Genomic DNA, 57,671 nt, shown 5'->3' with positions numbered 1-57,671 from the left:
TGCGCGCCGACCGATAGCAGGGAAAACCCGATGGAGGTGACGACTATGGCTGAAACGATGGGCGGAACGAATCGACGCCAGTAGTCAGCTGTCAGGCCGAGGATGAGCTCTACCAACCCACCGGCAAGAACGGCACCGACCACGACCCCGTATCCCTGATGGGCCACGATGGCCACGGCCGCCGCCACGTAGGTAAAGGAGATGCCGGTGACCATGGGCAGGCGGCCACCTACACGCCAGAGCGGATACAGTTGAAGGCAGGTACCCAGGCCGGCCACCAGGAGCCCGTTCTGGATGACCATGGCCGATTCCGCCGGAGACATCCCGGCTGCTGCAGCCACCAGGAAAATAGGAGCCAGATTGGCGACGAACATGGCCATGACATGCTGGAGGCCAAAGGGGAGGCCCTTCCAGAAGGAGATACTTGCGTTCATGTCGGTAAGGGCGCTCGCCGTTTTTCCGGAGTCCTTCTCGGTGGACCTCGCGCCTTGTTCCGTGGGATTCGTTGCGTCGCCCATCTCGTCTGATGCCCGTTCTGGGGTCTGTCGCATTTCGGACTGGTTACGGCTCTGCTGGACCATGGCTCTCCTTTTTTGCCAGGCGGCCCTCCATGCTTGCCGTCTGCGCTTCCTGATCTGGAAGAATGCCTGAACTACGCAATCAGTGGGGATGGTTCTGATCGGTGTTCCGGGCTGTTGTGATTTGCCAGTCAGGAGCATACAGGGAGGCATGGAATCATCCTTCGTTCCCCTGGTCAGGGATCTGTGGTTAAATAGGCTCTTGGTGTGCGCGTTTGTGTGCTCATCTATCTGGAGTCTCAGCCCATCAATGGGTCGGCGGCCGTAAGGTCGTTCGTGCTTGGCACGGTGAAGCATTGGAGAGGCCTGACTCGACGGTTTCGACCGTCTTCGTTCAGATAACGACAGAACCAAGTAAGGAATGAAGTAATGACCAAGATTCAGCGTGCGCGCAGGCAGGTCCGTCTGTCCCGCGCCCTGGGCATCGCCCTGACCCCCAAGGCTCAGCGCCTCTTCGAAAAGCGCCCCTATGCTCCCGGCGAGCATGGTCGCACCCGCCGCAGGACCGAATCCGATTACGCAGTCCGTCTGCGCGAAAAGCAGCGTCTGCGCGCACAGTACGGCGTCTCAGAGAAGCAGCTGAGGGCCATCTACGAGCGCGGCACCCATGAGTCCGGACAGACCGGTGAGGCCATGCTGCGCGAGCTCGAGTGCCGTCTGGACAACCTGGTCCTTCGTGCAGGCATTGCACGGACCACCGCCCAGGCTCGTCAGTATGTGGTTCATCGCCACATCCTGGTCGATGGCAACATCGTCGATCGCCCCTCCTACAGGGTCAAGCCCGGCCAGACCATCCAGGTCAAGCCCAAGAGCCAGACAACCGTGCCCTTCCAGATTGCAGCCGAGGGTGTCCACCGCGACGTCCTGCCGGCGGTTCCCGGATATCTGGATGTGGACCTGGCCTCTCTGAAGGCAACCCTGGTCCGTAAGCCTGAGCCGGAGGAGATTCCGGTCCAGGTCAACATCCAGTACGTGGTCGAGTTCTACGCCCGCTGACCCTGGAACAGGATTTACCGAAGACCCCGGATTCGTCCGGGGTCTTTTTGAATCTGCAGTCCGATCAGATGTTCCCTGGCATGGGAGCCATCAGTGGTGGGGAGTGGGATAATGAAGTCATGTTGCTCCATTTGCATGCGGTCCGTCATGGTCAGACCTACTTCAACAGATACAACCGCCTTCAGGGGTGGGCCAATGCGCCTTTGACGGAGGAGGGGCTGGCGGATGCCGATAGGGCAGGACGCAAGCTTGCCGACCTGGAGTTCAAAGCCGCCTATTGTTCCGACACCACCAGGGCTCAGATAACAGCCGAGCGGATTCTTGAAGCGAACCAATCGGAGGGCAAGCCGGGAATAGTCAGTGACATGCACTTCCGTGAGCAGTTCTACGGATACTTCGAGGGTCAGGATATGGGCATGGCATGGTGGGCGGCCGGTGCACCTCACGGGGCCACGACCTACAACCAGATTGTCGACAGGTTCGGCCTCGCGGCCAGCAGGGATTTCCTCAAGGAAGCCGACCCGTTCGGTGATGCCGAGTCCGACAAGGAATACTGGGAACGGATTCGGGGTGGGTTCGACTTGATGTCGGGTAACCCTGCCCTGCATGATGGAGATGATGTCCTGCTCATCTCGCATGGTAATACCCTCCTCAGCCTTATGTACAGGTTCGCGCCTGAGGGGTATGACCTGAGCAGTCGTCCGACGAACGGGAGTGTTACGGTCTTCGATTTCAATACCGAGCTCCCCTTCGAACAGGCGCTGGAGGTACGGTCCTACAACAGGTGAGCCTGTCCGTGAGGCAGGAATCGCTCTTGTATATACGGCACGTGGTACCGTTGACCGATATACATCCTTGACAGAAGAGAGGTAGGAGATGGACATAGGACAGATTGCCGGTCTCATAGCAGCCATCGCCTTCGCAGTGGTGGCGGGATTTCTGATCTATCCGTTGATTCGTCTGGGCAAGCTCTTCGATCAGTTGGCCGACACGGTGAAGCAGGCGGGCGACCATGCCATTCCAACTCTCGATGAGTCAGCCAACACCGTCACCCAGCTCAACCAGACCCTGGCGGACGTGAACAGGATTTCCTCCGCTGCTTCGACTACAGCCAACAATGTCGGAGCGCTGACGGATCTGTACGGTTCCATGCTGGGCAAGCCCGTCATCAAGACGGCCGCCTTCTTCTATGCCATCAGGAAAACGGCTTCCTCCTTCTTCTCGGGCGGTCGCAAGTCCGATCAGCCTGCTGGTTCGCGAGCCCCTGAAGCCTCTACAGAAGCAAAAGAAGTCTCACGTCATGGTGGGGCACCTTTCCCGACCGGTACAAGCCAGGGAGGCAAGTAATGTTCAAACGGATCTTTTGGGCCGGACTGGGTGTCGCGGCCGGTGTTGTCTTGGTCTCCAAGGCTGAGGCCTATGTCCGTGCCAACACTCCCAAGCAGGCGCGTGAATTCGTTTTCGGTGCTGATCAGGAGCAGGTGCCCCAGCGGACCCTGGCTGGTCTCCTCTCGGAATTCCGCTCGGCCCTCAGTCAGCGCCAGAGCGAATTGAACAAGACGTACATGGATCGGTTCCAAGGCTGATCTGTCGTTTTTCACCTGTCCATGGAGGATTGGACGTTGTAGAATCGGCGTTATTCAGCTATCAAGGGTGACGCATGACAAGTCAGGTCGTGCGTCCCGAAACAAGTGTTCCGCCTACGGATGGCCGGGTGCGGAACTGATATCTGCCTTGCAAAGGTAGAGGCCATGCCGGGCGGCATGGCCTGAAGGAGTACAAGCAGCATGCGCACTTCGGAAATCGCCAAGCGCTTCCTCGATTACTTTCAGCAGCAGGGACATATGGTTGTCCCATCCGCCTCGCTGATTTCGCCCAACCCGACCACCCTCTTCACCATTGCAGGCATGGTTCCCTTCATTCCCTACCTCCTGGGTGAACAGACCCCTCCGAAGAGCCGGATGGCAAGCAACCAGAAGTGTGTGCGCACCTTGGACATCGAAGAGGTGGGCAAGACCACCAGGCACGGCACCTTCTTCCAGATGGTCGGGAACTTCTCGTTCGGCGATTACTTCAAGGAGGAGGCCATCCACTATGCCTGGGATCTCCTGACCCGTCCCCAGGACCAGGGCGGGTACGGTTTCGATCCGGAGACCCTTTGGGTGACCACATACACGGATGATGACGAGGCCCGCTCCATATGGAGGAACGAAGGTTTCGATCCGGAGCACATGGAAATCCTCGGCATGGAGGACAACTTCTGGACCACCGGTGGCCCTGGGCCCGGTGGACCCTGCTCGGAGATCTATGTCGATAGGGGGCCGAAGTACGGAGTCGAAGGTGGCCCATCCGCCGACGAGAACCGGTATATCGAGATATGGGACCTGGTCTTCGAGAACTATGAGGTCGACAACGTCAAGTCCAAGACCGACCTGCACATCGTGGGCGAACTCGAACACAAGAACATCGACACCGGTGCGGGTCTGGAACGCTTGGCATACCTCCTCCAAGGCAAGGAGAACATCTACGAGACCGATGAGGTATACCCGGTCATTGAGGCTGCGGAGAGGATCTCAGGTCGCAAGTACGGCGAGAACGAGGACGACGACGTCCGTTTCCGCGTCGTTGCCGACCATGTCCGCTCGGCTCTGATGATCATGAGCGACGGGGTGCGTCCCAGCAACGTGGGCCGGGGATATGTGCTCCGCCGGCTCCTGCGCCGTTCGATTCGGTCAATGCGCATGCTGGGCGTCAGGGATGAGGTTCTGCCTCAGCTCTTCCCGGTTTCCAAGGATGCCATGGCCCCCAGTTACCCAGAGCTCAACGATACCTTTGCGGAGGTCTCAGAATCGGCCTATGGCGAGGAGAGCGCCTTCCGTCGGACCCTTGACAAGGGAACCACGATTCTTGATGCCGCTGTGGAAAAGGCCAGAAAGTCATCCTCAGAAGAGGTCTCTGGCGATGACGCTTTCACCCTTCATGACACCTATGGGTTCCCGATTGAGCTCACTCTGGAAATGGCCGAGGAGCAGGGGGTCAAGGTCGATGAGGCCAAGTTCCGCGAGCTCATGAACGAGCAGAAGTCCAGGGCAAGGGCGGATGCTCTCAAGAAGCGCCATAATGTGGATCTGAGCGTATACGACGATCTGCGTAAGAACCTGGCCGAGCCGCAAAAGTTCCTTGGGTATACGGACTTTTCGAGCCGTTCAAGGGTAATCGGCATCATCCAGGAAGGGAAGGGTGCCGTTCCGGCGGTCACGGCCCCGGCCACTGTCGAGGTCCTTCTGGACAGGTCGCCGTTCTATGCCGAGGCAGGCGGTCAGCTTGCCGACCAGGGCGAGATACTCTCTGACGACGGAGCCGTTCTGGAGGTTGACGACGTCCAGAACCCCATCAAGGGTCTGACCGTGCATCAGTGCCGCCTGACCGAGGGAACCCTGACCCTTGAGGCCCAGGTTACGGCCACCATCGACCGGGTCAGGCGCGGGGCCATCGCACGTTCGCATACTGCGACCCACATGGTGCACAAGGCGTTGCGCGAGGAGCTCGGCCCTCAGGCCACCCAGCGCGGTTCCGAGGATGCGCCCAACAGGTTGCGTTTCGATTTCCAGTGGTCCCAGGCCCCCAGCAGGAGTGCCATGGACGCGGTTGAGGCCAGGGTCAACGATCGCCTGCGCGACAATCTGGCCGTGACCACCGAGGAGATGAAATTCGATGACGCCATCGCTTTGGGTGCCATGCATCTCTTCGGCGAAAAATACGGCGACATCGTCCGTGTGGTTTCCATCGGCGAGGACGGTTGGAGCCGCGAACTTTGCGGCGGTACCCACGTCGATCATGTCGGCAAGATTGGTGCCGTCTCCATTATGTCCGAGGCCTCGGTCGGTACCGGTGTACGACGAGTCGATGCCGTGGTGGGCCAGGGCGCATACCAATACAACGCCAGGGAGCATGCCCTGGTTTCGCAGCTCTCCGATACGCTCAATGCTCGCCCCGACGAGTTGGAGGCCCGCGTGGCCACCCTCCTTGCCAAGCTCAAGGAATCCGACAGACGTCTGGCCGCGGCCTATGAGAGTCAGCTGGCCCAGTCCGTGCCCGACCTGGTGGCACAGGCTCAGCAGTCTCCCGCTCCGATCAAGGTTGCTGCAAAGAACGTGGGCCACTTCGGATCCGCGGATGCCCTGCGCAAGACAGTGACCGATATCCGCGCACGTCTCGGTGAGGATGATCCGACTGTTGTGGCCCTTGCAGGTGTCACCGAGGATCAGAAGCCTGTGATCTATGTGGCCACCAACGAGAAGGCCCGTAAAGATGGCATCAAGGCAGGAGACCTGGTGCGAGGCGCGTCCAAGATCCTTGGAGGCGGTGGCGGTGGCAAGCCCGACTTCGCCCAGGGCGGCGGACAGGATGCCGACAAGATCGACCAGGCCCTGTCGGCCCTTACCGACCAGGTCCTGAAAGGCTGACCGTCCTGTATGAGCACACCCATATGGATGGGAATAGACCTGGGAGAGGCCAGGATCGGCTTGGCTTTATGCGACCCGGAGCTGACCCTGGCATATCCGGCGGGCAATATCGAGGTTCAGGGCGACTACTTCCGGGGCCTCTGGCCTGTGGTCGATCTGATCCGGGAGCATCATGTCGATCAGGTCATCGTTGGTTACCCCCTTCTCCTCAACGGTACCGAGGGGAGGAGCGCCAAAAATGCGAAACGATGGGTCAGGAACCTCACCCGTATACTGGCAGACGAGGAGAATGACGGTCTGGAGGGGGAGTCGGCGGTCGGAGTGGTGTTGCGAGATGAACGATTGACCACGGTCAGCGCCCATCAGCAGCTTTACGATGCACAGGTCGGTGGGCGTGGGCACCGACCTCGGGTGGATCAGCAATCCGCTGTTGTGTTGCTGCAGTCGGCCCTGGATGAGTACAAAGTCAGCAAGGAGCTGTAATTGGCTGAAGATATACAGGACTTTTTTGAAGACAAGGTTCAGTGGGTGGAGCCGGGGCAGGACCCGATTCCGGTCCAACCCCCGCGTCCGCCCAGGTCCAGGCGCGAGATGCGTAGGCGTCGACAGAGGAGGCTACGACGCCGTCGTGTGACTGCTGTCGTCATCGTCTTGGCCCTGGTCGTCGTAACCATCTGTGCCCTTTTTGTCACCAGGTCACTGAAAGGTGCATCCTCCCGGATGACAGCGACCAAGGAAATCGCTCTGGATTACCCCGGTCCAGGGGAAAAACCCATCCAATTCACCGTGGAGAGCGGTCAGGGCGCCGAGCAGATTGGTATGAACCTTCTCCATGCTGATATCGTCCGTTCCTCGGAAGCCTTCGTTCAGGCAGTCACCAATGAACAGGCGGAAGGCAAGCTCTTCCCGGGCACCTTCGATCTCAAGACCAAGATGAAGGCATCCGATGTGATGGCTGTTCTGACCGATCGAAGCAAGGCGCGTGGCATGTTGCAGGTCCGCTCCGGCGACCGTGCCGAGGATGTCATGGCGCGTGCGCAGCAGCTGTCTGGGTTGCCGGAGGAGGACTTCGATGCAATCGTGGGCAACAAGGGGCAGGGTATCCTCCCCGTCGAGGCCCAGGGGAACTTCGAAGGGTGGCTGGAACCGGGCGAATATGACGTCAAATCGCTGGGGTCGGCCCAGAAGATCCTGTCGACATTGGTGGGGAAGCGCATCCAGAAGCTCGATAACCTCGGGGTTCCGAAAGGCTCCGAGCGTCAGGACATACTCGTCAAGGCTTCAATAACCGAGGCGGAGGTCAACAAGCCCCAGTATTACGGGAAGGTGGCCCGGGTCATAGACAACCGCCTTTCCAGGAACATGCCCTTGGGGATGGATAGTACAGTCGCTTACTCCAACAAGGTATCGGCCCTGGAATTGACCAATCAGATGCTGCAGGACCCTGATGATACGTACAACACCAGGGTGCATGGAGGTCTGCCACCCGGGCCAATCGGGTCAGCAGGTGACAACGCGATCAGGGCGGCCTTGACCCCAGACAATGGGGACTGGCTCTACTTCGTTACCGTCAACCTCGATACCGGTGAGACCAGGTTCAGCAACAACGAGGACCAGTTCAACGCCGATGTCAAGCTATACAAGCAGTGGGAGTCGGAGCACAATCAGTAAGTGTGCTGACTGGTGATCAACCACCCAGCAGTGCCGTTGCGGCAGTGGCAACCGCTGCCGCAACAAGTATGACGGGAACGAAGGCAAGGGTGTCAGCACGTTTGCCCCGGTCTTTGCCTATTCGTCCGACTGCCAGGGAACCCAGGCCAAGCACCCCCATGAGCAACCACCAGACCAGGGTGGTGGTCCAGCCCAGGAGACCGATGGTGAAGGCCATCAGGGATGTGGCGGTGACGTCCCCCAACCCCAGGGCACCCGGTCGTACCAGGGCCAAAAAGAACTGGATTCCCGTTGATCCCAGACACAGGACAACAGCGGTGACCAACGGTGCGATACCGTGTCCGGCCAGACTGTAGACCACGAGGGTGAGTCCCTGTACCAGGAACCCGAGCAGGACGATTGAACGCGGCACAAGGCGGGTCCTGATGTCGGTCCAGGCAAGGTAGAGGGTAAAAATGAAACCGGGAAGGGTCATGAGGTAGGCCATCTCCTAAGATAAGCATATACATGAGAAAACCGGCAAAAGGAGTTCATATGTTGCGCTGGCAGACGGCGGGGGAATCCCATGGAGAAGCCCTGGTGGCCATGATGGAGGGCTTACCGTCCGGGGTCAGCGTCGATACCGATGACATTGTCGGGGCTCTGGCGCGTAGGCGCCTGGGCTACGGGCGCGGCGCCCGTATGGGATTCGAACAGGACAGGGTTCGTCTCCTGACCGGAGTACGCCACGGATCCACACTCGGATCCCCCATTGCTCTTGAGATCGGCAACACGGAGTGGCCCAAGTGGGAGCAGATCATGAGCGTTGACCGGCTTCCTGAAGGGGTGGAACTGCCTGCTGAGGGGCGAAACGCTCCTCTGAGTCGGCCCAGGCCTGGCCATGCTGACCTGACTGGTATGAGAAAGTACGGCTTCACCGACGCACGCCCGATCCTTGAGCGCTCCTCAGCCAGGGAGACGGCCTCACGCGTGGCTCTTGGTGCCATTGCTGCCCGCTTCCTTGAACAGGCCTTGGGAATCAGAACGGTCTCACACGTCCTGTCCATCGGTGGGGTGGGTACGGAAGACCGTTCCGTCCTGCCTGGCCCCGACGATGGTGCTGCACTGGACGAATCGCCGGTGCGCACCCTGGATAAGGATGCCGAGCGTCGGATGATGGACAGGATCGACCAAATCAAGAAGGATGGCGATACGGCAGGTGGTGTCTTCGAGGTCATTGCCTACGGTGTGCCGGCCGGCCTGGGGACCTACGTAGAGTCTGATAGGCGTCTCGATGCGGCACTGGCATCGGCCTTCATGGGTATCCAGGCCATCAAGGGAGTTGAAATCGGTGACGGGTTCGATGAAGCCGACCGCCCTGGATCCCAAGCCCACGATGAGATGGTTCCCGGTGAGGACGGAACCATCCAACGACTCTCCAACCGGGCGGGAGGCCTTGAGGGCGGCATGTCGAATGGGCAACCCATCCGTGTCCGTGCGGCCATGAAGCCCATCTCCTCGGTGCCCAAGGCCCTGAGGACCGTAGACGTTCTGACCGGTGAACCGGCCACCGCCATTCACCAGCGCTCCGATGTCACTGCGGTACCTGCCGCTGCGGTCGTCGGCGAGGCCATGATGAACCTCACACTGGCTGCTTTCGTGCTGGAGAAGTTCGGCGGGGACAGCCTGGAGGAGGTCTCTCGGAATGCCGAGGCGTATCAGAACTCATGGGATGAGGGTCTCAGGTAAGGCGGAACAGGCATGATCAGGCACTCTCTCGTCGGGCATGGGCAGGAACCCCATATTCCCAAGGCGGTCATCATCGGGATGCCGGGAGCCGGGAAGACCCGCATCGGTAAGGAGGCGGCCTCCCTGATGGGGGTACCCTTCAAGGACTCGGACCGCATTGTCGAGCAGGATGCGGGCCGGTCGATCAACGAGATCTTCGAAGCCGAGGGGGAGGCCTCCTTCCGTCAAAGAGAGAGTCGGATTGTTGGCGACCTCTTAAGGGACTTCGACGGGGGTGTCCTCTCCCTCGGGGGTGGAGCCCCGATGACGGCTTCCGTTTACGAAGCCCTGCGGGAGTACCGTAATCATGGTGGCAAGGTGGTCTATCTTGATGTGGACCCGGAAGAAGCGAAGTCGCGGTCCCTGCGTGTTAAGAACCGGCCCCTGCTGCGGGGGCAGACCCATGAGAAGTGGATGGAGCTGTACAGGGAGCGTCGTCCGGTTTACCAGAGCGCTTCGAACATTTCTCTGAAACCCAGGGGAACCACACCGGATGTCATAGCCCAGCGGCTTGCCGATGCCCTCTCAGAGCGGGTGGTTCATGTCAGCAACCTCGATCCGTATGATGTACGCATCGGCGCGGGGGTGACCAGCCGCCTCCAGGTCCTTCTGGGTGAAGAGGTCATGCGGGTGGCTCTCATCCATACCACACCGGTCCAGAGGCACTCCGACAGGGCACGGGCCCTCTTGAGGCAGGCTGGTTACCAGGTCGTTGACATGGTCATTCCAGATGCCGAAGCAGGGAAGACCGTTGCCGTGGCCCAGGGAATTTGGGAGCGTCTTGCTGACGAGGGATTCACCCGCTCGGATGCCATCGTGGGGCTCGGAGGTGGTGCGGCCACCGATTTGGCGGGCTTCATCGCAGCCTCCTGGATGCGCGGTATCCGTTATGTCAACTGCCCGACCTCATTGCTTGCCATGGTGGATGCCTCGACAGGCGGCAAGACCGGAATCAACCTGAACCAGGGCAAGAACCTGGTCGGGAGCTTCTATACACCGGTGGGGGTCCTTGCTGATTTGAGGACCCTGAGAACCCTGCCCAACGACATTTTCGTGGAGGGGCTGGGAGAGGTGGCCAAGTCCGGATTCATCATGGATTCCGAGATTCTTGGAATCCTTGAAGAGAAGGCCGAGTCCCTGCGTTCCTTCGACGGAAACGAACCCGAGCAGTGGCTGGAGGGCGTGGTCGAGGATCTGATTGAGCGCACCGTTCAGGTCAAGGCACACCATGTTTCCGTCGATTTGCGTGATGTCGGAGTGCGTGAGTTTCTGAACTACGGACACACCCTTGGGCATGCCATCGAGAAAATAGAGCACTTCTCCTGGCGGCATGGGCAGGCGGTATCGGTGGGAATGGTGTTTGCTGCCGAGTTGGCGTCACTGACAGGACATCTCGACAGGGATATGGTTGACTACCACCGCAGTCTTCTCTCCTCCCTGGGGCTGCGCACCACCTGGGACGGGGGTGATTTCGACCAGGTTCTTGCCCTGATGCACAAGGACAAGAAGGCCAGAGGGAACAAGCTCAGATTCATCATCCTCGACGGAATCGGCAAACCGACCCACCTGGACGATCCTCCCCTGGATGCAGTCCGGGAAGCCTTCGGACGAATCCGAAGCAAGACCTGAGTGCAGGGCCGGTAAAAGGAAGCAAGGCAAGAAATGGAGTCGGATATGGGTACCAGGGTCGTTGTGGTCAATGGTCCGAACCTGGGCAGGTTGGGTGTCAGGGAACCTGATGTCTATGGACATCTGGACCTGAAAGCGCTCCGCAGAGACTGCACGACCTGGGGGAGTGAGCTGGGCCTGGACGTGGAAGTGCGTCAGTCCGACGACGAGGGCCAGGTCATCTCCTGGATGCACCAAGCGGTCGATGAGCGAACCCCGGTGGTCATGAACCCGGCGGCCTTCACCCATTACAGCTATGGCCTGGCCGATGCGGCCGCCCAGGTGACCGAAGCCGGGCTGCCTCTGATGGAGGTGCACATCTCCAATCCCGCTTCCCGCGAAGCCTTCCGTCGGCATAGTGTCATATCACCGGTGGCCACCGGCACCATTACAGGCTTGGGATTCTATGGGTACCGTTTGGCCCTTGAATCGGTGGCCCACCTCATCGAGAGGTCGTGAAGTCCAGTGCCGCGGTTGCCAAGGTCCGGCGGGAGGGCCGGAGGAGCGGCGGACGGGCCGCCCGCGCCAACAGGTGAGCAACCGGCAAGGGTGCCGAAGACCATTCAGGTCAGGGGTGCCCGGGTCCACAACCTTCGTGGTCTCAATCTTGATATACCCCTGAATCGCCTGGTCGGTATCGCCGGGGTATCGGGTTCAGGCAAGTCATCACTGGCACTTGGAGTCCTCTATGCAGAAGGCTCAAGGCGATATTTGGAATCCCTGTCAACCTATACCCGAAGAAGGATGACCCAGGCCCAGCGGCCCGAGGTCGACTCCGTTCGTTTCCTACCTCCGGCATTGGCGCTCAGACAGCGCCCCGGGGCTGGTGGGATGCGTTCAACCTTCGGAACTTCCACCGAACTCCTCAATGTTCTCCGGCTCATGTTCTCCCGACTGGCCTCGCACGTCTGCCCCAACGGGCATTATCAGGAACCCACCATGCGAGTGGCGGCTGAAATGCCCATCATCTGCTCGGTCTGCGGGGAGCGCGTCCAAGCCCCCAGCGCCGAGGAACTGGCGTTTAACTCACTGGGCGCCTGCCCGACCTGCCAGGGAACGGGGACGGTTCGGGAAGTGGATGACGCCACGCTGGTTCCTGACCAGGATCTGACCATCGATCAGGGTGCGGTGGTTCCCTGGAGGACATTCGGTTTCAACGTCCAGCCTGATATCGTGCGAGAATTCGGGGTGCGTACTGATGTGCCCTGGAAGGACCTGACGGCTGACGAGAAGGAGATCGTCTTCAACGGGCCTTCCGAAAAGAAGCACATCACCATCACCTCCGTCAAAGGGGTCCATGAGCTGGACTTCACCTTCCGTAACGCAAGATTGACGGTGACCGAGGAACTCAAACGTGCCACCGATGACAAACGCCTGTCCAAGGTGGCGAAGTTCCTGACCGAAAGGACCTGCCCGGACTGTGGTGGAAGTCGCCTCAACGAGGTTGCTCGACAACCTCGGATAGGGCAGGACAACCTGGCCGCGGTCACCTCCTGGCCGTTGAGGAGGGTGCTCCACTGGTCCGAGAACCTTCCCGCCACCTTGCCTGAGTCAATGCAATCGATGGCGCGGTCCTTGGCGGATACACTGCAAAATATGGGTCGCCGCCTGCTGCAACTGGGCCTGGGGTACCTGACCCTGGACAGGTCCACCGTCTCCCTGTCGACGGGGGAACGGCAACGTACCCAGCTCTCCCGCGCTGTCCGCAACGAGACAACCGGTGTCCTCTATGTTCTTGATGAACCCTCGACAGGTCTTCACCCGGCCAATATCGAAGGTCTCATTGGGGTCATGCGTGATCTCCTGGCCAGTGGAAACTCGGTGGTTTTCGTGGATCATGACGTATCGGTCCTCGGAGCGGCCGACTACTTCATCGAGATGGGACCTGGTGCCGGTAGCAAGGGTGGCAGGGTGATAGCGCAAGGCACTCCCGAGCAGGTGGAGGACGCCCCCGAGTCCCGCATAGGTGGCTTCTTAAACGGGCGTGAAGAGGTTCTGGTCAGAGAGCTCCGGGACATTCCGGCTTCACCGACGCCCCTGTCGGCCGATGAAAACGGGGAACAAGGGTCGGTGAGTACCGGGGGAAAACGAACCCACAGTGATTCGTCCCGTGCCGCCTCCTGCGACTGGATCCGGATGAGCACCGGCCCCATCCATACGGTCCGGCCGCTGGATGTGGCCATACCCCGGGGTCGCATGACGGCCGTGACAGGGGTGTCCGGCTCAGGGAAAACGACCATGGTCTTGGAATGCCTGGTACCTGCTCTCCAAGCCATACAGGAAGGACGGTCCCTGCCGGAGTCGGTCAAGTCCATATCGTCCTCCGGCATAGATCGGGTCAGACTGGTCGATTCCTCACCCATCGGAATCAACGTCAGGTCCACCGTGGCAACCTATTCGGGCATTATGGATCATCTGCGACGTCTCTTCTCGAAAACCGCCGCCGCCCATGAGGCGGGGTACAGGCTCTCGGACTTCTCCTACAACACAGGATCGCTCAGGTGCCCGCAATGCGAAGGGACGGGGCAGATCAGCCTTGATGTGCAGTTCCTTCCGGATATTCCCATCACCTGCCCAACCTGCCGGGGAAGCCGGTTCAAGCCTGAAATCGAACGGATAAGGATGTCCACCAAGGCCCATCCCGACCCCATGAGTCTGACAGACCTCCTCTCCATGGAGGTCGGGGAGGCCATGGAGGTCTTTGCTGCGGCCGGTTCCAAGGGAGCTGATGCCGGTGAGTACCCAAGCATCCACCGATCCCTGCGCACCCTGAACGATCTTGGTCTGGGCTATCTGACCCTGGGAGAGGATACGCCCTCATTATCCGGTGGCGAGGCCCAGCGGCTCAAGCTCTCCAATGAACTCGGGCGGAGGCAGAACACCTCCCTCTTTGTTCTGGATGAGCCCACGACCGGCCTCCATCCCCTGGACGTCCGTACCCTGATCGGGGTCCTGGAGCGCCTGGTCGACAGGGGAGCCACGGTGGTGTTCATCGAGCATGACCTGGATATGATCGCCAATGCCGATTATGTGATTGACATGGGTCCCGGTGGAGGAGAAGAAGGTGGCATGATTGTCGCCACAGGGAGACCTGAAACAGTCTGCGCAAGTCCGGTTTCCCTCACCGGGAAGTACCTTGCCAGGCATATCCAGGGGAGCTGACCGGGGGAGGGGCGCATCGCCGCGTCGTCGTCTGCCATACCTGATAGGCTGAAGTTCCATGGTCAGAGAACATGGAAATTCGCAAGGGCATATCACAAAGCACATTTTCGTCACCGGTGGCGTCGTTTCTTCGCTGGGTAAGGGATTGACTGCGTCCTCCCTGGGCAGGCTGTTGAGAAGCCGCGGAATCCGGGTCCTTCAGCAGAAGCTGGATCCCTATATCAACGTTGATCCCGGTACCATGAACCCCTTCCAACATGGTGAGGTCTACGTGACCGAAGATGGGGCCGAGACCGATTTGGACATCGGCCACTACGAGCGATTCCTGGACGTCTTCCTCTCCCAGAAGGCCAATGTGACCACCGGGCAGATATACCAGTCCGTCCTCCGCAAGGAGCGTGCCGGCGAGTACCTGGGGCAGTGCGTCCAGGTCATCCCTCACGTCACCAACGAGATCAAGAGCCGCATGCGTGCCCAGGCCGGTGATGATGTAGATGTGATCATCACCGAGATCGGCGGCACGGTAGGTGACATCGAATCACAGCCGTTCATGGAGGCGGCCCGTGAGGTCAGGCGCGACATCGGGGCGGACAACTGCATGTTCGTTCATGTTTCGCTGGTTCCTTACATCGCTGCCGCCCATGAGCTGAAGACCAAGCCCACCCAGCATTCGGTCATGGCCCTGCGCCAGTTGGGCATCGCCCCCGATGCCCTGGTCCTCCGGTCGGACCGTCCTCTGAGCCAGTCCATTAAGGACAAGATTTCGCTTATGTGCGATGTCGATGCCGAAGGTGTGGTCAACTGCGTGGACGCCCCCAGCATCTATGACGTGCCGAAGATCCTGTACTCGGAGGGTCTGGATGCCTATGTTGTCCGCAAACTTGAGCTTCCCTTCCATGACGTGGATTGGAACGAGTGGGAGGACCTCCTGGAACGTGTCCATAATCCCCGCAACCGGGTCACCGTGGCGATTGTCGGCAAGTACATCGACCTGCCCGATGCCTATCTTTCGGTGATCGAGGCCATAAAGGCCGGTGGGTTCGCCAACTGGGCCAAGGTCGACGTCAAACTGGTTACCGCCGACTCCTGCGAGACCATGGATGGCGCTCGCGAGGCTTTGCAGGGAGTGGATGGAATCGTCATTCCCGGTGGATTCGGCGTACGAGGCATCGAAGGCAAACTCGGCGCTCTCCGCTATGCCCGTGAAACCAAGCTGCCCGCTCTGGGAATCTGCCTGGGCCTGCAGTCCATGGTCATTGAGTATGCCCGCCACGTCCTGGGTCTGGAGGATGCCAACTCCTCCGAATTCGAACCGAACTGCGAGCATCCGGTCATCGCCACGATGGAGGAGCAGAAGGACATCGTTGCCGGACACGGTGACATGGGACATACCATGCGTCTGGGTGCTTACCCTGCCATTCTTCGCCAGGATTCACTGGTTGCTGAGCTCTACGGGAAAACCGAGGTATCGGAGCGCCACCGCCACCGCTATGAGGTCAGCGTGGCCTACAAGCAGGATCTGGACAAGGCCGGCCTGCACATCTCAGGCACCAGCCCTGACGGCCAGCTGACGGAGTTCGTGGAGCTTCCCAAGGACCGGCACCCCTTCTATGTGGGCACCCAGGCCCACCCGGAGTTCAAGTCCCGCCCGACCAAGCCCCACCCGCTCTTTGCTGGTCTGGTAAAGGCCAGCATCGAGCACCAGCAGGCAGCTGACTGATTCCTGTACGGCACAGACCATACGACGATTCCGCCCGTTCTCCGATTCGAGGACGGGCGAAATCGCTATTCGGGCCTTTTGGGTATCTTCGGGTCATAAATGTGACTTAATTCCCTATAGAGCGTAACCTCAATCTGGCGGGTCAAGTTCAGGTTGTTTATCCTTGAAAACGTAGGCGGTCGTCGGCAAGCGACAATACATGTGTGAGGAGGTCTGAGCTCGTGGATAATACCTCGCAGCAGACGGACACATCACGGGATGTGGAGATGAGCCAGTACGTGGCGGATCGCACCCGTGTCAATGAAGATAAAATCAAAGAGGACGACGAAATCATCTCGCAGTTCGGCGAGTACAACTATGGCTGGCACGATTCGGACAAGGCCGGAGAAGCCGCCCACAAGGGAATCGACGAAAACGTCGTCCGTGCCATCTCGGCCGACAAGGGCGAGCCTGAATGGATGCTCGAGATGAGGCTGAAGGGCTACAGGTCCTTCATGGAGAAGCCCATGCCGGACTGGGGCGTGGACCTGTCGGGATTCAATGCAGATGACTTCAAGTACTACGTCAAGCCCCTCAAGGAACAGGCCAAGTCCTGGGAGGAGCTTCCTGACGATATTCGCAACACGTATGATCGACTTGGCATCCCTGAAGCCGAGAAGAACCGCCTGGTCTCGGGGGTCGCGGCCCAGTACGAGTCCGAGGTGATCTACAACTCCATCCGTGACGACCTGGAAAAGCAGGGTGTCATTTTCCTGGATACGGACACCGCCCTTCAGAAGCATCCCGATCTCTTTAAGAAGTACTTCGGCACGGTCATTCCCCCGGATGACAACAAGTTCGCCGCCCTGAACACGGCGGCCTGGTCCGGCGGTTCCTTCGTGTATGTGCCGAAGGGGGTCCACGTGGACATCCCCCTCCAGGCCTACTTCCGTATCAACACCCCGAACATGGGTCAGTTCGAGCGGACTCTGATCATTGCCGACGAAGGGTCATACGTCCATTACGTCGAAGGTTGCACGGCTCCCATATACTCGACCGATTCCCTTCATGCGGCCATCGTCGAGATCATCGTCGAGCCTCATGCCCGGGTGCGGTACACGACGGTCCAGAACTGGTCCAACAACGTCTACAACCTGGTGACACAACGTGCCTATGTCCGTGAGGGCGGCACCATGGAATGGGTGGACGGAAACATCGGCTCCAAGGCCACCATGAAGTACCCAGCCTGCATCCTGGCCGAGCCTTACGCCAAGGCCGAGACCCTATCCCTGGGCTTCGCGGGCAAGGGGCAATACCAGGACACCGGTGCCAAGATGATTCATCTGGCGCCCCATACCTCGTCGACCATCGTCTCGAAGTCCATTTCGCGTAACGGCGGAAGGGCGGCCTATCGCGGCCTGGTCAAAATCGTCAAGGGCGCAGAGAAGTCATCCTCGTCGGTGGTCTGCGATGCCTTGCTGGTCGACGACTACTCGCGCTCCGATACCTACCCTCACGTTGATGTCCGTGAAGATGACGTCTCCATGGCTCATGAGGCAACCGTATCCAAGGTCTCAGAGGACCAGCTCTTCTACCTGATGAGTCGCGGTCTGGAGGAAAAGGAGGCAATGGGCATGATTGTTCGAGGTTTCGTTGAACCGATTTCCCGCGAGCTGCCCATGGAATATGCACTTGAGCTCAACCGCTTGGTCGAATTGCAGATGGAGGGTTCGGTAGGCTGATGTCACAGACAAGCGAAATCACGATTCCCAGGGCGGATCCAAGGGACCCCTATGCCATTCCGGCGACCATGCCATCCAGCGCCGACAAGGAGCCGCGCTCCTTCGACCCGGATGATTTCGTGGTCCCCACCGCCAAGCAGGATGACTGGCGATTCACACCGATCGACCGCATAGGGGAGTTCTTCCAGGTATTCAAGCCCAGTGGCCTGACGGCGGTGACGGTCACCATGATGGACGGAACCCCTGTTGACCCAGACCAGGTGAGCGTATCCAACGTTCCCATGGGCCAGGACCCCTGTGGTTCCGTACTCAAGCCCAGCGACCGTGCGGCGGCCGTGGAATGGGCCAGCGGAAGCGAGGCCACGGTGGTCAGCCTCCGTGGACGTCTGGACCAACCTGTTCTGGTGCAGATCCAGGGCGGAGGAATGGACCTTGACGCCTTCCATCTGGTCATCCGGGCCGACGACGAAGCCAGTGCCGACCTGGTGGTGGAACACACAGGCCAGGCCAGGCTGGCCGAAGGCACGGAGATTGTCACAGGAAAAGACTCCCATGTCTCCACCACCTTCATTCAGGAGTGGGCGGCCGGATCGAAGCACGTGGGCAACCACCGCATCCATGTCGGATCCGGGGCCACACTGCGGCACTCCGTGGTCACCCTGGGTGGTGACTTCGTCCGTCTGCGTATGGACCAGGACTTCGGCGGGGAACAGAGCGACCTGAACATGCTGGGCATCTACTTCGTCGATCCCGGCCAGCACATCGAGCACCGGACCATGGTGGTCCACAACCACCCCGAGTGCAAGTCCCGAGTGGTATACAAGGGAGCCCTCGACGGGGCTAGGGCCCACTCCACCTGGGTGGGCAATGCCCTCATCAAGCCCACGGCCCCCGGTACCGACTCGTATGAGCTCAACCGGAACCTGGTACTGACCCCCGGGGCCATTGCGGACTCCGAACCCAACCTGGAAATCGAGAACGGGAACATCATCGGCGCCGGCCATGCCAGCTCGGTTGGCCGCTTCGATGACGAGGAGCTGTTCTATCTCCAGTCGAGAGGCGTACCCGAAAAGGAGGCCCGCAAACTGGTTGTGCGCGGGTTCTTCGGTGAACTGGTGGAGGAGATTGGCGTTCCCAGTGTCTCCGACCACCTGATGGGTGTGATCGACCGCAGACTGGCCAAGGGCGAAGACGAAGAGATGCAGCACGTTTTGGAGGAGAACTGACATGTCAACACTGGAAATCAAGGATCTGTACGCCTCGGTCGAGACCAAGGAGGGTCGCAAACAGATCCTCAAGGGTGCCACACTGACGGTTCGCTCGGGTGAGACCCACGCCATCATGGGGCCCAATGGTTCGGGCAAGTCCACCCTCGCCTACACCCTGGCCGGGCATCCCAAGTATGAGGTGGATTCCGGTCAGGCCCTCCTGGACGGGGAGGACATCCTGAAGATGACCCCGGATGAACGGGCCAAGGCAGGGCTGTTCCTGGCCATGCAGTACCCGGTTGAGGTGCCCGGAGTCTCCATGACCAACTTCCTCCGGACCGCCAAGACGGAGGTTGACGGAAAGGCGCCGGCCGTACGGACATGGGCCAAGGACCTGAACGCCGCCATGAAGAAGTTGAAGATGGATCCCAAATTCGCCCAACGCTCGGTCAACGAGGGCTTCTCCGGAGGCGAGAAGAAGAGGGCCGAGGTACTCCAGCTGGAGCTTCTCAAGCCCAAGTTCGCCGTTCTGGATGAGACCGACTCCGGTCTTGACGTGGACGCCCTGCGCATTGTTTCGGAGGGGGTCAACAGGGCCAAGGAGAACACAGGTTTGGGCATCCTGATGGTGACCCATTACACCCGTATCCTCAAGTACATCAAGCCCGATATCGTCCACGTCTTCGCCCAGGGGCACTTCGTCAAGACCGGCGGCCCCGAACTTGCCGACACCCTGGAGGAGACCGGGTACGACCAGTACCTTCCTGAAGGCTCCGGTTCGGAATCGGCACTGGCCTGACATTGAGCGGCGGTCAAGGGATGGAGGTGCGGAATGGTTGATGAAGCACAGATTCGGAGTCAGTTCCCGATCCTGGATCAGGAAGTACACGGGCACCCTCTGGTCTATCTGGATTCGGCAGCGACCGCCCAAAAACCGCTGTGTGTTGTAGATGCGGAGCGGGATTTCTACCTGCATGACAATGCGGGTGTGCACCGAGGGGCTTATGAGTTGGCCGCCCGCAGCACCTTGGCCTTCGAGGAATCCCGGGCCAAGGTGGCGAAACTGGTAGGGGCGGAATCGCAGGATGGCGGTGAGGAGATTGTCATCACCGCCGGGGCCACGGCTGCTCTCAATCTCCTTGCCACGGCCTTTGGCAATGCAACTCAGGGGAGGGGCGGGAAGGCCGCTCAGAGATTTGCCTTGCAACCGGGCGATGAGATTGTGACCAGCAAGGCCGAGCACCACTCCGTTCTCCTTCCTTTTCAGGAGCTTGCATACCGCACGTCAGCCGTCTTGAAGACCTTTGATTTGGACGATCAGGGCAGAATCATGGCGGACACGGCCGATGAGGTCATCACCGAGCGTACCAAGGTGGTGGCTGTGACCCATGTCAGCAATGTGACCGGCGCCGTAACCGATATCGCTCCAATTGTCAGGAGAGCCCATCAGGTTGGTGCCTTGGTGATTCTGGACATCTGCCAGTCGGTGCCCCACCTGCCGGTCGACCTGCATGGCCTGGGTGTTGATTTCGCGGTATGGAGCTCCCACAAGATGTACGGCCCGACCGGAGTCGGCTTCCTGTATGGCCGTCGCGAGCTGCTTGAGGCTCTGCCCCCTGCCTCGTTCGGCGGGTCCATGGTTGAGCTGGCGTATACGGACAGGCCTGCCCGGTATATGAATCCTCCCGCCCGGTTCGAGGCAGGTACCCAGCCGGTTGCACAAGTGATTGGTGCGGGTGTGGCCGCCGACTGGCTGCGTGCTATCGGCATGGATCGGATTGCCTCCCACGAGGCCGCCATCACCAAGGGGCTGCTCAGATTGGGGCAGTTGGACGGAGTCAGGATCCTTGGCCCGACTTCGCCTGAGAACCGGATCGGTACGGTTTCCTTCGACGTGAAGGGTGTCCATCCTCACGATGTGGGGCAGTTCATCGACTCCAGAGGCATCGCCATCAGGGTTGGACACCACTGTGCCCAACCGGTTCATAGGCACTTCGGGGTGTACGCTTCGAACAGGGCTTCGACCGGGGTCTACAATACGATGGCCGATACGGATGCCCTGCTTGAAGCCGTCTCCGGGGTCAGGAGCTTCTTCAAGGCGGACTGAACGTTCACCAGGGGCACAGTGACAGGTGAAAAACCAGCAATGCAGGTAGGTTGAAAGCATGGCAGATTTTGGCATGAGCGATCGGGAACTGGAGCAGATGTATCAGGAGGTCATCCTGGAGGCGGCCAGGGATCCCCATGGACGTGTGCCGGAAGACCAGTCAGTCTCATCCGACCCTGATGCTGATGTGACCATGAAGGTCGAGCATGAGTACTGCGTGCCTGCCGAGTCCCATCAGTTCAACCCCACCTGTGGCGACCACGCCACCATCCATGTCGAGGTATCCGATGGCACGGACGGTCAGCCAAAGTCCATCAGGCGAATCGTCTGGCAAGGAGACGGGTGCTCCATCTCCCAGGCCAGCCTTTCGGTCATGGTGGATCTGGTGGAGGGGAAAACCGTGGACGAAGCCATGCGGCTCGCCCAGGAGTTCCACACCCTTATGGAATCTCGCGGGGAGGGTGTCCAGGAAGAAGATGCCGAGGAGGAGCTTGGCGACGCGGTGGTTTTCCAGGGTGTATCCAAATATCCCATGCGCATCAAGTGCGCTCTTCTGGGTTGGGAGGGCATGAAGGCCTCCGTGGCCAGGGCTCTGACGGATATGGACAAGTAATAAGGAGCAGGCGTGATGAGTTCTTCCGATAATCTGGTACCAGAGCCACAGGATTCCATCCTGGCTTCGGTCAACCGTGCCATCGACGATGAAGGAAAGGCCAGGGCCCTGGCACAGAATCCCACCCAGGCGGAGTCCATCATGGGAATGGGAACCAGGTCCGATCCTGCACCTGTTCGTTCCACGGTGGGATCCCAGAAGGAGGCGGACCAGCCCAAGGACAAGGCTGAGAGTTCACATGGCGAGGAGGGTGCCGACCCTGACGACCAGGTTGGGGAGGAACCGGGGGGAGAGACCTCGGCCATTCCACTGAAAGCCGTTGACGATATCGGTCGGGCGACAGCCCAGGATGTGCGTGAGGCCCTCCACCAGGTCATCGACCCTGAATTGGGTATCGATGTGGTGGACCTTGGGCTGGTCTACGGAATCGAAATCGACGAGCTGGGCCGCGCCATCATCACGATGACCTTGACTACCCCGGCCTGCCCTCTGACCGACCTGATAGAGGACCAGTGCGCCAGCGTCCTGGCGGGGCTGGTCGAGGAATTCCGGATCGATTGGACCTGGACACCGCGGTGGAGTCTGGACATGATCACCCCTGACGGGCGTGAGCAACTGGCCGCCATCGGCTTCAACTTTGAGAACATGCCCACTTACGACTGAGCCCAGGTCCGACCCAGCGAATACAATGATGATTCCGGTCCGCCGTGACCGGCACGGCGTATGAGAGAAAGCACGCGATATGTCATTTTCCATGGGCTGGAAACTACACGGCGACGGAAAGACACTGGCACCCGGCGAAGTCGTGGAACCGGATGAACGACTGACCTGGCCGCGCACAGCGGGTATAGGCGCACAGCATGTCGTAGCCATGTTCGGATCGACCTTCCTGGTGCCGATTCTGACCGGATTCGATCCGTCGACCACACTCTTCTTCACGGCCTTTTCCACGGCCCTCTTCCTGCTGATCAACAAGAACAAGCTTCCCTCATATCTGGGAAGTTCCTTCGGCTTCATTGCACCGATTGCGGCAGTCACCTCAGCTCATAAGGGTCTGGCCGTTGCTTCTTTCGGCATCATGGTCACAGGTGCTCTTCTGCTTCTGATTGGCGTCATCGTGCACTACGCAGGCTCCAGGTGGATCGATATGGTCATGCCACCCATGGTCACTGGTGCCATCGTGTCGATCATTGGGTTCAATCTGGCCCCCTCCGCCTGGAATAACTTCAGCTCTGCGCCTGTGACCGCCTTGGTCACCCTGGTCGCGGTCATGCTTATTTCAGTGCTCTTCAAGGGGCTCATAGGTCGACTCAATATCCTTCTTGGCGTCCTGGTGGGGTATGCCTTCGCCATAACCCAGGGTGAAGTGGACTTCACGGCTGTCGAGAAGGCGGCGTGGATAGGTCTTCCCAAGTTCCATACTCCCCAAGCCGACATGAGTGTCCTGGCCATGTTCATTCCGGTCGTTCTGGTTCTGGTCGCTGAGAACATCGGCCACGTCAAGTCGGTCTCCCTGATGACCGGGCGCGACTATGACGATCAAATAGGTACGGCCCTGATTTCCGACGGTCTGGGTACCTTCTTCGCCGGACTTGGCGGCGGGTCGGGCACCACCACCTATGCCGAGAATATCGGTGTCATGGCCGCCACCAAGGTCTACTCTACGGCCGCCTACTGGTGTGCAGCCTTCTTCGCCTTCCTCCTCAGCCTCTGCCCCAAGTTCGGTGCTGTCATCAACACCATTCCGGCCGGTGTTCTGGGCGGGGTCACAACCATGCTGTACGGCATGATCGGCATGCTTGGCATCCGCATCTGGGTGGAAAACAAGGTTGATTTCGGCAAGTCGGTCAACATGACCGTTGGTGCCATCGTCATGATTGTGGGCATCGCGGACTTCACCTTTGCGGTTGCGGGAATCAGCTTCAACGGCATTGCAATCGGCTCGGTGGCCACCCTGGTCATGTACCACGGCCTCAAGGCCATCGGTCGCTGGCGTGGCACCGTTGACGGCGACGACTACATCCACGAAGACCAGACGAGTCCATCCGAGGCCTGATCCGGGACTCCTATGCAGAAGGCACCCATGCTGCGTAACAGCATGGGTGCCTTTCCTTATAGTCGGTGTGCCGCCGGTAGTCTCGCTGATGTGGTTCGGTTCCTGAGTGTGTCGGGTGCTGGCTGGATCAGATCAGGGGCGCGTCGCGTAGAAGGCCACTGCGCTCGAGGCGGCGACGTTCAGACTGTCCACATGGTGGCTCATGGGTATCCGCACCGTCAGGTCGGCATGGGCTATGGTCTGTCTGGACAGCCCGTCACCCTCTGTGCCGAAGACCAGGGCGAGTTTGTCGATGTGTCCGGGATCCGAAGGGGATGAACGGGGGGAGAGGCGTGCGGTCAGGTCGTCGAGGTTGATCGAGTCGTCACTCAGGGCCATGGCGGCAGTCGTGAAGCCCAGACGGTGCAGGTCCTCCAGTCCCTGGACCGGCCAGTAGCTCTTGTCATCCCCGCCGATTCGGGTCCAGGGCACCTGAAAGACCGTGCCCATGGAAACCCGGGCTGCCCGCCTGTACAACGGATCCGAGCAAGACGGGGACACCAGGACGGCGTCCACATCCAAGGCTGCCGCAGACCGCATCAGCGCGCCGACGTTGGTATGGTCGACGATGTTCTCCATGACGGCCACCCTGGTTGCGGTCCTGCACAGCTGGTCCACAGAGGGGAGGGGCCACCGACGCATGGCAGCCAGGGCACCCCTGTGGAGGCGATATCCTGTGATGGACTTCAACTGCTCGGGACTCGCCACATAGACGGGGACATCCGGTCCGAAAGCGGTATCGACCTGGTTGAACATGCTGGACATCCCATCCAACCAGGGTTCCTCCACCAGGAAGGAGATGGGTTCCACTCCTGCATCCAAGGCGCGGGCAATCACCTTCGGTGACTCGGCGATGAACAGTCCCTTGCTTGGTTCAAGCCTGTTCCTCAGCTGCATTTCCGTGAGGTGTGTATATGCCTCAAGGCAGTCGTCGTCGACCGACCTGATACGAACGGTGCGCATGCTTCTTCCTCCTTCGTGACGAAGCCCGGATCAGAGATGATGCCTGTTGCTTATATCGTTTTATATATCGTTATGTCCGTTCAGAATCGGGTCAACATCGTTAAGCTGCACATAAGCCGCATAGAGAGATGGTAAAGCTATGAGAAGGCTCATAACCACATGGGAGCTGATTCCTATTTCGAGGCTTGTTCCAACCACGGTGATCCACGACATGTTTAGCAAGTTCAGAGCTTTGAAAAGCATCACCATAACTGAAGCAATAATTGAGCTATAAGCTCCGGCAAGCAAATGTGCCGATGATGTGTCAAGCAACCATCGTTCGGCAGCATAGTCCGTCGAACCTTGGGTTTTGGCGCTTACAGAATTCCTCCAACTGGCTAGAAGAGTGAATGCAGTTATCAGAGCACCCGAAAGAATAGCAAGCGAAGCCAACAAAGGATCCTCTATGGGAAGCGGATCAACCTGTTGCCCCTTCGATTCGGCCCTAAGAACAATGACACAGCATAAGACAAGGCTCGCGATTGTTGTGATAATTGGGACTCCAAGTATCATGAAGACACTAAACTGATTGTGCTTCATACCTTTCTCTAGGTCATGTTGGACAAACCGCAAAGTAGCTCTCCACTGCGCCCTATATATATAGATAGGTGAGAGCTCCTTCATTTTGCTCCCCCTCTCAAACAATAGTTGGAATTATAATCCCATCCGCATGGCCGATTTCGGTCAGACGAGAATTGGCTTCAGCCCATAAATCTTGAATTGATGCTTTGTCGCCCAAAGGATATACAAACAACTGAGCTATTGCAAGAGCAGAAATTGTCGTTCGCTTCTGATTTTCGATAAAAGTAATCGACCCATCATCCCAGTTTTGAATGTTCTGACTCGCCCAAGAGGGGAATAATGCAGCGATAGCTCCGACTGCAGGAGGATATTCAGCGGATTTTGTGGCAAATTTGGTGAGCTTTTTAAGGATTCCAAGTCCCTCAGTTTTGTGAATATGCGAAGGTTTGGAGTACTCTACCGTGAATTTTTCTTGTGTTTTTGTCCCATTGGATGACACGCCTTTTTTGACCAACTTGAACGATTCCACCTCGGCCTTTCCGAGTGCTGAATCAAATCTATTTTCATCAACTAATGCAACGGAAATAAAGCGGAACCAATCGGCAACCTGCTCTATGCCATGATCTCTTTGTCTGACAGCCTTTTTATGGAGGTAGTATGAGATATGGTCAAAGAGATCAGTTCCCGCCTGTGAGGCGGCCCTCATCTGCGAAGCAATATAACAGCAGTTCCGGTCTTTCGGAAACGATATTCTCACCAGGAATTTTCGGGTCGCGGCATCGTCATGTATGTCTGAGAGGCCGCCGTCATTGCGAATCAAGTAATCAAGATCGCCATACTTGCCTTTGAAAATTTCAATTTCGGTAACATCGCTGAAAACGGGACGTATGTCACGGATCAAAAAACATGGATCGCCTGATTTGGCTGGTTGCTCTGGTTGGAAAATACGTGAATCTAAATACACCCTAGGAGGTTCATGGAGAACTTCCCCCTTCAGGGCGGCTGCCGCATTTAAAACAGTTGTCTGGAATGAATCTTTCCCAAGAGGATTGCCGTCCCCCAATGCCGTACGAGCATTATTCTTATGCACCTCTATCTTAAATAGACGAAAAGCAACATTTGCCATAACCCGATTTCCTTATCGTAGATTGCCTATATGATAAGGTTACCTTTAGGCTGGAAAAATCAGTGTATCTAAGGTTCTGAATGGGTTAGCCCATTAGTTGATGCTTTTTCTAAGTCCAGTGCTTGCCCCTACGCTTCGTTAAAAGTGGCCGACACAACTGGGTACATGATTACAGTCGCGGACGTAAGAAACCAGCACACCTCTCTAGTGTATGCCCGCCGGATGGTCCTGAGTAGGTACACGGGTTTGTTGTCTCGTTATGCGATGAGTTGATGAAGTCTCTGCGTTTCCATTGTGTGATAGTCCGCCGTCTAGTGGGCGCCACGTCGTTTTCGGAGCACATCGGTTGGTGCTGTATTAGTGGCAGGAACTGTCGCGATGTGCCCTAGGGACAACTTAATTGGGCAGACGGCCTTTTCCGGCGATTTGGGTTTAGTCTGAAGGGTGGCATTGTTGCGGCTCGTGCATACCATTATGGGCCAACAATTAGGCCGGGGAGTGTCGACTATCATAGTACACAGCCTTCGGCCGTATCATAGCACGCTGCGTGACTTTTAATGTCATCCAGCAGCTTCCAAGACCTGTTGTTCAATAGCAAAATACCTCTGCAATTGCAGAGGTATTTCCCTTACATATGGAGTGTCCGGAACGGGAGTTGAACCCGTACGCCTGTATAAATAGGCACTAGCACCTCAAGCTAGCGCGTCTACCATTCCGCCACCCGGACAGGTGCGTTTTCGCAACAGAGGATACTATAGCATCTTCCGGCCGGTTTCGCATAGGGGCAGGGTTTGCGTGTCGCATCAGCAGGTGCCGGGCACCTGGCAAACACCGTTCGCCGGAGCGGTTTTCGACCGCCAACGGTAGCCTGAAAGCATGACTGCACCACTCTTCCTGTTGGACCCGCAACAAGATGACACCCCCCTTGCAAGCGACGAGCTGCACACGGGATGGAAACTCGAGCTCCCCCCGCGCATCAGGCGGCATGCCATCCAATCGATGAGGCTGACCGAAGGCAATGAGCTGCAACTTTCCGACGGTCATGGGCTCAGGCTCCAGGCCATCATCAGGGACGCTTCGACCGGTCTGGTCGAAGTGACGGCCGTGGGACGGGAGAGCGGGCCCAGGGTGTCTCTGGTCTTGGTCCAGGCCCTGGCAAAAGGGGGTCACGACGAGAGCGCCATAGACATGGCGACCCAGATCGGGGTCGATGCGGTCCGTCCCTGGCAGGCGGACAGGTCCATCGCCAAATGGAAGGAAGGCCGTACCGATCGCAAGTGGCGTCAGGTTCTGGATGCTGCGACCGAGCAGTCCAGACGTGCCATAACGCCGGAACTCCTACAGGCCATGACCAGTCGGTCTCTGATCCAGGACTGCCGCGAGGCGGCTGCCAGAGGTGATCTGACGGTGGTGCTCCACCAGGATGCCACCATGGCCTGGAGGGATGTCGAGGCCCAGGTCGCCGGCATGGCTGAAGGCGGAAGCGTCCGTGTTGTAATCGGTCCGGAAGGGGGGATCAGCACGATGGAGGTTCAGGCCATGACTGAGGCCGGTGCCGTAGCCACTGCCTTGGGTACCAATATCATGCGAGCCTCGACTGCGGGGCCGGTCGCCCTGTCCCTCCTGGCGGGAGCCCTTGGTCGCTGGGAGGGCTGACCGGGGTGACCACGCTTCAATCCGGGCGAAATATCTGGCAAGAACCATATGATGGGAACAGTGCATTTCAGACTCGGCAGGGTTCGGACAAGGAGCGACTATGAGTGATTCCCCGCGTGGCGATGACTGCATCTTCTGCAGGATTGTTGCAGGTGATATTCCCAGCCGGAAGGTCTACGAAGACGAGAGCGTCTATGCCTTCCAGGACGCCCATCCCAAGGCCAAGGTCCATGTTCTGGTCGTTCCCAGGAACCACTATGCCAATGTGGCCGAGCTGGCCAAGGCCGAGCCTCAGACCTTGGCCCACATCGTCGAGGTGGCACAGTCCATCGCCGACGAGGAGTTCAATGGGGCTTATCGTTTGATCTTCAACTCGGGGGAGGATGCAGGACAGTCGGTCTTCCATGTCCATGCGCACGTCCTGACAGGTGAGGTCCTGCCCGAGTGAGGGGTGTCGAGTCAACGGAGAGAATGACGTGGCGGTAACGACGCGAACGCTTGACATACCGGCGGAAATCGACCCTGTTCTTGTCCTGGGGCCTGGTGACGCGGTTATGGGTCGAATCGAAAGCGCCTTCCCTCATGTGAATACGCTGATTCGCGGGAACAGGATCGTTCTGACCGCGACCGAGCCAGGGGGGGACAGGGAGGCCAGCCAGGTATACGACCTGCTTGCCGAACTGGTTCAGGCCGCCTATCAGGCACCATTGGATGCCGACCAGGTCGGCAGGCTCCTGGATCACCGTCGTATGGGCGATTCCACCCTGACCGGTGCCGTCGCGGTTTCCGCATCAGGTCGGCTTCCCCGGGAACGTCGTATGGAGAACAATGACCGCATGGCTGCCAGGCGAGTCCGGCCGGCAGATGAAGACCGGGAAGTGGGCGGTGCCGGGCATGCGACTGAAGATATTGCTAACGGTGGTTCCGGTGTTCATGTCGAAAACCTGTCCGCAGTGAAGTCCGACTCGTGGAACTTCGACAGTGCCACGGATGGGAGAATCGTCGGAGGGAACGGAGCGAAGCCGGGACAGAATGGAGACGATGCAATTCCAGGAGGGCATGTGGCTGATGGTATGACGCCGGATACTGATCACCGGGACTCGCTCCGACAGGCAGGATATGACGAAGGAACGCCTTCCGAGATGACCTTCTCCGTGGCATCGGTCATGAGAAGCCCCCTGGCGTACTCGTCAAAAGGCCCCATCCGCCCCAAAACCACAGGCCAGATGGCCTATGTCTCATCCATCCAGACACATACCATCACCTTCGGTATCGGACCGGCGGGAACCGGTAAGACCTATCTGGCAGTGGCCAAGGCGGTGCAGGCCTTCAGGGCCAAACAGGTCAGTCGTATCATCCTCACTCGCCCGGCGGTCGAGGCCGGTGAGAGTCTCGGATTCCTGCCCGGGACCCTGAATGAGAAGGTGGATCCGTATCTCAGGCCTCTCTATGATGCCCTCTCCGACATGCTGGGCGCCGAGAGGATGCACCATTATCTGAGCAACGAGACCATTGAGGTGGCGCCCCTGGCATACATGCGCGGCCGCACCCTCAACGATGCCTTCGTCATCCTGGATGAGGCACAGAACACCACCCGCCAACAGATGAAGATGTTCCTGACCAGGCTTGGATTCAATACCAAGATGGTCATCACCGGCGACATCACCCAGGTCGATCTGGGCCTGCCGACATCAGGACTCGCCACCATCGAGGAGATTCTTGGCGGGATCGACGATATCGCCTTTGTGCATCTGGAGGCAGGGGATGTGGTTCGTAACCGGCTGGTGGGCAAGATCGTACAGGCCTACGACAAGGCGGGGGCAAAGGCAGACAGGAGGCCTGACAAGGCATGAGCGTCGAAGTCACCAACGAAACCCAGTGGGAGATCGATGCAAAGACCTTCTCGGACCTGGGGGTCTGGGTACTTGATCAGATGCAGGTCAGCACCCAATCCGACATGACAATCATCTTCAACGATCCGGACCCCATGGCCTCCCTGCATGAGCGATGGATGAACCTTGAGGGGCCGACCGACGTCATGAGCTTCCCCATGGATGAACTTCGCCCCGGTGACGGGAGCCGGAAGGTGGAGGGCATTCTGGGCGATATCGTCATCTGCCCGTGGGTTGCGGCGCAGCAGGCGCAGGCGGCCGGGCACTCGGTGATGGAGGAGATGCTCCTCCTGACCATTCACGGCACCCTCCATCTGCTTGGCTATGATCACACCACCAGGGCCCAGGAAGGGCAGATGTTCGGCTTGCAACGTCAGCTCCTGCTGACATTCCTGTCACTGAGGCAGGGTCCCATGGGCGAGGTCTCGTTGCCATCCGGAGCCTTCAATGCCCTGGCGGCATATGAAGACAGCAGAGACCCTGGTCATGGTCCCGGGACGGGCGTGGTCGGTCATAGGAGTCGTTCATGAATCAGGAAGAGGAGTCGCGATGACCAACCGTTCGATTCTGATACTGGTTGCCCTGGCACTGGTGGTACTGATCCTCGTCGGTCTCTCCCTGATCCTGGCTGCGGCCGAAGGATCGGTGACCAGAGTAACCAGATCCAGTCTGAACAATCTGATTCTGGGCCTACAGACGGACCAGGACCTGAGCCAGTTCTCCCGGATGAAGAGGATCGACAGGATACACAAGGCCCAAAAGCTGATTTCGCAGCGCCAGGCGACCTCAAGCGGGTGCGCCTACTTCAGGATCATCTGCGACATCCTCATCGGCCTTCTGGTGGGCGGAATGACCCAGGTTGCCGGTTTCCCGGTCTGGGAGCAGGTTGTCTGCGGCCTCGTGGCAGCTGTTCTGGTGGCCATGATTTCGGTCACTATTGGTCCTGGGAGGAATGGAGCCAAGCAGCCGCTGGAAATCCTGCTCAGGTACGTTCGCATCATTTCCATCGCTGTTCGACTGGCGCCTTTTAAGAAGAGGCGCATGAACGGTTCCGTATCCATGGGTTCCAGACGGAGTGACCTCTCGGATGACGAGGAGTTGGAGAAGATTCAGATCGAGCAGGGCCGGGCCATGGTCGACCAGCTGGTTGAGGCCGGGGCCTTCGATCCTGAAATATCGGAGATGCTCAAGAACGTCCTCACCCTTTCCACCACCCTGACACGTGAGATCATGGTTCCCAGAACGGATATGATCTGCATGGGGAAGGACACTAGTCCTGAAGCGGCTTTGAAGCTCTTCTCCCGTTCGGGATTCTCCAGGATACCGGTCATCGGGGAGGACATGGATGACCTGATTGGCGTGGTCTACCTGAAGGATGTGGTCAGAGCCATATCACTGGGACGACGGAAGGATGAGGGATCCATCGAGTCCTTCGTGCGTGAGCCGGTACTGGTTCCAGAGTCCAAGCCTGTGGATGACCTCTTCCACTACATGCAGAAATCCAGACACCACCTGGCCGTGGTGGTTGACGAGTACGGTGGTATCGCGGGGCTTGTCACCATCGAGGATGCCATCGAGCAGATCGTCGGTGAGCTGGAGGATGAGCACGACAGGGTCCAGCACGATCAGCCCAAGCAGGTGGGGCCGCATACCTGGAGTCTGCCTGCGCGTACATCCATTGCTGACCTTGAAGAACTCTTCGAGATAGATATTGACGAGGACGATGTGGACACGGTCTACGGACTCCTGACCAAACTGCTCGGCTCGGTACCCGTTGAAGGGTCCTCTGCGGTGACCAGGGGGATCAGACTGACGGCAGCGGACGCAACCGGACGGCGGAAGAAGATAGCGGCCATCATCGTGGAACCAGCTGATGATTCGGACATCACCCTGGAAGAGGAACCGATGGGCCAGGAAGTTGCCGGCAATGAGCAGAACTGACGACAAGGAACAGGAACTGATGAAGGAAAAGAACACCGAGGTGACCGTCCCCGGGAACAATCCGGGAACCTCCAATATCGGGGAGGCCGACGAAGCCGTTGCGGACCAGCCTTATCGCTCGGGCTTCGTGGCCGTAGTGGGCAGACCCAATGTGGGTAAGTCGACTTTGATGAATGCCCTGGTGGGCAGACCCATCGCCATCGCATCGTCACGCCCGGAAACCACCCGTAAGGCCATCCGAGGCATTGTGACCGATCCTCATGCCCAGCTGGTTCTCGTTGATACCCCCGGCATCCACCGGCCCCGAACCCTTCTTGGGCAGAGGCTGAACGATGTGGTGGACGCATCCCTTTCAGATGTCGATGCCATCGCCTTCCTTCTGCCTGGTGACCAGGTCATCGGCCCGGGTGACAAGAGGATTCTGAGCAGGCTCAGGTCGGACTTTGCCCGCAAGGACAAGGACGGGAAGTGGCAGTGGCGTAAGCCCCTGATCGCAGTGGTGACCAAAATAGACCGATTGGACAGGGACTCGTTGGTGTCCAAGCTCATCGAGATATCGGCCTTTGCTGATTTCGACCAGATCGTCCCGGTCAGCGCCCTGACCGAGGACAACGTCCAGGAGGTCAAGCAGGTCCTTATCGATGCCATGCCTGTAGGGCCTCAGATGTATCCGGAGGATCAGCTGACCGAGGAGCGGCCCGAGGATCTTATCGCAGAGCTGGTTCGTGGGGCCTTCCTGGAGGAGCTGGATGATGAGCTGCCCCATTCGCTGGCGGTGACCGTCGATTCGATCGAGCCGCCCGAGGATGGGCAGAAGGCACAGGTGCACGTTTCCATCTATGTTGAGCGTGATTCCCAGAAGCCCATCATCATCGGTCATCGAGCCGAGCATCTGGTGAGGGTCAAGAAGAAGCTGCGGACTGCAGTGAACCGAACCCTTGGTCAGAAGGCAACGCTCGATCTGCATGTCAAGGTGGCCAAGAACTGGCAGGGGGATCCGAAGCTGCTGCAAAAGCTCGGCTTCTGATTCGAACCCGGTTTCTTTCTGCGGTCGGAGGGGTTGTCCGATGCGGATTGAACGAGGTGCAGTGATACGAAAGCAGGCGGCCGTCAGTCGGTATGAACCCGATTGACGGCCGCCTGTCTGTCCGGTGGAACTCTGTTTACCGGCGGGTGGCTTTCGTCTTCTTGGAAACGTACATCCTCGTATTGAGCAGGTCGGCATACCGCTTGATGACCTTGGGTCGAATCACCTTCATGGAGGGGGTCATCAACCCATTCTCCTGGGTGAATTCCTCGGGGAGAATGATGAACTTGCGAACCGACTCCGCCCGGGAAACACCCTCATTGGCCTTGTCGACGTACTTTTGGACCTCCGCCTTGACCACGGCATTCTCCGCGGCTTCCTGCGTGGACATGTTCTGGTCGAGCCCCTTGGAGGCCAGCCAGGGACGCAGTGCTTCCTCGTTCAGCGTCACCAGGGCGGAGATGAAGGGCCGCTTGTCGCCGAGTATCAGAGCCTGGGAGACGATTTCAGATCGTTCGATGGCCTCTTCGATGGGCCTGGGGGAAACGTTCTTCCCGCCGGCAGTGATGATAAGGTCCTTCTTCCTTCCGGTAAGGGAGAGGAAACCGTCACGTGAAATCCTCCCAAGGTCGCCGGTTGCATACCATCCGTCGGGAGTAAAGGCATCCTCAGTGGCGGAATCGTTCTTGTGATAGCGATGGAAGACGCAGGTTCCCTTGATCTGCACCTCGCCGTCCTGGGCGATGCGAATGGTGAATCCGGGGAACGGAATGCCGACGGAACCCTTATGGTAAGGGGTGCCCAAGGGGCTGAATGCACAGGGGGCCGTGGTCTCGGTAAGGCCATACCCCTCATAGACCGGCACATTGGCACCGCGGAAGAAGCCGAGGAGCTGGGGGTCCAGGGGAGCGCCGCCGGAAACGATCCATTTTGTCTTGCCGCCAAGGACCTGCCTGAGTGAGTTGTAGACAATCGGGTCGTACATGGCCCTGCGCATGGCATCACGTTTGGTGGGCCATCCCTGGACGGAGATGTCGGTCATGTACTTGCGTGCCGCCTCGGCCGCTCCGGAGAAGATCTTGCCCTTGATGCCGTGGCCCGCCTTTTGGGAAGCGGCATTGTAGACCTTTTCGAAAACGCGGGGTACGCCGATGATGACCGTTGGTTTTGATTCCTGGAGGTCGGGGAGGAGGGTCGCCAGGCCAGAGGAGATGTAGACCTGCATTTCGCCATAGATCACCCCGTAGCTGATGGCTCGGGCGAAGGTATGGGCCTGGGGGAGGAAGAGGAGGATGGATCCCTCCGGATCGTACGTCAGATTGGGGATGAAAGCGTTCAGGTTCCTGGCGAGCTGGCAGTAGTGCTCATGGGTCATCTCCACACCCTTGGGCGCAGCCGTGGACCCGGATGTGTAGACGATGGAGCAGAGGTCGCTCTTTCTGATTGAGTTGATCCGCTGGTCCAACTCGGCATCGCTGATTGATTCCCCATAGGCCTGGAGCTCCTGAAGGAGGCCGGATTCAAGGCAGGAGATGCGCTCGAGGGTGGGGCAGTCCTTTTCCGCTCCATCGGCCTTGGCTTTCATATCGGCCGTCTGGACGACCAGAAGTCGTGCATCGGAGTTGTTGACGATGAACCGGATCTGCTCTGCGGAATCCGTGTCGTAGATGGTGGCGATGACCCCGCCTATGGAAAGGACCGCTGCATCGATGATGTCCCACTCGTAGCTGGTGCGGCACATGAAGGCCACGGCATCGCCCTTCTTGATGCCGTAATGCAGGAAGCCCTTGGCGGCCTTGCGGATATCGTTCAGGACCTCCCGTCCGGTCCTATAGGTCCAGGCGCCGTTTTCGACGAAGTGAAGCACGGGCCTGTCCGGGGTGCGGCGTGCACGGTCCGCGTAGATGTCGTACACAGTCATGGTGTCGGGTACCGGGTCCATGCCATCGGTCCGGGCCGTCATCAGACCCTGGTCCATGAAGGTGGTGGTGGCATAGTCCGCAGACCAGAAGTGCTTGGTGGGTAGTCCTGTATTGTCCTGGTCGGTCATGCGGCCAGTCCCTGCAGTGTTAGCCGTGTTCGGGTTCCCCTTCGGGTCATCCTCATGGCCCACATAGTGCGTCACGTAAGACTTGACCGATGTTAATATCGACACATTGACTCCTTATGACAATCAGATATGTCAAGGATACCCGTGGTCTTGGAAATTCCCGGTCTATTGTCCACCTTGGCAACTGGCAGAGGAAGTGGTATATTTGTCGGGTTGCTTTGGCGAGGGAGGCCTTCCGTCTCCGTGATCGACTCGGCGTGATTGTCATCGACCTCCTTACGGGATGGCCCTGGAATCCGACGCGGCGATGCGCCAGGATCGACACAGGCCGATCCTTTACCAACCAAGGAGGAAACAACATGGCGAATACCATCCAGCTCACGGGAGAAGTCCGCGACCAGTTCGGCAAGGGCGCAGCCCGCCGTATGCGCGTGGCCCAGGAGATTCCGGCCACCATCTACGCCGGTGGTGCCCAGCCTGATTACATCAAGCTTCCTATGCGTGAGACCACCCTGGCTCTGCGTCGTGCCAACGCACTGTTCAGCATCGAGTTCGATGGCAAGACCAAGATGGCCGTCGTCAAGGACGTGCAGCGCAACCCGGTCAAGCGCCAGGTGGAGCATGTCGACTTCTACGAGGTCCGTGCGGGCGAGAAGGTCACCGTTGAGGTTCCCGTCTTCATCAATGGTGAGACCAAGGGTGCCGCCGTTGCCTTCATCGACACCCAGAACCTTCAGGTCCGCGCCGATGTCTCCAACCTGCCCGAGCGCATCGATATCAGCGTCGAAGGCCTGTCCGACGGCGACAAGGTCCTGGCCAAGGACATCAAGCTGCCCGAAGGTTCCGAACTGATCATCGACGATCTCGAGGATTCCATCGTCTCTGTCGAGATCCCGAAGGAAGAGGCCGCTGCTCCTGAAGCCGGTGCCGCCTCTGCCGAGGGTGGGGCCGAGGGTGCGGCCTCTTCGGAGGAGTCCGCCGAGTGATTCACCGGTAGCCTTACTTCCGGGGCCGGATTGGCGTGTGTAGCCTTTCCGGCCCCTTTGCTTATCCGGACACCATGCGGATGGCCTCGGTCAGAATGTGAAACATGAAACTCCGCATCCTGGTGTCTATGTCATAGTTCCCTTAACGGCCGCCGTCATAAGCGCAGCGCCCAACAACCCAACCAGCAGTGAGAAGAAGTGGCAAGAATGGCAGATCAATCACATCATGAATCGGCAGCACTGGAGAGCATGGCGAGTTCCTTCCGGGTTGTGCCCAACGACCATCCGGCCAGCGACGAAGAGCGAGCCGGGCTGATCGACAAGCCGGCTTTCGGGCAGCTCTTTTCCGACAATATGGCCCACATGAGGTGGACCCAGGATGAAGGATGGGGCGATCGCAGAATCGAACCTTATGGTCCGCTGGCCCTGAATCCGGGAGCCTCTGTGCTGCACTATGCCCAGGAAGTGTTCGAGGGGCTGAAGGCCTATCATCACGAGGACGGCTCCATCTGGCTCTTCCGTCCTGATGCCAATGCGGAGCGATTCCATAATTCCGCCAAGCGTCTGGCCCTCCCGCCCCTGAGCAAAGAGGACTTCCTTGGCTCGGTGGCGGCCCTGGTCCGACAGGATGCCGGTTGGGTCCCAACGCGTCGCGAGTACACCCTGTATATGCGTCCCTTCATGTTCGCCTCGGAGCCCTTCCTGGGTGTGAGGGCCCCGCATGAGGTTGATTACTGTGTCATCGCCTCGCCATCCGGCCCTTATTTCGCAGGTGGAGTCAAACCGGTCAGCATCTGGGTTGAGGACAAGTGGTTCCGCACAGGCCCCGGAGGCACCGGTTTCGCCAAGTGCGGCGGTAACTACGCCGCCTCCCTCCTGGGAGAGCAGCGAGGCAAGGCCGAGGGGTGCGAACAGGTCTGCTTCGTCGATGCGGCAAGCAAGACCTTCCTGGAGGAACTGGGGGGCATGAACATGTTCGCCGTTCACAAGGATGGACACCTGGAGACCCCCAGCCTGACGGGAACCATCCTCCCGGGAGTGACCAGGAACTCCTTGATCCAGCTGGCCAATGACCAGGGGCGCGACGTAGTGGAGACCATGATCCGTCTCCAGGACCTTCTTGAGGACATCAGGTCGGGTGAGGTCACCGAGGTCTTCGCCTGCGGAACCGCAGCCATCATCACACCCATCGGTCGCTTCAAGTCGGAGGAGTTCGACGTCCAGGTCTCCGACGGTGGCTCAGGCCAGGTCACCATGGATCTGCGCAACGAGCTCCTGGGCATTCAGCTGGGTGAAAAAGAGGACCCGCACAACTGGATGTGGAAAGTCTGCTGAGACTGATTTGAGAGCGGACGGCGGACCGGTATTCTTCGAGAATACGGTCCGCCGTTTTTATGTGGTTTCAGTTTCTGCAACCGGCATGTGGCGGACAGACCTCCGTTAGGCTTGGACCGAATACAGACCGGGGCCGGTTCAACCTGGCCCGTTTGAAAGGCAGGGGCATGAAGACCGTCTTGGAGGGCAATCTGATCTTCCTGGCCATCGAGTATCTGGGTATCTTCAGCTGCGGGCTTGCCGGTGGTCTGGCCGCTGTACGCAAGCAGTTCGACATCATATCCATCCTTCTGGTTTCCTGGATCACGGCCCTCGGGGGAGGAATCGTCCGTGATGTAATGCTGGGGCAGGTGCCGCCGGTTGGCATCACGGACAAGGGAGCCGTGCTGGCAACCATCCTCTCCGGCCTGGTCGTGGCCGTGGCCCATCCCGAGATAGACCGAATGAAGTGGCTCCTCCTTGTCACCGACGCCATGGCCCTGGGGGCCTTCGCGGTCAACGGCACGGCCAAGGCCCTTGGTCTGGGAAGCGGCGGGATGACGGCCATGTTCCTGGGGATGGCCACAGCCCTGGCCGGTGGTCTTCTGCGGGATGTCCTCCTCAACCAGATACCGGCGGTCATTCAGGACAAGCATTGGTACGCCATGCCATCATTGATAGGCTGCTTCCTGACGCTGGTGGTTGTGCGGTGCCGGGAACGGGGGCTCTACACCACTGAGGTTGAGATGCTGCTGGAACTCTTCGTCGTTGCTCTGATTGTGGCCCTCAGGTTGCTCTCGGTCAGATTCGACATCGTCATCCCCGGGGCGGTCAAGCGCAGCAAGGCCCATCTGCCGATGAGCGATGAACAGATAGGTGCGGCCATCAGGCACATGCTTCGTGGAAGGTCGGACCTGAAAGTGACCATATCGTCCAAGCGCTCGGTTCACCGTCGTCGGGGCATCAAAAAAGACCACCATCCCAGCGCTTAGGATGGTGGTCCAGTTCGGTTCGAAAACCGGTGAGGTCAGAGCGCGTTGATGGCGGTGGCCAGACCGGACTTGCGGTTGGCGGCCTGGTTGCGGTGAATCACACCCTTGCCGGCGGCCTTGTCCAGGCGGCGGGCGGCAACCTGGTAGGCGGCCTGTGCGGCCTCCTTGTCACCTGCATCCACGGCCTTGCGGACGGAACGAACGGAAGTCTTGATGGCGCTCTTGACTTCCTTGTTGCGCAGGTGTGCCTTCTCGTTGGTGATAACCCGCTTCTTCTGCGACTTGATGTTTGCCAATGTTGCTCCAAACGATGTATGTAATCTGTACAGACAAGCGTAAATACTAGCACGGGTTGCGGATAAGAAGCCGCTCCCGGAGGATCATGGCCCAGGGCATCGGTTAGAATCGATAATCCAAGCTTAGATAGGAGAACAGCCCGGTGGAGCATGCCAAGAATCAACCAGGATTCACCGACCAGTCGCTGATCCGTAATTTCTGCATCATCGCCCACATCGACCATGGCAAGTCCACGGTGGCCGACAGGATCCTGCAACTGAGCGGAATCGTACCCCAGCGAGAGATGCATGACCGCTTCCTGGACAGGATGGACATCGAGCAGGAGCGGGGAATCACCATCAAATCCCAGGCGGTCCGCCTTCCCTGGATGAAGGACGGCACGGAGTACACCCTGGGCATGATTGACACCCCGGGCCACGTTGACTTCACCTACGAGGTATCGCGTGCACTGGAAGCCTGCGAGGGGGCCGTCCTTCTGGTGGACGCCACCCAGGGTATAGAGGCACAGACCCTGTCCAACCTGTATATGGCCCTGGATGATGATCTGACCATCATTCCCGTCCTGAACAAGATCGACCTTCCCTCTGCCGAGCCCGACAAGCACGCCGAGGAAATCGCCAACCTGATCGGATGCGATGTGGACCAGGTCCTCCGCGTCTCGGGAAAGACCGGTGAAGGGGTAAGGGAGCTGGTCGACAGGATAGTTGATGAGGTCCCCCCTCCCGAAGGCGACCCCAAAGCTCCGGCGCGGGCATTGATTTTCGACTCCGTCTACGACTCCTATCGGGGGATTGTGACCTACATCCGCATGGTGGACGGGGAGCTCAAAGCCCGGCAGCGAATCCGGATGATGAGTCTGGGCACCGTTCACGATCCCATCGAGCTCGGCGTGATCAGCCCCGATATGACACCGACCAAGGCTCTGGGGGCCGGCGAGGTGGGCTACGTGATCACCGGCGTCAAGGATGTCAGCCAATCCAAGGTCGGCGACACGGTAACCTCCGAGGCCAACCCGGCGGCAGAGCCGCTACCTGGATATCAGGACCCCCAACCCATGGTCTATTCGGGTCTCTTCCCGATTGACAACGCACAGTTCCCCGAGCTCAGGGACGCCCTGGACAAGCTCAAACTCAACGATGCCGCCCTGGTCTACGAACCTGAGACCTCCGTGGCCTTGGGCTTCGGCTTCCGGTGCGGATTCCTCGGGTTGCTCCACATGGAGATTGTGACCGAGCGCCTGAGCCGCGAGTTCGACATGGATCTGATCGCCACAGCCCCCAACGTCACCTACCAGGTGACCATGGAGGACGGGAGTGGACACCTGGTCAAGAACCCCAGCGAGTTCCCGGAGGGGAAGGTCAGGAAGATCACCGAGCCGGTGGTCAATGCCGACATCATCACCCCCAAGGAGTTCATCGGGTCGGTGATGGAACTCTGCCAGGATCATCGTGGACAGATGGGGACCATGGAGTATCTGAGTCCTGAACGCGTGGAGATGCACTACAAGATGCCCCTCGCCGAGATTGTCTTCGACTTCTTCGACCAGCTCAAGAGCCGGACCAAGGGGTACGCCAGCCTGGACTACCAGAGCGCCGGCACCCAGTCGGCCGAACTGGTCAAGGTCGATATTCTCATCCAAGGAGAAAAGATCGATGCCTTCTCGGCCATCGTCCACAAGGACAAGGCATACTCCTATGGAGTCATGATGACCAAGAAGCTTCGCAAGCTCATACCGCGGCAGCAATTCGAGATTCCCATCCAAGCGGCAATCGGATCAAGGATCATCGCCCGCGAGACCATCAGCGCCTTGCGTAAGGACGTGCTTGCCAAGTGCTATGGCGGCGACATCACCCGAAAGCGCAAGCTCCTTGAAAAGCAGAAGGCAGGCAAGAAGAGGATGAAGATGCTGGGGCATGTGGAGGTTCCCCAGGAGGCTTTCATCGCGGCCCTGAGCACCGAGCAGGCCAATGACCGGGATACCAAGGACAAGATTCGCGCAGCGGCCAAGAAGGAGGGGTGAGGTGGAGGAACGGCCTCCCTTCGAGGTTTACATCCATGTTCCCTTCTGCCTGAGGCGTTGCGGGTACTGCGACTTCAATACCTATACGGCCACCGACCTGGGCGGGGGAGCCAGCAGGGGAAACTATGCCGATCTTGCCATTCGCGAGATGCGGATGGCAAAGGCCTGGCAGGAGTCGCGAGGTATAACCGAGCCGGCGATATCCTCTATCTTCTTCGGCGGCGGTACCCCCACCATCCTCCCGCCTGGCGATCTTGTTCGGATGGTTCGTGCGGCAGGTGACCTCTGGGGCCTCGAAGAAGGGGCTGAAATCACCACAGAGGCCAATCCCGATACGGTTGATGCAGCCTATTTGGAAACCCTGCTTCGTGGTGGGTTCACCAGGGTATCCTTCGGGATGCAGTCGGCTGTCAGTGACGTACTCAAGACCCTGGACCGTACTCATACGCCGGCCAATGTAGACGCCAATGTACAGGCTGCGCGGTCCCTGGGACTCGAAGCCAGTGTGGATCTGATCTACGGGACGCCGGGGGAGAGTCTTGAGGATTGGCGGACCAGTCTTGAGGCGGCCTTGGACCTCGGTGTTGATCATGTCTCGGCCTATGCCCTGACCCTGGAGCCCACCACCAAGATGGGCAGGGCGGTGGCCGCAGGCCGTCTTCCCGGCCCCAACGATGACGACGAGGCCGCCAAGTACGAGTTGGCCGATGACCTCCTGTCGGCGGCCGGCCTCGGATGGTACGAGGTGTCGAACTGGTCCCGACCCGGATACGAGTGCAGGCACAACCTTGGGTACTGGCACAACGTGGACTGGGCAGGCATAGGGCCGGGGGCCCATTCCCACTACCTTCCGGCTGAGGCGGGCAGTGAGCGCCCTGGCGATGACCTCCAGAGCGTATCGGCCGCGAGCGCTCCCGCGTCGGGATTCCGCCGTACCAACTCCCCGGAAGTCGCCTCAACGGGGAGTGGAGAACTCCAGGACCCATGCAATATCGATGGCACGGCATCACCAGGAGCTGTGCGGGATGATGAAGTGACCCTGCCCTGGTGGCAGCGTCCCCATCCCGACTCCCATGAACTGACGGGCGCTTCGCTACGCTCTTGGGACATCTCCCATCCCAGGGCCTGGGCCGAGAGCATGAGTCACGGCCTGATCCCCTGGCAGGGGGCGGAAGTGCTTACCGGATCCCAAAACCTGGAGGAAACGGTCATGCTTGGGCTTCGTCTGAGCGAGGGGCTGGACCTGAATAGGCTTGAAACCATGTCGGGTCGCCGTCCCTCCCGGGAATTCCTGCAGGGGTTGATTCATCAGGGTCTTGTCGAAGTGGCTGGCCCCAGGGTCAGAGTCACCCGGCAAGGCAGGCTGCTGAACGACCTGGTCGTCGAGCGGGTGCTGGAGTCCATCGGAACCTGGTAATCGGCGGGTGGGCGCTCCGCCCGACCTTTTCATCTTGCGTCGCCCGAAACGCGACCCTCGGTTCTCCGACTGTATGGAAAGAGGCAGTGGAGATTCCACGGGCCGCACTTCCGATAAGTAACACGGATGTGATATGCGGATGGGTTATTCTATGAAGTCACTACTACTCTGTCGCCGAATGGGGCATCCGAAGCGTCCCCGTCGTGCTACCGGTCCAAGAATGGGGTGATTGCGGTGTCCTTCCAGGCTCCTCTTGATCTGCACGTCCATCAGCCCCGAGGTCTTTATGACCCCTCTGCGGAGCATGATGCCTGCGGTATCGGCATGGTGGCCACCCTCAACAAGCAGGACGAGCGGAGAATCATCGACGAGGCCATCCAGGTTCTGGTGAACCTGGACCATCGAGGTGCCGTGGGTGCCGAGCCCAACACGGGCGACGGGGCGGGAATCATGATTTCCATGCCCGACCTGTTCATGAGGAACAGCCTGGATGTCGACCTGCCTCAAGCAGGTCACTACGTGGCTGGCCTGGCCTTCCTGGACAGGGATCCGGTCAAGGCCTCGGAGGAAGAGCAGGCCATTGCCGCCATTGCCGTCGAAGAGGGGCTGGAGGTCCTGGCCTGGAGAGTGGTTCCCACAAACCCGGATGGTCTGGGTCTTCAGGCCCTTTCCACCATGCCCCTCTTCAGGACCCTGGTCCTGCAGGATGCCGACCAGGCCCGACGGAGCGGTATCGATCTGGACAGGCTTGCCTATCGGGTCCGCAAAAGGGCGGAGCATGAAGTCGGCGTCTATTTCGCCTCCCTTTCCTCCAGGACCATCACCTACAAGGGAATGCTGACCACCATGCAGCTGACAGGGTTCTTCCCTGACCTGTCGGACCCGACGATGAAGGCCCGGGTGGCCATCGTCCACTCCCGCTTCTCCACCAACACCTTCCCCTCCTGGCCCCTGGCCCAGCCCTTCCGACTCATTGCCCATAACGGGGAGATCAACACGATTCAAGGGAATCGGAACTGGATGTCCGCCAGAGAGGGTCGTCTCAGGTCCGAACTTCTGGGCGATATGGAGCCACTCCTGCCCATCACCACCCCGGGGGGATCCGATTCCGGCACCTTTGACGAGACCTTGGAACTCCTCCACCTGGCCGGTCGCTCCCTGCCGCACGCCATATCCATGATGCTCCCGCCGGCATGGGAGAAGGACCCGGACATGGACCCCGACCTGAGGGCCTTCTACGAATACAACAACACCCTGATCGAGCCTTGGGACGGCCCCGCTTCAATCGTCTTCACGGATGGGCGTCTGGTCGGTGCCCAGTTGGACAGGAACGGACTGCGTCCCGGGCGCTGGCAGGTCACCGACGATGGACACCTGGTTCTGGCTTCCGAGGCCGGGGTGCTGGATAAGACCCCGCAGGATCACATACTGAGGAAAGGCCGCCTCGAACCAGGGAAAATGTTCTTGGTGGACACGGATGAGGGCAGGCTCATCTCCGATGATGAGATCAAACACGAACTGGCCAGTAGCCATCCGTATCGCAAGTGGGTGTCCGAGAACACCTTCTGCCTTGACGACCTCCCAGAGCGTGCCCATGTCAACCACTCAAGGGTTTCGGTGCAGCGTCGTCAGCGTGCCTTCGGCTACACCCAGGAGGATCTGAAGCTCATCCTTGGACCCATGGCCCAGAACGGTGCGGAGCCGATAGGCTCCATGGGCAACGATGCGCCCATCGCCGTCCTGTCCGACCGGTCGCGGATGCTGTTCGACTACTTCACCCAGAAGTTCGCGCAGGTCACCAACCCGCCCCTGGACTGGGAACGCGAGGAGGTTGTGACCAGCATCGCTTCCGCCATCGGTCCGGAGCCGAACCTTCTGGAGGATCTGCCACAGCACGCCAAGAAGATTCGCATAGATCTGCCTGTGGTTGATTCCGACCAGATGGCACAACTGAAGCGTCTGGAGCATGCCAGCATTCTGGGCGGCCATTACAAGCCCTATCTGGTGCGCGGCCTCTATCAGGTTGCCGGAAAGGGACCTGCCTTGAAGGAGCGCCTGGATCAGATATTCCAGGAGGTTGATCAGGCCATAGCGGTAGGCAGCAACGTGCTGATTCTCTCGGACAGGGATTCCAACCACACCTGGGGGCCCATCCCTTCCCTTCTTCTGACCAGCGCCGTCCAGCATCACCTCCTGCGTAGCCACACCCGAACCCAGGTCTCCCTGGCGATCGAAGCCGGCGACGTGCGTGAGATACATCATGTTGCCCTGCTCATTGCTTACGGAGCCGCCTGTGTAAACCCCTATCTGGCTTTGGAATCGGTGGAGAACCTCGCCAATTCAGGCTATCTGAGTGTCACTCCGGACCAGGCCTCCGCCAACCTGGTCAAGGCCCTGAGTACCGGGGTCCTCAAAATCATGAGCAAGATGGGCGTCAGCACCATCATGTCGTACCGGGGAGCCCAGCTCTTCGAGGCCATAGGACTCAGCCAGGAGGTGATCGACCGGTACTTCACCGGGACCACGTCGCGGGTGGGAGGCATAGGTCTCGACGAGATAGCCGAAGAGGTGGCCATCAGGCACCGGGTGGCCTATCCCAATCAATGGACCGCCAGGCCCCACAGGAACCTCAAGACCGGAGGCGATTACAAGTGGCGCCGCACCGGTGAAAACCATCTGAACGACCCCCAGGCCATCTTCCTCCTTCAACAATCGACACAGCGTGGCGACTACGGGCTGTTCAAGGAGTACAGCCGTTATGTCAATGACACCTCCAACAGGATCATGACCCTGCGCGGACTGATGAAGCTGGTCCCCAAACGTCAACCGATTCCCTTGGACCAGGTGGAGCCCGCCACTGAAATTGTCAAGCGGTTCTCCACCGGAGCCATGAGCTACGGGTCCATCTCGCAGGAGGCCCATGAGACACTCGCCCTGGCCATGAACCGTATAGGGGCAAGGTCCAATTCCGGTGAGGGCGGTGAATCCCAGGACAGGATCGACGATCCGGAGCGGACCAGCAGGATCAAGCAGATAGCCTCTGCACGGTTCGGGGTCACCAGCGACTACCTGGTTTCGGCCACCGACCTGCAGATCAAGTTGGCCCAGGGAGCCAAGCCCGGCGAGGGTGGACACCTGCCCGGGGCAAAGGTGCCGCCATGGATAGCGGAGGTGCGCCGTGCAACCCCCGGTGTTGAGCTGATTTCCCCTCCTCCCCACCACGACATCTACTCCATCGAGGATTTGAAGCAGCTGATTCACGACCTCAAGATGGCCAATCCCAAAGCCCGGATCCACGTCAAGCTGGTTTCCGAGTTCGGTGTGGGGACCGTCGCCGCCGGTGTAGCCAAGTGCCATGCCGATGTGGTCCTGATCTCCGGTCAGGATGGTGGAACCGGGGCGGCCCCCCTGAACGCCATCAAACATGCAGGCACCCCCTGGGAGATTGGTCTTGCGGAGACCCAGCAGACCCTGATCATGAACGGGTTGCGAAGCAGGGTGGTCGTCCAGTGCGACGGAGAGCTCAAAACCGGTCGAGATGTGGTCGTAGCGGCACTTCTCGGGGCGGAGGAATTCGGGTTCGCCACCACCGCCCTGATGGTGGAGGGGTGTGTCATGATGCGCGCCTGCCAGAAGAACACCTGTCCCCAGGGCATAGCCACGCAGGATCCGGAGCTTCGCGCCAGGTTCCAAGGCAAGCCCGAGCACGTGATCAACTTCTTCATGTACATCGCCGAGGAGGTACGCGAAATCCTGGCTCAACTTGGATTCGCCACCCTTGAGGAGGCGGTGGGTCATGTGGAGTGCCTGAACCAGAACAAGGCGGTAGAGACCTGGAAGAGCCAGGGCATCGATCTCGCCCCGGTGCTTGTGCAACCCGGTCCCACACCTGGAACCATCCTTCATCACACCGAGGATCAGGATCACGAACTGTCCGGCTCCATGGACAGGGGGCTGATAGAGATGGCTCGCCCGGCCCTGGAACGCAAGGAGCCGGTCCGGATCGAAGAGCCTGTGAGAAACGTCGACAGGACCGTCGGTACCATGCTGGGGTACGAGATCACCCGCAGATACCGTGCCGAGGGGCTTCCGGAAGACACCATCGACATCACTCTCCATGGGTCTGCCGGACAGTCGGTGGGGGCCTTCATTCCCAAGGGTGAGACCATCAGGGTCTATGGCGAAGTCAACGACTATGCAGGCAAGGGGCTCTCCGGCGGATGCCTGGTCGTCAGGCCCGAGGAGGGTATCCGGTTCGATCCGCACACCAATGTCATCTGCGGGAACGTGGCCGGTTTCGGCGCAACGTCAGGTTCCATGTATGTGGCAGGCCAGGCCGGAGAACGATTCGCCGTCAGAAACGGTGGTGGCCGCTTCGTGGTTGAAGGTGTTGGAGACCATGGTTGCGAGTACATGACCGGTGGGACCGTGGTCGTCCTGGGGCCGACCGGACGCAACTTCGGTGCCGGTTTCTCCGGTGGGGACGTTTACGTCCTGGACCTGGACATGACCAAGGTCAACCCCGAGGCCAAGGAGAGCGGATCTCTGAAGTTCCTGGTCCCCGACGAGAGCGATGCCGAGGAGCTATTCGGCCTGGTCAAGTCCCATGCCGAGCAGACCGGTTCCGTCACGGCCGAGACACTGGTGCGCAACTGGACCGCATCCCTGCGCCGCTTCACCCACGTGGTCCCGAGGCAGTATCTGGCCATGAAGGAGGCCATGGAACTGGCCCGACGGAACCAGGTGGACTTCAACGCCCCGGGTGTTTGGGAGCAGACATACGAGCAGGTCATGGAAGGAGCTCACTGACATGGCAGATCCCAAAGGATTCCTCAAGGTCCGTACCCGGCATGAGCTGGCGGAGCGACCCGTCGCCGAGCGGCTCCGGGACTGGAACGACGTGCATGCCGAGTCGGGTCTTCAGCCCTGGACGACCGAGCAGGCGGCCCGCTGCATGGACTGCGGCACCCCCTTCTGTATGACCGCATGCCCCCTGGGCAACATCATTCCCGAGTTCAACGACCTCGTGCGCCAGGGCAAGTGGGACGATGCCTATGACCGCCTCTCGGTGACCAACAACTTCCCTGAGGTGACCGGAAGGATATGCCCGGCCCTGTGTGAATCCTCCTGTGTCCTCTCCATCCACCAACCGGCAACGATGATCAAACTGGACGAACAGACCATCATCGACCAGGCTTGGAAACTCGGACTGGTGCGTCCCAAGCCCCCGCAGCGGCTGACTGATATGACCGTTGCCGTGGTGGGTTCTGGTCCCGCTGGACTGGCCTGTGCCCAGCAGCTGACTCGCGCCGGTCACACCGTGGTCGTCTATGAACGGGCCGATGCCATAGGCGGACTGATGCGGTACGGGATTCCCAATTTCAAGTTGGAGAAGTCTCTCCTGGACCAGCGCATCCAGCAGATGGAATCAGAGGGGACCCGCTTCCATACAGGTGTTGAAATCGGGCGCGACATCGGCTGGGACGAACTGCGCTCGCGGTATGACGCCGTGGTAGTGGCGATCGGATCCACGGTCCCCAGGAAGGTCGACCTGCCGGGTGGTGGCCTGGAGGGTATCCACTACGCCATGGACTATCTGCCTGACCCCACCCGTGAACTGATGGGTAAGGCACCGCTGCACAACATCGATGCCAGAGGCAAGGACGTGGTCATCATCGGGGGAGGGGACACGGGTTCCGACTGCCTGGGTACGGCCCTGCGTCAGGGAGCCAGGTCTGTCACGGTCCTTCAGATACGTCCCTGTGAACCCACGGAACGCCCGGACGACCAGCCCTGGCCCACCTACGCGAGGCTCTACCAGAAGACCACTTCCATGGCTGAAGGCGGTACCTATGAGTACAGCGTCGACAGCCTGGAGTTCCTGGACAGGGACCAGGTACTGCGCTCCTCCGGGTTGGACGAGGGCGATCCCCGGGCCCGGGTCGACAGGGTCATGGCACCTGCAGGGTTTGAAGAGGACGGGCAGGGCCATATCAGCGGTGTCCGAGTCGTCAAGGTGGAGGAGGATGACCTGCATCACCTGGTTCCCGTCGAGGGGACCGAGCGGGTACTACCGGCCGACCTGGTCTTGATTTCCGTGGGATTCGCCCACCCTGAGACCGGTACCCTGACGGATCAGACGCAGGTGAACCTGGACCAGCGTGGAAACGTGGCCCGTAACGACGGGTATGCCACCAACGTTGATGGTCTCTTCTCCTGTGGTGACGCAGGCCGGGGTCAGTCCCTGGTTGTTTGGGCCATCGCCGAGGGACGTTCCTGTGCGGCCTCGGTGGACCGCTACCTGACCGGGGCAACAGAGCTGCCGGCCCCCATCGTATCTTCGCAACGCCCGATGGCTCTTCCCATCGCACGCTAAGATAGGTTGGTACGGTATCCGGATGGTGCGCCACATGCTGGCGGCCATCCGGTTCATTGACGAGCAACGGATTATTGGAGGCGTGCGATGACCAACCGCGCGGAACGCAGGGCACAGGCCAAGCGCAGTCGTAGGGGAGGACAGGACTCATACCGGGGAGCCGATCGCGGCCGGGCCGGAGTGATCGATGAAAGGACCCTCCAGGAGCGCTCTCGCAGGCTTGCGGCGGGTGAAAGCGGGGAATGGAAGCCCAGGGGCCACTCCGAACTGTCTGATGAAAATCCGGTCGGTAACCCCAACTATCGCAATCCCAAGCTGGTCAAGGCCCCTCACTCTCTGCGACAGTGGTTGCGCATTTTCGCCTGGATGCTGATCATCGGCTCGGGGATCGCCTTCCTGGTCTGCATGTGGTTCCCCTCCATTCCGCTATGGGGCACCATCACCATGGCCGGTGTCTTCTGTTTCGGAATCGTCCTGCTCTTTTTCGTTGGAGGCTCATACAAGGACAACCCCAACCTAGACTCCTACGGTACGGCGGTGTGATGACGAACCCAGGTCCAAAGGTCCGAGATTACTGAGAGGTCGTGGAGGAACATGGCGGGTAGCAAGGGGACTGCAAAGCGCGGGTCGGATACCGTGGAGCGCCGGGAACCTGCCATCAGGCTCAAGGACGTCCAGTACAGGCGTCAGGGCCGCATCATCCTCGACCATGTCGACCTTGAGATAGGCCGGGGTGAGAAGTGGGTGCTCTTCGGCCCCAACGGTGTAGGGAAGTCAACGCTCATCTCCATGATGAGCACCCGAGGTTTTCCGTCAAGCGGCACCGTTGAAATCCTGGGAAATCGTCTGGGCAAGGTGAACGTGTTTTCCTACCGGTGGAGGATAGGCCTCGCTTCGGCCGAGCTGGCCAAGACCATCAACCCCCAGGAAGACCCTTATGATGTGGTTCTGACCGCTTTCAGCGATACGACGGGCCGGTGGCGTGAAGAGTTCACACGGGGTCAGGAGGATGCCGCCATACAGCTCATGGACCGGTTCGGTATCGCCTACCTGCGTGGAAAGCGGATGTACAGACTCTCTGAGGGGGAGCGGGGAAGGGTGCTGATATGCCGGGCCCTCATGGCCAATCCTGATCTGCTCATCCTTGATGAGCCAACGACGGGTCTGGATCTGGGTGGACGTGAGCTGGTTCTCAAGGCCCTGAGCCGTATCGGGCAGGAGGACAAGGACAGGACAGTCGTTCTGGTCACGCATCGTCTTGAGGAGATCCCAGAGGGCTTTGACAAGGTGGCCATGATGGGGCGCCGCCCCATGTCGGATTCCGTCCGCGCCCAGACCCCAGGCGATCCGGACCCCGGCACCATAACATTCCAGGGGCCGGTCGAGGAGGGGCTGACAGGAGGCCGCCTGAGCGACCTATTCGGTCTGAACCTGAAGGTGATACATGACGAAGGCCGTTGGGGCGCCTTCGCCACGGCAACGGTCTGAAGCCAGAGGGACACAGCCCTGCCTCCTGGCTTGATTCCCGCCCCTAAACTCAGCTCAAGGAAAAGCAAAACTCCCTTACATCCTGCTGTTGTACACTAAAACGGTTTCTAGTCCTGATAGCGCCGGGGACGCGCATGCTCGGAAGGGTGTTGAAGTGCTTAAGATATGGACCCGCTACTTGAAACCCTACTGGATGCAGGTTCTTGTGCTGGTTATCTTCCAAGTTGCGCAGACCGCGCTTAACCTCTACCTGCCCAACCTCCAGGCGGACATCATCGACAAGGGCGTGGCCATTGGCGACCAGGGCGCCATTTACCGCATCGGCTGGCAGATGATGGGTGTCACGGCCCTCCAGATCATCGCCAACATCGTGGCCGTCTACTACGCCACCCGGCTGGCCATGAGGATGGGGTATGAGCTTCGGCGTGACCTGTTCTCCGCGGTCGAAGGATTCAGTCTTAACGAGATAGAGCGCTTCTCTGCAGGATCCCTGATAACCCGTACGACCAATGATGTTCAACAACTGCAGATGACCACCATGCAGACCCTTATGATCATCCTCCAGGCACCCGTCATGCTGGTTGGTGGACTGGTTCTGGCGCTGCGTCAGGACGGCCCGCTCACCTGGTCCCTTGCCGTCATCATCCCGGTGATTCTGGTTATCGCCTTCTTCCTGCTGCGGCAGATGGGGCCGCTCTTCACCCGGATGCAGAATATGCTGGACTCGGTCAACCGACTTGTTCGCGAGCAGATTTCCGGCGTCAGGGTCATCCGGGCATTCGTCAGGGAAAAGACCGAGGCGCAACGATTCGACAAGGCCAACAAGGATGTCTATGACGTTCTGATTTCGACCGGCCGCCTGATGAGCATGCTGGTACCCCTGCTCTGGTTCTTCCTCAACCTCTCCAACATCGCCATCATGTGGTTCGGTGGCAAGCGGATTGAATCGGGCGGGATGCAGATAGGTGCCCTTCAGGCCTTCATCCAGTATCTGATGATCATCCTCTCGGGCCTGGTGATGGCCGCAATGATGTCGGTCATGCTGCCTCGTGCCACCGTGTCGGCAAAACGAATCAATGAGGTTCTTGAAGCGACCAGTGAAATCCAGGCTCCTGAGAATCCGTACAGGCCCGAAAACCCGAAGGGGGTGCTTGAGTTCAAGCATGTCGGCTTCTCCTACCCTGGAGCAGAAGACCCCGTCCTCAGCGACATATCCTTCTCGGCCAGGCCCGGCACCACTACGGCCATCATAGGGGCGACGGGTTCGGGCAAATCAACCATAATTCGTCTCGCCAGCAGGATGTTTGACGTGACTGAAGGTGAAATTCTGGTTGACGGGCACAACCTGCAGGAGTACGACCCCGACCAGTTGGCCACCCTGTTCGGACCGGTGCCCCAGAAGGCCAATCTCTTCACCGGAACCGTCCGCAGCAATATGCTGTTCGGAGACCCCGGCGCCAGTGATGAACAGATATGGCAGGCCCTGAACATTGCCCAGGCTGCGGACTTCATCAAGGAGAACCCGGCAGGATTGGACGCCCGCGTATCCGAGGGTGGCACCAACTACTCAGGAGGTCAGAAGCAACGACTCTGCATGGCCCGAGCCATTCTTCGCAACCCTCTGATCTACACCTTCGACGATTCCTTCTCCGCTCTTGACATGACCACGGACCGGGCCCTCCACCAGGCCCTGGTTCCGGTGACCCGGCACGCCACGCAGATTGTCGTGGCGCAGAGGGCTGCCTCAATCCGTACGGCCGACCAGATCCTGGTCCTTGACCAGGGCCGGATAGTCGGTACGGGTACCCATGACCAGCTCATGAAAACCTGTGCCACCTATCAGGAAATCGTTGAATCCCAAGGAGGACAAGGACCGGACGTGGAGGATCTCAGCATCGACGAAGGGAGGGCCGAGTGATGACGTCGGAGATCGAGATGTCACAGGCCCCCGTACTGCCGAAAGGCGAGCGGAGACATACTGTTTCGCGTCTGGTGCGTTATCTCCTGGCCAGCCCCTGGAGAGCCGTCCTCATGATTCTTGCCGGTATGGCCGCCGTGGCTTTGATCGCCATCGGTCCCAAGATCATGGGCCAGGCCACCAACGTCCTTTTTGAAGGTGTTTTGGGAACGATGCTGGTCAAGATGGGTGTCAAACCCGGAACGCCCAAGGAGGTTGTCGTCTCCCACCTGGAAAGCAGGGGAGAGGACAAGTTCGCGCAGATGATCGCATCCATGGATGTTCAGGTCGGTGTGGGGATTGACTGGAATCGCCTCGCCGCCATCCTGATTTTCGTCACTTGCGTCTATGTGGTCTCCATCCTGGTGCGTCTGGTCCAGAACTTCCTGATGACCAGGCTGGTCTCCGATGCGGTCTACACCATGCGTCGGCAGATTGAGGAAAAGATGGACCGCCTGCCTCTGGAGTACTTCGACCGGACACCGCGTGGCGAGGTCATGAGCCGGACGACGAACGATATCGACAACATCTCGGGCAATCTTCAGGAGATTCTTGGCGAACTGCTCTTCTCGGTCTTTTCGCTCATCGGTGCCTTCATCATGATGCTGACCATATCGCCCCTTCTGACGCTCATTGCCTTCGTCATCATCCCGGTCATGGCCCTGTGCGCTGGCATCATCCTCAAGAAGACCCAGCCCCAGTTCACCCGGCAGTGGATACAGACCGGCCAGGTCAACAGCCATGTGGAGGAGATGTTCTCAGGCCACATGGTGGTCAGGGCCTTCGGCCACCAGGAAGCGGCTGAGGCGGAGTTCGAGGAGAAGAACCGAGAACTCTATCAGGCCTCATTCAAGGCGTCCTTCTTCTCGGCCCTGGTCACGCCCATGTCGACCTTCTTCGGAAACCTGAGCTTCGTGGTGGTGGTGATCGTCGGAGGGGTTCACGTGCTGAGCGGAACCATGACGCTCGGTGGCCTCCAGGCATTCACCCAGTACACGCGTCAGGCTTCACAGCCCATCGGCCAGCTGGCCTCCATGGGTACCATGCTCCAATCCGCCCTCGCCTCCTGCAAGAGGGTGTTCGAATTCCTCGATGAGCCTGAGGAGCGTCCCGACCCGGATCACCCCGACCACCTGGGCAAGGATGGCAGTGGACACATTGATGGGCTGGTCCGTTTTGATCATGTCCGCTTCTCGTACAAACCGGAAGAACCACTGATTACTGACCTGACCATCGAGGCCAAGCCCGGCCAGACCATCGCCATCGTGGGGCCGACTGGTGCCGGCAAGACCACCCTGGTCAACCTCCTCATGCGTTTCTACGATATTCAAAGCGGGAGCATCACTATCGATGGGGTGGATATCTCCAAGGTCAGCCGCAAAGAGCTGCGAAGCCACTTCGGCATGGTCCTCCAAGACACCTGGCTGTTCGATGGAACGGTTCGTGACAACCTTCTTTACGGTCTGAATGAGGGGACGACCATCCCTGATGAGCAGATGATCGAGGGAGCCAGGGCCACCCATGTCGATGAGTTCATCAGGAAGCTGCCGGATGGCTACAACACAGTCCTGACTGAGGACAGCAGTGAACTCAGCCAGGGGGAGCGCCAGTTGATGACCATCTGCCGTGCCTTCCTGTCCGACCCCGACATCCTGATCCTGGATGAAGCCACCTCTTCGGTCGATACCAGGACTGAACTTCTGGTGCAGCAGGCCATGAACACCCTCCGCGCGGGCAGGACCAGCTTTGTCATCGCCCACCGGCTTTCGACAATCCGTGATGCCGACCTGATCCTGGTGGTCAACCACGGGTCGGTCGTCGAACAGGGCACACATGCCCAACTCCTGGAGAGGGGCGGAGCCTATGCCTCTCTCTATAACTCGCAGTTCACAGAGGGGAACGAGGAATCCTGATGGGTGTACGACGCGGTCCGCTGACCTATGGCGAGCGAGTGCAACTGACAGACAAAAAGGGCCGGTTGCTTACCGTCATGCTTTCGCCGAACGGGGTTACACAGACCGATAGAGGGTTTCTGCCCCATGACGACATGGTTGGCCTTCCCGAAGGATCGGTCGTCACCTCCATTTCCGCCAGCGCCTGGCATGACCGTCATGTCGGAGACGATACAGACACGGGCGGGAGTGCACCGGCCGAGCGTGACCGTGCCAAGCCGTGGAAGTCGGCGCGTGCCATCGGCGGGTGGCAGTATACGGTCTTGCGCCCCAGGTTGGAGGACTTCATCCTCTCCATGCCACGCGGGGCACAGATCATGTACCCAAAGGACATCGCCCAGGTCATTTCCCTGGGTGATGTCAGGCATGGTATGCGCGTCCTGGAATCGGGAGCCGGATCCGGTGCCATGAGCCTCGGCCTGCTTGATGCCGTAGGGCCGGATGGGTCCCTTACCACCATCGAGGTGCGGCCCGAGTTCGCTCGGGTGGCGATGGGCAACGCCACGGTCTACTACGGGAACCGCCCCGCCTGGTGGAATCTCCTGGTCGGTGATTTCGACACCAGGGCGGCCGGCCTGGACGAAGGCTACTTCGACAGAATCGTCCTGGACATGCTGGACCCATGGAACAGGCTGGATGCCGCTTATCGGGTACTGGCACCCGGAGGTGTGCTGACGGCCTACATCACGACGACCACCCAGATGAGTCGAATGGTCGAGTCGTTACGCAGGAGCGGGCATTGGACTGAGCCCGAGATTCAAGAAACGATGGAGCGATCCTGGAAGGCCGATGGGTTGGCGGTCCGACCGGAACATCAGATGATCGGGCACACCGGCTTCCTGGTGGTAGCCCGGGCCATGGCCCCTGGTCAGACGGCTCTTCAGAAGAAAATCCGGGCCACCAAGGACTACACGACCGACATCGACCAGGTGCAGGAAACACGAAAGGACGACCAGGATCTGGATTCCCTGGAGCTGCGGGATATCTCCGACAGGAAACTGCGCAAGGTCCTTCGTGATCTGGACAAGGAAATCGGCACCATGGACCAGTATCCGGGCCCAACAGAGGAAAGGTCCGACTTGTAGGGGTCGAATCTGTCATAATGGACAGGTCGGCTTTCTTGCGGAGTTGTCGACCCTTCGAAGAGAGGACTCGGAATGGGTGTCAATATCAAGAAGATCGCCAAACATGCTGGCAAGTGCACCTATACGTTGATGTTGATGCGCCATGCCAAGACCGAATCCGAAGCTCCTGAGGGGGACAGGAACCGGCAGCTGACCGAGAAGGGACTCAAACAGGCCAGAAAGGTGGGTAAGGGACTGGTCAAATTCGACCTGGTCCCCGACAGAATCGTCTGTTCAGGTGCCCGTCGCGCCCGCCAGACCCTGGACAGGATGCTCAAACCGTTTGGTGATGGCCCCGAGGTGGACTACCGCGAGGACCTCTACGAGTCGGGAATACAGGCCGTTTTCGACCAGCTGACCGAGACCAAGCCCAAGCAACACAGACTCATGGTCATAGGCCATGAACCCATCATGTCGATTTGCAGCCAGTGGCTGGCCAAGCCCGAGTCCGACCCGGATCTGCTCGACCTTCTGAATCTCGGCCTCTCTCCGGCCAACCTGGTCATCTTCGGCTCCGAGAAGCCCTTCGAGGAGTGGCAGACCCACACCGCCCGTCTTCTGGGGATTCTGGAACCGCACGACTTCTCGAACTAGCCCGCCGAGACCTGCTGAACCGCTCTCCCGTAAGCGATTCGAATGGGTATCAATTGAATTTATAACGACACCCTACCCCCACCGATTACCTGGTCCTGACCGGCGCTGTTAACCTGACCTGAGATATCACCACCAATGGGGAGGTTTCATGTCAGCCAGCACATCCGTGATCGGTTTCCCGCGCATCGGAGCACAGCGGGAGCTCAAGAAGGCCATCGAGGGCTACTGGAAGGGAAAGCTGGACCTGGACAGTGTCAGGGAAACGGCCCGTTCACTGCGTTCCGAGCACTGGAATCTCCAGAAGGAAGCAGGCATAGACCTGATTCCCAGCAATGACTTCAGTTACTACGACCAAATGCTGGACACAGCCATACTGCTCAATGTGGTGCCCCGCCGTTACGCCGATCTGGGTCTTGGCCCTGAGGATACGCTCTTTGCCATGGGCCGTGGCTATCAGGGTGATCAAGGCGATGTGACCGCCCTGCCCATGAAAAAGTGGTTTACGACCAACTACCATTACCTGGTTCCTGAAATCGATGCTGATACGCATGTGGAGCTTGCGGGTTCGAAGCCGTTCGACGAATATCAAGAGGCGAAGGACCAGGGAATCGCCACCAAGCCTGTAGTGATTGGTCCCTACACCTTCCTCAAGCTGGCACGTGGTCCCGAGGGGGAGAGAATCGAACCTGGACATGATCTGGTATCGGCCCTGTCCAAGGCTTATGCCGACATCATCCGCCGTTTTGCCGACCTTGGCGCCGACTGGGTTCAGCTTGATGAGCCCTACCTGGTTCTTGACAAGGAGGACGGCGACCTGGACCTCTTCCGAAACCTGTACCGGGACATTCTTCCTGCCAGGCAAGGCGGCGAAGGGTATGTCAGGATACTTCTGCAGACATACTTCGGCCATGTGGGGGACTGTCTGGCCTGTATCAATGAGCTGGGATTTGACGGTATCGGTCTGGACCTGGTCGAGGGACGTGACGAAAATCTGGCGGCTCTTAAGGAGCACGGGGTCAAGCAGGGGACCACGGTCTTCGCCGGTCTGGTCAACGGGCGCAACATCTGGCGAAACAACTATGCGGTCAGTCTGGGTATCCTCGATGCGGTCCGTCAGGTCACTTCGGATGTGGTCGTCTCCACCGCCTCATCCCTCCTGCATGTTCCCTTTACGGTAAGGAATGAGGAGGGGCTAGACGCCAAGACGGTCCGTCCTCATTTCGCCTTTGCCGTCGAGAAGCTGGATGAGCTGCATGACCTGGCCATCCTTGCGGCAGCCGATGACGAAGAAAAGAAGGATTCCCGCGTTCTGGCCGATAACCAGCACCTCTTCGACGGTACCAGGGTGGAGAGGGACCAGGCGGTCTCCAACCGCCTTGATGCCCTGGACGAGCAGGACTTTGTCCGTCAACCTGCCCGGGCGGAGCGTCAGCGGATTCAGGCCGAAGAACTCGGTCTCCCTGATCTGCCGACCACGACAATCGGATCATTCCCCCAGACCGCCGAGGTGAGGTCTTACCGCGCCAGACTGCGCAAAAAGGAAATCAGCCAGGAGGAGTACGACGGGTTCATCGCCTCGCAGATCGACCAGGTCATCGACCACCAGGAGCGGATCGGCCTGGATGTCCTGGTGCATGGCGAGTTCGAGCGCAATGACATGGTCGAGTACTTCGGGCAGAACCTGAATGGGTACCTCTTCACCAAGAACGCCTGGGTGCAGTCGTATGGTACGCGTTGCGTCAAGCCCCCCATAGTATGGGGTGACGTCTCCCGCGCCAGGCCCATCACCGTACGGTGGAGTTCCTATGCCCAGTCACGTACCAAGCACGTGGTCAAGGGCATGCTGACGGGGCCCGTCACGATATTGAACTGGTCCTGGCCCCGTGAGGACATCACCCATGAGGAGCAGACGCGGCAACTGGCCCTGGCCATCCGCGACGAGGTGCTTGACCTGGAGGCTGCGGGTATCAAGGTCATCCAGATAGACGAGGCCGCGCTTCGCGAAAAACTGCCCCTGAGGCGCTCCGACTGGCACACGGGGTATCTGGACTGGGCGGTTCCCGCCTTCCGATTGGTTCATTCGGCCGTAAAGCCGACAACCCAGATTCACACCCATATGTGCTACTCGGAATTCAACGACATCATCAAGGACATTGACGCCATGGA

General features: G+C 59.4%; 45 protein-coding genes, 1 tRNA gene and 2 pseudogenes (2 of these 48 cut by a window edge). 40 read left to right on the top strand and 8 right to left on the bottom strand.

Annotated features, from left to right (window positions below):
- Window positions 1-434 carry the 5' portion of a nucleobase:cation symporter-2 family protein gene (locus bcor_RS03790; RefSeq protein WP_238548590.1) on the bottom strand. Its footprint begins 856 nt before the window's first position, so the window shows 434 of its 1,290 coding nt (coding positions 1-434); the start codon lies at window positions 432-434; its stop codon lies beyond the left edge, outside the window.
- 513 nt (window positions 435-947) lie between these two features.
- On the opposite strand from bcor_RS03790, the gene rpsD reads away from it, so the two are divergent.
- The 7 genes from rpsD to bcor_RS03755 all read left to right on the top strand — a co-directional run bounded on the left by rpsD (window position 948) and on the right by bcor_RS03755 (window position 7,711).
- On the top strand, window positions 948-1,574 hold the full coding sequence (gene rpsD, locus bcor_RS03785; protein ID WP_033490178.1) for a 30S ribosomal protein S4: 627 nt from the start codon (window positions 948-950) through the stop codon (window positions 1,572-1,574).
- Between the two features lie 119 nt (window positions 1,575-1,693).
- Window positions 1,694-2,362: a histidine phosphatase family protein gene (locus tag bcor_RS03780; RefSeq protein ID WP_033496928.1), complete on the top strand. Its 669-nt coding sequence runs from the start codon at window positions 1,694-1,696 to the stop codon at window positions 2,360-2,362.
- An 88-nt stretch (window positions 2,363-2,450) separates the two neighbouring features.
- Window positions 2,451-2,921, top strand: coding sequence for a DUF948 domain-containing protein (locus bcor_RS03775; protein ID WP_051875656.1), 471 nt, complete (start codon window positions 2,451-2,453; stop codon window positions 2,919-2,921).
- The gene (locus bcor_RS03770) at window positions 2,921-3,160 is read left to right on the top strand and encodes a hypothetical protein (protein WP_033490174.1); all 240 of its coding nucleotides are present in this window, start codon (window positions 2,921-2,923) and stop codon (window positions 3,158-3,160) included. Before bcor_RS03775 ends, bcor_RS03770 begins: the two co-directional genes overlap by 1 nt.
- Window positions 3,161-3,361: 201 nt before the next feature.
- Complete coding sequence (gene alaS / locus bcor_RS03765) at window positions 3,362-6,040, top strand: alanine--tRNA ligase (RefSeq protein WP_033496930.1); 2,679 nt, start codon at window positions 3,362-3,364, stop codon at window positions 6,038-6,040.
- A gap of 9 nt (window positions 6,041-6,049) precedes the next feature.
- Window positions 6,050-6,523: a Holliday junction resolvase RuvX gene (gene ruvX / locus bcor_RS03760; protein ID WP_033496931.1), complete on the top strand. Its 474-nt coding sequence runs from the start codon at window positions 6,050-6,052 to the stop codon at window positions 6,521-6,523.
- Window positions 6,524-7,711, top strand: a complete 1,188-nt coding sequence (locus bcor_RS03755) for an endolytic transglycosylase MltG (protein ID WP_033496933.1) — start codon at window positions 6,524-6,526, stop codon at window positions 7,709-7,711.
- A gap of 16 nt (window positions 7,712-7,727) precedes the next feature.
- On the opposite strand, the gene bcor_RS03750 is transcribed toward bcor_RS03755, so the two are convergent.
- Window positions 7,728-8,198 carry a prepilin peptidase gene (locus tag bcor_RS03750; RefSeq protein WP_051875655.1) on the bottom strand — a complete coding sequence of 157 codons (471 nt, stop codon included), beginning with the start codon at window positions 8,196-8,198 and terminating at the stop codon, window positions 7,728-7,730.
- 47 nt (window positions 8,199-8,245) lie between these two features.
- On the opposite strand from bcor_RS03750, the gene aroC reads away from it, so the two are divergent.
- The 12 genes from aroC to bcor_RS03690 all read left to right on the top strand — a co-directional run bounded on the left by aroC (window position 8,246) and on the right by bcor_RS03690 (window position 23,733).
- Window positions 8,246-9,439 carry a chorismate synthase gene (gene aroC, locus bcor_RS03745; RefSeq protein WP_033496935.1) on the top strand — a complete coding sequence of 398 codons (1,194 nt, stop codon included), beginning with the start codon at window positions 8,246-8,248 and terminating at the stop codon, window positions 9,437-9,439.
- A 12-nt stretch (window positions 9,440-9,451) separates the two neighbouring features.
- Window positions 9,452-11,107, top strand: a complete 1,656-nt coding sequence (locus bcor_RS03740; protein WP_051875654.1) for a bifunctional shikimate kinase/3-dehydroquinate synthase — start codon at window positions 9,452-9,454, stop codon at window positions 11,105-11,107.
- 45 nt (window positions 11,108-11,152) lie between these two features.
- Window positions 11,153-11,605, top strand: a complete 453-nt coding sequence (gene aroQ, locus bcor_RS03735; RefSeq protein WP_033497311.1) for a type II 3-dehydroquinate dehydratase — start codon at window positions 11,153-11,155, stop codon at window positions 11,603-11,605.
- A gap of 90 nt (window positions 11,606-11,695) precedes the next feature.
- Window positions 11,696-14,308, top strand: coding sequence for an excinuclease ABC subunit UvrA (locus bcor_RS03730; RefSeq protein WP_033496937.1), 2,613 nt, complete (start codon window positions 11,696-11,698; stop codon window positions 14,306-14,308).
- A 58-nt stretch (window positions 14,309-14,366) separates the two neighbouring features.
- The gene (locus bcor_RS03725) at window positions 14,367-16,028 is read left to right on the top strand and encodes a CTP synthase (protein ID WP_033490160.1); all 1,662 of its coding nucleotides are present in this window, start codon (window positions 14,367-14,369) and stop codon (window positions 16,026-16,028) included.
- Between the two features lie 266 nt (window positions 16,029-16,294).
- Window positions 16,295-17,749, top strand: a complete 1,455-nt coding sequence (sufB, locus tag bcor_RS03720; protein ID WP_051875797.1) for a Fe-S cluster assembly protein SufB — start codon at window positions 16,295-16,297, stop codon at window positions 17,747-17,749.
- Window positions 17,749-18,975, top strand: coding sequence for a Fe-S cluster assembly protein SufD (sufD, locus tag bcor_RS03715; protein WP_033496941.1), 1,227 nt, complete (start codon window positions 17,749-17,751; stop codon window positions 18,973-18,975). The genes sufB and sufD overlap by 1 nt, the downstream gene beginning before the upstream one ends.
- 1 nt (window position 18,976) lies before the next feature.
- Window positions 18,977-19,756: a Fe-S cluster assembly ATPase SufC gene (gene sufC / locus bcor_RS03710; RefSeq protein WP_033496943.1), complete on the top strand. Its 780-nt coding sequence runs from the start codon at window positions 18,977-18,979 to the stop codon at window positions 19,754-19,756.
- A 33-nt stretch (window positions 19,757-19,789) separates the two neighbouring features.
- On the top strand, window positions 19,790-21,064 hold the full coding sequence (locus tag bcor_RS03705) for a SufS family cysteine desulfurase (protein ID WP_033496945.1): 1,275 nt from the start codon (window positions 19,790-19,792) through the stop codon (window positions 21,062-21,064).
- A 58-nt stretch (window positions 21,065-21,122) separates the two neighbouring features.
- Complete coding sequence (gene sufU, locus bcor_RS03700) at window positions 21,123-21,677, top strand: Fe-S cluster assembly sulfur transfer protein SufU (protein WP_033496947.1); 555 nt, start codon at window positions 21,123-21,125, stop codon at window positions 21,675-21,677.
- A gap of 15 nt (window positions 21,678-21,692) precedes the next feature.
- Window positions 21,693-22,340, top strand: coding sequence for a metal-sulfur cluster assembly factor (locus bcor_RS03695; protein WP_033496949.1), 648 nt, complete (start codon window positions 21,693-21,695; stop codon window positions 22,338-22,340).
- 79 nt (window positions 22,341-22,419) lie between these two features.
- On the top strand, window positions 22,420-23,733 hold the full coding sequence (locus tag bcor_RS03690; RefSeq protein WP_033496951.1) for a uracil-xanthine permease family protein: 1,314 nt from the start codon (window positions 22,420-22,422) through the stop codon (window positions 23,731-23,733).
- Between the two features lie 132 nt (window positions 23,734-23,865).
- On the opposite strand, the gene bcor_RS03685 is transcribed toward bcor_RS03690, so the two are convergent.
- From bcor_RS03685 to bcor_RS03670, 4 genes are all read right to left on the bottom strand, one after another.
- Window positions 23,866-24,735 (bottom strand): TrmH family RNA methyltransferase, encoded by an 870-nt coding sequence (locus bcor_RS03685; RefSeq protein WP_033496953.1) that lies wholly within the window; start codon window positions 24,733-24,735, stop codon window positions 23,866-23,868.
- 60 nt (window positions 24,736-24,795) lie between these two features.
- Entirely contained in the window at window positions 24,796-25,398 is a 603-nt protein-coding gene (locus tag bcor_RS03680; protein WP_033496955.1) for a hypothetical protein, read from the bottom strand.
- 13 nt (window positions 25,399-25,411) lie between these two features.
- A complete protein-coding gene (locus bcor_RS03675) occupies window positions 25,412-26,422 on the bottom strand; it encodes a hypothetical protein (RefSeq protein ID WP_033496957.1) in 1,011 nt (336 codons plus the stop codon).
- 640 nt (window positions 26,423-27,062) lie between these two features.
- Window positions 27,063-27,149 (bottom strand) — tRNA-Leu (locus bcor_RS03670).
- A gap of 149 nt (window positions 27,150-27,298) precedes the next feature.
- Between bcor_RS03670 and bcor_RS03665 the strand changes: the two genes are divergently transcribed.
- From bcor_RS03665 to era, 6 genes are all read left to right on the top strand, one after another.
- Entirely contained in the window at window positions 27,299-28,078 is a 780-nt protein-coding gene (locus bcor_RS03665) for a 16S rRNA (uracil(1498)-N(3))-methyltransferase (protein ID WP_033496959.1), read from the top strand.
- A 100-nt stretch (window positions 28,079-28,178) separates the two neighbouring features.
- On the top strand, window positions 28,179-28,526 hold the full coding sequence (locus tag bcor_RS03660; protein ID WP_033490140.1) for a histidine triad nucleotide-binding protein: 348 nt from the start codon (window positions 28,179-28,181) through the stop codon (window positions 28,524-28,526).
- Between the two features lie 106 nt (window positions 28,527-28,632).
- Window positions 28,633-29,931 (top strand): PhoH family protein, encoded by a 1,299-nt coding sequence (locus bcor_RS07650; protein ID WP_238548532.1) that lies wholly within the window; start codon window positions 28,633-28,635, stop codon window positions 29,929-29,931.
- The gene (gene ybeY, locus bcor_RS03650) at window positions 29,928-30,500 is read left to right on the top strand and encodes an rRNA maturation RNase YbeY (protein WP_051875652.1); all 573 of its coding nucleotides are present in this window, start codon (window positions 29,928-29,930) and stop codon (window positions 30,498-30,500) included. The genes bcor_RS07650 and ybeY overlap by 4 nt, the downstream gene beginning before the upstream one ends.
- A gap of 19 nt (window positions 30,501-30,519) precedes the next feature.
- Entirely contained in the window at window positions 30,520-31,911 is a 1,392-nt protein-coding gene (locus bcor_RS03645; RefSeq protein WP_033496961.1) for a hemolysin family protein, read from the top strand.
- Window positions 31,898-32,938, top strand: a complete 1,041-nt coding sequence (gene era / locus bcor_RS03640) for a GTPase Era (RefSeq protein WP_420796631.1) — start codon at window positions 31,898-31,900, stop codon at window positions 32,936-32,938. The genes bcor_RS03645 and era overlap by 14 nt, the downstream gene beginning before the upstream one ends.
- A 136-nt stretch (window positions 32,939-33,074) precedes the next feature.
- Here the strand turns inward: era and bcor_RS03635 are convergent, their stop codons facing one another.
- On the bottom strand, window positions 33,075-35,093 hold the full coding sequence (locus bcor_RS03635; RefSeq protein ID WP_033496963.1) for an AMP-dependent synthetase/ligase: 2,019 nt from the start codon (window positions 35,091-35,093) through the stop codon (window positions 33,075-33,077).
- Between the two features lie 254 nt (window positions 35,094-35,347).
- Between bcor_RS03635 and bcor_RS03630 the strand changes: the two genes are divergently transcribed.
- The 3 genes from bcor_RS03630 (at window position 35,348) to bcor_RS03620 (ending at window position 38,280) form a co-directional block, all read left to right on the top strand.
- Window positions 35,348-35,974, top strand: a complete 627-nt coding sequence (locus bcor_RS03630) for a 50S ribosomal protein L25/general stress protein Ctc (protein ID WP_033490135.1) — start codon at window positions 35,348-35,350, stop codon at window positions 35,972-35,974.
- Between the two features lie 207 nt (window positions 35,975-36,181).
- Entirely contained in the window at window positions 36,182-37,309 is a 1,128-nt protein-coding gene (locus bcor_RS03625; protein WP_033490134.1) for a branched-chain amino acid aminotransferase, read from the top strand.
- Between the two features lie 167 nt (window positions 37,310-37,476).
- Complete coding sequence (locus tag bcor_RS03620; RefSeq protein WP_081870334.1) at window positions 37,477-38,280, top strand: trimeric intracellular cation channel family protein; 804 nt, start codon at window positions 37,477-37,479, stop codon at window positions 38,278-38,280.
- 35 nt (window positions 38,281-38,315) lie between these two features.
- Here the strand turns inward: bcor_RS03620 and rpsT are convergent, their stop codons facing one another.
- Window positions 38,316-38,576, bottom strand: a complete 261-nt coding sequence (gene rpsT / locus bcor_RS03615; protein ID WP_033490132.1) for a 30S ribosomal protein S20 — start codon at window positions 38,574-38,576, stop codon at window positions 38,316-38,318.
- Window positions 38,577-38,719: 143 nt separating this feature from the next.
- On the opposite strand from rpsT, the gene lepA reads away from it, so the two are divergent.
- The 12 genes and pseudogenes from lepA to metE all read left to right on the top strand — a co-directional run.
- Window positions 38,720-40,597: a translation elongation factor 4 gene (gene lepA / locus bcor_RS03610; protein ID WP_033496966.1), complete on the top strand. Its 1,878-nt coding sequence runs from the start codon at window positions 38,720-38,722 to the stop codon at window positions 40,595-40,597.
- A gap of 1 nt (window position 40,598) precedes the next feature.
- Window positions 40,599-42,014, top strand: coding sequence for a radical SAM family heme chaperone HemW (hemW, locus tag bcor_RS03605; RefSeq protein WP_033496968.1), 1,416 nt, complete (start codon window positions 40,599-40,601; stop codon window positions 42,012-42,014).
- Window positions 42,015-42,248: 234 nt separating this feature from the next.
- A complete protein-coding gene (gene gltB / locus bcor_RS03600) occupies window positions 42,249-46,823 on the top strand; it encodes a glutamate synthase large subunit (protein WP_033497317.1) in 4,575 nt (1,524 codons plus the stop codon).
- Window position 46,824: 1 nt separating this feature from the next.
- A pseudogene (locus tag bcor_RS03595) lies at window positions 46,825-47,895 on the top strand (glutamate synthase subunit beta); the annotation flags it as partial.
- A gap of 84 nt (window positions 47,896-47,979) precedes the next feature.
- Window positions 47,980-48,390, top strand: a pseudogene (locus tag bcor_RS07745) (FAD-dependent oxidoreductase); the annotation flags it as partial.
- 87 nt (window positions 48,391-48,477) lie between these two features.
- Window positions 48,478-48,933, top strand: coding sequence for a hypothetical protein (locus bcor_RS03590; protein WP_033496972.1), 456 nt, complete (start codon window positions 48,478-48,480; stop codon window positions 48,931-48,933).
- A 51-nt stretch (window positions 48,934-48,984) separates the two neighbouring features.
- Window positions 48,985-49,878: an ABC transporter ATP-binding protein gene (locus bcor_RS03585; RefSeq protein WP_033496974.1), complete on the top strand. Its 894-nt coding sequence runs from the start codon at window positions 48,985-48,987 to the stop codon at window positions 49,876-49,878.
- A 193-nt stretch (window positions 49,879-50,071) separates the two neighbouring features.
- Window positions 50,072-51,796, top strand: coding sequence for an ABC transporter ATP-binding protein (locus bcor_RS03580; RefSeq protein ID WP_051875651.1), 1,725 nt, complete (start codon window positions 50,072-50,074; stop codon window positions 51,794-51,796).
- A complete protein-coding gene (locus bcor_RS03575) occupies window positions 51,796-53,748 on the top strand; it encodes an ABC transporter ATP-binding protein (protein ID WP_238548531.1) in 1,953 nt (650 codons plus the stop codon). The genes bcor_RS03580 and bcor_RS03575 overlap by 1 nt, the downstream gene beginning before the upstream one ends.
- The gene (locus bcor_RS03570; RefSeq protein ID WP_051875650.1) at window positions 53,748-54,872 is read left to right on the top strand and encodes a tRNA (adenine-N1)-methyltransferase; all 1,125 of its coding nucleotides are present in this window, start codon (window positions 53,748-53,750) and stop codon (window positions 54,870-54,872) included. The genes bcor_RS03575 and bcor_RS03570 overlap by 1 nt, the downstream gene beginning before the upstream one ends.
- Window positions 54,873-54,944: 72 nt before the next feature.
- A complete protein-coding gene (locus tag bcor_RS03565; protein WP_033496978.1) occupies window positions 54,945-55,505 on the top strand; it encodes a SixA phosphatase family protein in 561 nt (186 codons plus the stop codon).
- Between the two features lie 148 nt (window positions 55,506-55,653).
- Window positions 55,654-57,671, top strand: the 5' portion of a protein-coding gene (gene metE / locus bcor_RS03560) for a 5-methyltetrahydropteroyltriglutamate--homocysteine S-methyltransferase (protein WP_033496980.1). It continues 307 nt past the right edge of the window; only the first 2,018 of its 2,325 coding nucleotides appear in the window; its start codon is at window positions 55,654-55,656; its stop codon lies beyond the right edge, outside the window.

Source organism: Bifidobacterium coryneforme (assembly GCF_000737865.1).
In the GTDB taxonomy this organism is placed as follows: domain Bacteria; phylum Actinomycetota; class Actinomycetes; order Actinomycetales; family Bifidobacteriaceae; genus Bombiscardovia; species Bombiscardovia coryneformis.
Note: the sequence above shows the minus strand (reverse complement) of the source record. Positions and strands in the feature narration are given on the sequence as shown.

What these genes read in the sequence shown, in the direction of transcription:
- era (WP_420796631.1), top strand. Translation starts at nt 31,898, where the DNA reads ATGAGCAGAACTGACGACAAGGAACAGGAACTGATGAAGGAAAAGAAC.
- bcor_RS03725 (WP_033490160.1), top strand. Translation starts at nt 14,367, where the DNA reads ATGGTCAGAGAACATGGAAATTCGCAAGGGCATATCACAAAGCACATT.
- bcor_RS03775 (WP_051875656.1), top strand. Translation starts at nt 2,451, where the DNA reads ATGGACATAGGACAGATTGCCGGTCTCATAGCAGCCATCGCCTTCGCA.
- bcor_RS03570 (WP_051875650.1), top strand. Translation starts at nt 53,748, where the DNA reads ATGGGTGTACGACGCGGTCCGCTGACCTATGGCGAGCGAGTGCAACTG.
- bcor_RS03625 (WP_033490134.1), top strand. Translation starts at nt 36,182, where the DNA reads ATGGCAGATCAATCACATCATGAATCGGCAGCACTGGAGAGCATGGCG.
- sufB (WP_051875797.1), top strand. Translation starts at nt 16,295, where the DNA reads ATGAGCCAGTACGTGGCGGATCGCACCCGTGTCAATGAAGATAAAATC.
- bcor_RS03565 (WP_033496978.1), top strand. Translation starts at nt 54,945, where the DNA reads ATGGGTGTCAATATCAAGAAGATCGCCAAACATGCTGGCAAGTGCACC.
- bcor_RS03580 (WP_051875651.1), top strand. Translation starts at nt 50,072, where the DNA reads ATGCAGGTTCTTGTGCTGGTTATCTTCCAAGTTGCGCAGACCGCGCTT.
- alaS (WP_033496930.1), top strand. Translation starts at nt 3,362, where the DNA reads ATGCGCACTTCGGAAATCGCCAAGCGCTTCCTCGATTACTTTCAGCAG.
- bcor_RS03675 (WP_033496957.1), bottom strand. Translation starts at nt 26,422, where the DNA reads ATGGCAAATGTTGCTTTTCGTCTATTTAAGATAGAGGTGCATAAGAAT.
- sufD (WP_033496941.1), top strand. Translation starts at nt 17,749, where the DNA reads ATGTCACAGACAAGCGAAATCACGATTCCCAGGGCGGATCCAAGGGAC.
- bcor_RS03680 (WP_033496955.1), bottom strand. Translation starts at nt 25,398, where the DNA reads ATGAAGGAGCTCTCACCTATCTATATATATAGGGCGCAGTGGAGAGCT.
- bcor_RS03590 (WP_033496972.1), top strand. Translation starts at nt 48,478, where the DNA reads ATGACCAACCGCGCGGAACGCAGGGCACAGGCCAAGCGCAGTCGTAGG.
- bcor_RS03770 (WP_033490174.1), top strand. Translation starts at nt 2,921, where the DNA reads ATGTTCAAACGGATCTTTTGGGCCGGACTGGGTGTCGCGGCCGGTGTT.
- bcor_RS03740 (WP_051875654.1), top strand. Translation starts at nt 9,452, where the DNA reads ATGATCAGGCACTCTCTCGTCGGGCATGGGCAGGAACCCCATATTCCC.
- rpsD (WP_033490178.1), top strand. Translation starts at nt 948, where the DNA reads ATGACCAAGATTCAGCGTGCGCGCAGGCAGGTCCGTCTGTCCCGCGCC.
- bcor_RS03780 (WP_033496928.1), top strand. Translation starts at nt 1,694, where the DNA reads ATGTTGCTCCATTTGCATGCGGTCCGTCATGGTCAGACCTACTTCAAC.
- bcor_RS03660 (WP_033490140.1), top strand. Translation starts at nt 28,179, where the DNA reads ATGAGTGATTCCCCGCGTGGCGATGACTGCATCTTCTGCAGGATTGTT.
- bcor_RS03585 (WP_033496974.1), top strand. Translation starts at nt 48,985, where the DNA reads ATGGCGGGTAGCAAGGGGACTGCAAAGCGCGGGTCGGATACCGTGGAG.
- bcor_RS03620 (WP_081870334.1), top strand. Translation starts at nt 37,477, where the DNA reads ATGAAGACCGTCTTGGAGGGCAATCTGATCTTCCTGGCCATCGAGTAT.
- bcor_RS03630 (WP_033490135.1), top strand. Translation starts at nt 35,348, where the DNA reads ATGGCGAATACCATCCAGCTCACGGGAGAAGTCCGCGACCAGTTCGGC.
- bcor_RS07650 (WP_238548532.1), top strand. Translation starts at nt 28,633, where the DNA reads ATGGGTCGAATCGAAAGCGCCTTCCCTCATGTGAATACGCTGATTCGC.
- sufU (WP_033496947.1), top strand. Translation starts at nt 21,123, where the DNA reads ATGGCAGATTTTGGCATGAGCGATCGGGAACTGGAGCAGATGTATCAG.
- bcor_RS03750 (WP_051875655.1), bottom strand. Translation starts at nt 8,198, where the DNA reads ATGGCCTACCTCATGACCCTTCCCGGTTTCATTTTTACCCTCTACCTT.
- bcor_RS03685 (WP_033496953.1), bottom strand. Translation starts at nt 24,735, where the DNA reads ATGCGCACCGTTCGTATCAGGTCGGTCGACGACGACTGCCTTGAGGCA.
- aroC (WP_033496935.1), top strand. Translation starts at nt 8,246, where the DNA reads ATGTTGCGCTGGCAGACGGCGGGGGAATCCCATGGAGAAGCCCTGGTG.
- ruvX (WP_033496931.1), top strand. Translation starts at nt 6,050, where the DNA reads ATGAGCACACCCATATGGATGGGAATAGACCTGGGAGAGGCCAGGATC.
- aroQ (WP_033497311.1), top strand. Translation starts at nt 11,153, where the DNA reads ATGGGTACCAGGGTCGTTGTGGTCAATGGTCCGAACCTGGGCAGGTTG.
- bcor_RS03690 (WP_033496951.1), top strand. Translation starts at nt 22,420, where the DNA reads ATGTCATTTTCCATGGGCTGGAAACTACACGGCGACGGAAAGACACTG.
- ybeY (WP_051875652.1), top strand. Translation starts at nt 29,928, where the DNA reads ATGAGCGTCGAAGTCACCAACGAAACCCAGTGGGAGATCGATGCAAAG.
- bcor_RS03645 (WP_033496961.1), top strand. Translation starts at nt 30,520, where the DNA reads ATGACCAACCGTTCGATTCTGATACTGGTTGCCCTGGCACTGGTGGTA.
- bcor_RS03695 (WP_033496949.1), top strand. Translation starts at nt 21,693, where the DNA reads ATGAGTTCTTCCGATAATCTGGTACCAGAGCCACAGGATTCCATCCTG.
- bcor_RS03665 (WP_033496959.1), top strand. Translation starts at nt 27,299, where the DNA reads ATGACTGCACCACTCTTCCTGTTGGACCCGCAACAAGATGACACCCCC.
- bcor_RS03705 (WP_033496945.1), top strand. Translation starts at nt 19,790, where the DNA reads ATGGTTGATGAAGCACAGATTCGGAGTCAGTTCCCGATCCTGGATCAG.
- bcor_RS03575 (WP_238548531.1), top strand. Translation starts at nt 51,796, where the DNA reads ATGACGTCGGAGATCGAGATGTCACAGGCCCCCGTACTGCCGAAAGGC.
- sufC (WP_033496943.1), top strand. Translation starts at nt 18,977, where the DNA reads ATGTCAACACTGGAAATCAAGGATCTGTACGCCTCGGTCGAGACCAAG.